We start from the raw sequence: 57,671 nt of genomic DNA, 5'->3' as shown, positions 1-57,671 counted from the left end.
ACGTCCGTCGTTTCGAGCTATAATTTCTCTGACGAAGAGTACAAAGTATTGCTGCCTTATGAGAGCGGCAAATCTAAAGGCGTCGTCAACTATGAGACTAGTGCAGCTCGCGGAGTAATTATTAACCAAATTGCCAACCGTTTGGATATTGATGAAGTCGAAGAAGGGCTTCGCAATCATTCGAAGGACGTATTCAGTCCAGATGAATATTATTTCCGTGAAGGACAAATGCTCGATAGTGATACGCTATATAGTTGGATTGGTCGTTATGCCAAAGCACAAGAGAACGATAAGGGCGAAATTACCGACGATGAAAAAGCGAAGGAGCTCGGGCTTAATCCGGAGCTGAATGAAGATAAAGCATCGGAGAAGGATTTCCGTGATAATCCGAAGTATCTATCGCACATCCTGGAGCAGGATTATATGATCGAGGATGATAACGGTGATATTAAGCTGGGCGGAGTCTCCATTGCACTTGCGATGAAGTCGGAATACCAATTTACGACTGGCGGAAAAGGTCCTTACCGTGAAGAAATTCCAGAGGATAAGATGCTCGCGCAGGCGAATGAAATGTCTAAAAAGATTGTCGAAAGAATGCGCAGCATTGACGGCTTAAGTGACGTTCCAATTCATATCACAGTTTACCAGGAAGCTAAGAAGGAATCTGTCGTGCCAGGTAGCTTCGTTGCTGAAACTACTGTAGATAAAGGCAGCAGCTCAGTCGGAGATTGGGATAAGATCGACGAGAAGAACGTCTTGTTCCCTTCGGATGATGCAAATGAAAACTACCCAGATGAAAGTCAATATATTTCCGCTTTCACGACAAAAGTGGCAAGCTTCTTCCCGAATTACACAGGAATGGTCGGCAGAGGATTCTACCAAAATGACGAACTTAAGAAGCTGACTATTGATATCCCGATTCAATTCGAAGGAAATGCTGAAGTAGTTGCCTTTACACAATATGCATACAGCCAGATCATGGATATCTTCCCGAACTATTATGACCTCGAAATAAACATCACCTCAAATGATCAGACAGAAGCAATCATTACGAGGGAACATGATACCAAAGAACCGGAAGTTTACATCCTTAATTAAAGCAGCCATACAAAAAGAGACAAAAAATTGCATTATTAGACAAGACTAGGAAAGTATCACCAGAAAATAGGTAGTGAAGCACATGCTTCAATCCCTACTTTCCCAATATACTTAAAGCTGGGATGTGTTAGAATAAAAGCAGGAACACATCCCAGCAATGGTCTTGGGCACAAGCTCTTACGCAGAAAGAAATAACTATGTTTCGAGGTGTAGCCCAAATGGAAATAGGCCCTTTAATTAAACTACATAGAATCAAGCAAAATATGACGCAAGAAGACCTAGCAGCGGGCATTGTTTCAGAATCCTACCTGTCCAAAATCGAAAACCAGAAAACTGATGCCAGCCCAGAAGTCATCGCATTATTATGCGAACGACTCGGAATCCAGCTTAACGCGGAGAACGAGGATATGATAAAGGAAAAGGCTGAGGAATGGTTTGCGCTTCTTTATGATGCGCATAGTCGAGAAGAACGGGACGCAAAGTACCAAGAATTAGAGCAATTATTCAAGAATAGTAATTCTGACTACGAGATACTCTTTGAGATTCATAAGATCAGATACTATCTACTTAGAAATGAAAACGAAAAAACTAAAGAACAAATCGAAAAGCTTACAAATCTGGAATATTCATTTGATACTAGACAAAGCTTTTTTTGGAATAAGTACTTAGGTAATTATTATCAAAATTATGAAGACGATAACGTTAAAGCTCTTCAGTTCTACAAGATGGCAGAGGCTTTAATTAAGAAGATTGAATTAGCGGAAACAGATATAGCTGATATTCATTATACGCTTGCAGTAACGCATACTAGATTGATCAACGATTTGAAATCAATCGAATATGCGAATAAAGCACTTGATGTTTTCAGGCAGAATTATAATTTTGTCCGGTGTGCTCAGTGCCATATTATTTTAGGTATTTGTTACCGTAGAGTGCATATGATCGATATGGCAATTAAGCAATATAATTTAGCACAACATCTTGGGGAGATAACTGAGAACTCAGAAGTGATTCAACTTTCGAATCATAACTTAGGGTATCTACACTCTACTTTAGGTGAAAGTGATGAAGCCATTAAATATCTAGAAAAAGCATATGAGATGGGAAGTAACTTCACAACAACTCAAATAACAACTACTATTTCCTTAATTAAAGAGTATTATAATAGTGAAAGAATCGATGAAGCAAAGATGGTTTTAGAAAAAAATTATTCCCTAGTTAAAGAATTGCCGGCTCATAGCAAGAAGTTGTTTAAACTAGAGATGGACGTATATAAATATGCTATATATCAAGATTATAATAAACTTGAACATACAATAATTAATGAGTTTTTGCCATATTTAGAAGAAAAAAGCGATTATGCTAATATCGTCACCTATTCGAATATGATAGGGGAACACTTCGAAAAATTAAAGAAGTACAAGAATGCTGCCAACTATTATAAGATGGCGAGTCTTAATTATCAAAAACTCTTAAAAGTATAAAGGAGCGAATTATTATGAAAAAACTACTTGTTGTAACTAGTCTGATTGCGGTTTTGGGAGTTAGTGCAATTGTAGGAAGCAATAACTTGGGTAACGTGGCAATGTCAGAGGCTACTCCTGGCGTACTAACAATTAAATTAGTGGATTTTTAAAAATATACTTTCTTAAGAAGGAGAATCCAATTTTTCGCCGAATAAATACATCATGTACTATTTCCCTTAAGTAAGACCCTCAATTGCCCGCTTTATTTTCGGATAAGGCGGGCTTTTTCTTTTTATTGTGCTTAGTTTCGTTTAGAGGGAAAAACGTGCTAAAATAGTTATATGTTATAGTCTGGTTGCTTTACGGCAGCTCCTTTTGCTATGATCATTTTTATATACATGTAAGGTGAATTCCGGAGGTGACAGTATGTCAGAGATTACGAAAGAACAGGTGTTGCATGTAGCGCATTTGGCGCGTCTTGCAATTACTGATGAAGAAGCAGAAAAAATGACGAAGGAACTTGATGCGATTATCGGGTATGCCGAGCTTTTGAATGAGCTTGATACTGATAACGTGGAGCCTACGACACACGTGCTTGATTTAAAGAACGTTATGCGTGAGGATGAAGCGCGCAAGTGGATCGACCGGGAGGATGCATTGAAAAATGCACCGGATCAGAAAAATGGCCAGTTCCGTGTGCCGTCGATTTTGGACTGAGGAGGAAGATTATGTCTTTGTTTGATTATACATTGAAAGAATTGCAGGAAAAGCTACATAACAAAGAGATCACGGTAACGGATCTTGTGGATGCTTCCTATGCGCGTATTAAGGAAGTAGACGATGAAGTGAAGGCTTTCTTGACGCTTGATGAAGAAAATGCACGTGCAGCTGCTAAGGAATTGGACGAGCAGGGTGGCGACAACCCGCTATTCGGTATTCCTATCGGTATCAAGGATAATATCGTAACAAAAGGTCTTCGTACAACTTGTGCGAGTAAGTTCCTTGATAATTTCACAGATCCGCTTTACGATGCGACAGTTGTTTCCAAGCTAAAGGATAAGAAAACTGTTACAATCGGTAAACTGAACATGGATGAATTTGCGATGGGTTCTTCCAATGAGAACTCCGCTTATTTCACAACACGTAACCCTTGGAATACAGATTATGTTCCTGGCGGATCCAGCGGTGCATCAGCAGCTGCTGTAGCTGCAGGAGAGGTATTCTTCTCCCTAGGATCTGATACAGGTGGTTCCATCCGTGAACCAGCTGCATTCTGTGGCGTAGTCGGTTTGAAGCCTACATACGGTCTTGTATCCCGTTTCGGTCTTGTTGCATTCGCATCATCTCTTGACCAGATCGGACCGATGACTCGTACGGTTGAAGATAACGCGCACTTGCTGCAAGCAATCGTAGGTCATGATGAAATGGATTCTACAAGTGCAGATGTGGAAATTCCGAACTACACAGAAGCTTTGAAACAAGATGTTAAAGGTTTACGCATTGCCGTACCTTCCGAGTATCTTGGGGAAGGCGTTTCTGATGAAGTTCGCGAATCCATCAAAGCTGCACTAAAAGTATATGAGGATCTTGGCGCAACTTGGGAAGAAGTTTCCCTGCCTCACTCCCGTTACGCAGTAGCAGCATACTACTTGCTGTCTTCTTCTGAAGCATCTGCTAACTTAGCGCGTTTTGATGGCGTCCGCTATGGTGTTCGCTCTACACAAGCGGAAAACATGGTCGATGTGTTCAAATATTCCCGCCGCGATGGTTTCGGTGAAGAAGTAAAACGCCGCATCATGCTTGGTACGTTCGCTCTTAGCTCCGGCTATTATGATGCGTATTATAAAAAAGCACAAAAAGCACGTACATTGATTAAAAACGACTTTGATAAAGTGTTCGAGGACTATGATGTCATCGTTGGACCAACAACTCCTACTCCTGCTTTCAAAGTTGGCGAAAAAGTTGAAGATCCATTGACAATGTACGCAACTGATATCCTAACGATCCCTGTAAACCTTGCAGGCGTACCAGGAATCTCCTTGCCTTGCGGATTCTCAAGTGAAGGGCTGCCGATCGGCTTGCAAATCATCGGGAAGCACTTTGATGAGGCGACGATCTATCGCGCTGCTCACGCATTCGAGCAAGCGACAGATCATCACAAACAGAAACCGGCATTGGGAGGCGTAAAAGGATGAATTTCGAAACTATCATCGGACTCGAAGTACACGTGGAGCTGAAAACGAAATCTAAGATTTTCAGTCCGAGCCCAAATGCATTCGGTGCCGCACCAAATGAAAACACCAACCCAATCGACCTTGGGTACCCAGGTGTGCTTCCTGTCTTAAATAAAGAAGCAGTAAACTTTGCTATGAAAGCAGCGATGGCACTGAACTGTGAAATCGCGACACATACAAAATTTGACCGGAAGAACTACTTCTATCCGGATAACCCGAAAGCTTACCAGATTTCTCAATTCGATCAGCCGATCGGAGAGAATGGCTGGATTGAAATTGAAGTAGACGGTTATACAAAGAAAATTGGTATCACACGTATTCATATGGAAGAGGATGCTGGGAAACTGTCTCACACAGGCGATGGCTACTCCCTTGTCGATTATAACCGTCAAGGAACACCATTGATTGAGATCGTGTCCGAGCCAGATCTTCGTACACCGGCAGAAGCTTACGCTTACCTTGAGAAGCTTCGTAATATCATTCAGTACACAGGTGTATCCGATGTGAAAATGGAAGAAGGTTCCCTTCGCTGTGACGCCAACATCTCGCTTCGTCCAATTGGACAAGAGAAATTTGGTACAAAAGCAGAACTGAAGAACTTGAACAGCTTCGCATTCGTTCAAAAAGGCCTAGAGTTCGAAGAAAAACGCCAGCAGAAGGTCTTGCTTGCTGGAGGAGAAATCCTGCAGGAAACTCGCCGTTATGATGAGTCTACAAAAGAGACAATCTTAATGCGTATTAAAGAGGGTTCTGACGATTACCGTTACTTCCCAGAGCCAGATCTTGTACCATTGTATATTGACGACGCTTGGAAGGAACGCATCCGTGCATCCATCCCTGAGCTTCCAGATGCTCGTAAAGCCCGCTATGTGAACGAGCTTGGCTTACCTGCATATGATGCAATGGTATTGACGCTAAGCGTTGAAATGTCCGACTTCTTCGAGGCAACATTGAAAGCTGAAGCTGATCCTAAAGCTGCTTCCAACTGGTTGATGGGTGAGGTTTCTGCATACTTGAACAAGCAGCAGAAAGATCTTGCTGATATCGCCTTGACTCCAGAAGGACTAGCGAAAATGATCACACTGATCGAAGATGGCACTATCTCTTCTAAGATGGCGAAGAAAGTATTCGCTGAGCTTGTTGAGAACGGTGGCGATCCAGAAAAGATCGTAAAAGATAAAGGACTTGTCCAAATCTCTGATGAAGGCCAGCTGACTGAAATCATCTCAAGCATCCTTGATCAGAATGAACAGTCTGTTATTGACTTCAAGAACGGGAAAGACCGTGCACTCGGCTTCCTAGTCGGCCAAGTCATGAAACAGACAAAAGGCCAAGCCAACCCGCCAATGGTAAACAAAATCCTTATTGCGGAGATGAATAAGCGCTAATAAATTGCCCCTGCGATGCAGGGGCTTTTTTTACAGAGGTGACAAAATGGATGAATTGGACGTACAGCATGAAATAAAGAAGACGAAAAGAAAAAAACGTTGGGGATGTTTGGTTGCAATCTTGTTGACACTCATCCTGCCAATAGGACTAATTATGTACCCGCTGGAATTCAAAAAGACACTTCTTGTAGATAGTGAATCACCGAATGGATATAATGACATCCAAGTGTATGAAAAAGGCGAACCCTTTTTGTTCGGTTTCTCTAAAGCCCGTGTACGCTATGGTTGGAGACATAAAGATATTTCAGTAGGGAATGATGGTGCACCCCTTAATAAATCAAACGTAAATGTAGTCTGGGAAGATGATCAACATGCAGTTGTTCATGTTATTGGAGCAGAATCTGAACCTCAGTCTATAGAAATAAGATTTAGATGAGATCAAATTTAAAAGTGGCTTCTTAATTCTATACTGGCAGCTGGCCAGAAGATGATCACAAAATATTGACCACGAAAATGAATAAACGCTAACTAGAAATCCCCGCCTTTTAACGGGATTTTTAGTATGTATTGAAGTTTTTAATACCAACTTCTAATTGCTTCAAGTTTTGGTAGAATATAAGCTTGAAACCTACGATTCAATATACGTATAGCGATAAACCTGTATTGCTTATGCATGGAGATAGTGATCAAATACTGGATTCCTCTGGCAATATGCTTATTACTCGCACTGCAGCAGTCCCAACGTTACTTTTGATATTTATAACGAAGTCAATCATCAGTTTACTGAGAATATGGTGGACGGCTCAAGTCTTGGCTGAGCGAAAATTTCATTTAAACGAATGGGCGCTTGAAAGAAAGGAAGCGCCCATTCGGCTCATTTAACATATCCGAGAATAAAACCGTCATAACCTTTGCTTCCTACAGTCTGCACAGCTGTAGCTTCAATACGAGGTTCTTCGGAAAGCAGTTTCAGAAACTGCTGTACGCCTTGGACACGTTCATCTGTGCTTTGCACATTGGCTACTTCGCCTTCGCGGACTACATTATCGGCAACAATAACTGCTCCTGGAGCAGCTAGCTTGGTAGCCCATTTCAAATAATCTGGATAGCTTTGTTTATCGGCGTCGAGGAAGATGAAGTCAAAAACATTTTTCAGCTCATTATAGAGTTCAGGCAGTGTATCAATTGCATTGCCGACGACTACTTCTGCTTTATTCTCCAGCCCAGCTGTTGCGATGTTGCTGCGTGCTACTTCAGCAAAATAGGGATTGGCTTCCAGGGTATACAGTTTTCCAGCAGCGGGAAGGGCTTTTGCAAGCCAGATAGTACTATAGCCGCCAAGAGTGCCAATTTCCAGGATGCGCTTAGCTCCTCTGATTTTGGCCAGCAGATGCAGCAGCTTTCCCTGTAATGGGGATACATCGATCTGAGGCAGTTCTGCTTCTCGATTTACTTTCAGTACATAATTATGATCCTCCTCAGCAGGCAGCAAGCTATTCAAAAACACGGTATCTACGTCGCTCCATTTGTTTTCCAAACGTTTCATCTCCTCCTCTTCTTCTGTTTAGTTTAGCGGATTAATAGAACAAATTATAATACGTCGTTATGTTAACGTTACAAAATAAAAGGGCAGAACATCAATACATATAATAAGAGAGAAAGAAATATGCCAAATTGCAGAGTGATGTAAAGGAAATTTATTATGAAGAAGCTGAGAAGAGACGTCTATCAACACACTTGGAAAAAGCCAAGGAATTTCCTGTAACCGGGTTAAAAGGGGCATATTATTCCTATACTGATTGAGATAGGCTTCCAGGAACGGGCAAAGACCTTTTCAAAATAGGAAAAAAAAGCTATGATAAGACTTGGACAATGTGAACGTAAGGTTTGGTAGGAGGCAATACAATGAAACGCGCTCGGATCATTTACAACCCAACATCAGGTAAAGAAGCGTTTAGACGCGAACTCCCAGATGTATTAGAAATTTTTGAAAAGGCAGGCTATGAAACTTCGACGCATGCGACCACATGTGAAGGAGATGCGACGGCGGCAGCGCGCTTGGCAGTAGAGCGCGGCTATGATCTTGTCGTTGCATGCGGCGGGGACGGTACTGTCAACGAGGTCGTATCAGGCTTGGCTGAACAGCCAAACCGACCGAAGCTCGGCATCATTCCAGTCGGTACGACGAACGATTTAGCTCGTGCACTATTTATTCCGCGCAACATCAAGAGAGCAGCTGAGATCATTGTAGAAGGCAAGACTCGCAAGCTCGATATCGGTAAGGTCAATGACCATTACTTTATGAATATCGCTGGCGGAGGGAAGCTAACAGAGCTTACCTATGATGTTCCAAGCAAGACGAAGACGATGCTCGGTCAAATGGCCTATTATTTAAAAGGCATTGAAATGCTGCCATCGATTCGTCCAATCAAGGTAGAAATAGAGTATGATGGCAAATGGTTCGAAGATGAAATCATGCTTTTCCTTGTGTCTAACACAAACTCCGTTGGCGGCTTCGAGAAGCTCGCACCGGACGCGTTATTGGATGATGGATTGTTCGATTTGGTTATTTTACGAAAAACGAATATAGCCGAATTTATCCGTATTGCTTCCTTGGCAATCCGAGGAGCGCACTTGGATCATGATCTCATCTTCTATACAAGAGCGAATCGAATCAAGGTAAAACCTGCTGATAAAATGCAGTTGAACATCGATGGCGAATACGGCGGTTTATTGCCAGGTGAATTCGTCAATCTGCATCAGCACATTGAATACTTCGTTACAGAGGAATTCATCCAGAAACAAGATAGCTTAGCTGACTAAGCTGTCTTGTTTCTTTTTTCGACATATTTCCCGGGTAATAGACCTGGATTTCTGATTTCACCCACAATGTGATACAATCTTGAAAGCAAATCAAAAAGGACGATGAAAATGGCAAAATTAGCGCCACCAGTTGAAAAGAACCAAACAATTGAACTGACCTTCGAAGACCTGACGCATGATGGAGACGGTGTCGGTAAAGTAGACGGCTATCCATTGTTTGTACCATATGCGCTTCCAGGCGAGACAGCGCAAGTGAAAGTGATTAAGACAAAGAAAAATTTCGGCTTCGGTAAACTACTTGAAGTAACAAAGCCGAGTGAACATCGAGTAGAACCGCCTTGTGATGTGTATATACAATGTGGCGGCTGTCAGCTGCAGCATATGAGCTATAAGATGCAGCTGGACATGAAGCAAAAACAAGTACAAAACGCGATGAAGAAAATTGGCCATCTGGAGCATGTACCAGTCCATCCGGCACTTGGCATGGATGATCCATGGCGTTACCGAAACAAAATCCAAATTCCGACAGCAGAACGCAATGGCGAAATGATTACCGGATTTTATCGTAAACGCAGCCACGACATCATCGAGGATATGGAAACATGTGTTATTCAAGATGAAGTAAATGACCGTATGGTAGAGGCTGTTCGCCGCATCGCTAGCCGTCTTGGCATCTCGGCGTATAATGAAGAAACGCATCGCGGTGACCTGCGCCACATCATGGTCCGTACCGGTCAGCAGACAAACGAGACGATGATCGTGCTCGTCACGCGCATGAACGAACTGCCTTATGCAAAGGAACTTGTAGCTGAACTGCATGAGACGTACCCGCAGATCAAGTCAATCGTTCAGAATATCAACAAGGAACGTACGAATGTTATCCTTGGTCGTAAGACGAAGCTGCTATGGGGTGAAGAATATATCTACGATACAATCGGAGATATCAAATTCGCCATTTCAGCGCAATCTTTTTACCAAGTCAATCCCGCACAAACGAAAGTATTGTACGATCAAGCACTGGCATATGCCAACCTGAGCGGCAATGAAACTGTTATTGATGCTTACTCTGGGATTGGTACGATCTCGCTATTCCTAGCTCAGAAAGCGAAGAAAGTTTACGGTGTCGAAATTGTGCCGCAAGCAGTCTCTGACGCTAAAATGAATGCCAAGCTCAACCACATGGACAACGCTGAATTCTATGTCGGCAAAGCCGAAGAAGTTATGCCATGGTGGAAAGCCCAAGGCTTAAACCCTGACGTCATCGTCGTCGATCCCCCGCGTAAAGGCTGTGAAGAAGATCTGCTTCAAGCTATGATCGATATGAAGCCAAAACGCATTGTATATGTGAGTTGTAACCCAAGCACGCTCGCTCGCGACCTCCGCTTCCTGGAAGACGGCGGATTTGAGACGAAGCAAGTACAGCCAGTTGATATGTTCCCTCAGACTGGGCATATTGAGTGTGTTGCGGAGATTCAGTTGAAGGTGTCTAATTAAAAAGAACATTTCCCAGTAAAAATAAACTTTTCCTTATAAGACCTGGATTTCGGTAAAATAAACAATTCCGATTTCCGGGTCTTTTTTCTATTATCCCTTGTCCTTACTGGATTTTCTCGGTATTCTCTTCCTTCTTTTATCGGAGATCTTTATTTTAACTGAGGAAAAAAGGTGAAAAAACAGTTGGGAAAGTAGGTGAAAAACAGCCAATTTTGAACAGAAAAAGAGTGAAAATGGGGGTTCTGTAGGAAAACTTTATTTTAACTCGAACGGTGGAATGCGGGTTGGACGGGTCTTATTTAGGAAATGTTTATTATTGTTGAACATAGTAGAGAAAAGAATTTTAATTGAGCTTGTATTATTCCTTGATATTGTGTTTGTGAGAGATAAGAATGAAGAAATAGGGATAACAAAAATGAGTCACTGCTATGCTATTCAAGGTAAGGGCATCGATAGGAGGTCTTAAGTATGGCGGATAAAAGAACAATAGAGGAAGTATGCGTGGATGGATGAGTACATAAAACGAACCGGAGAGCTGGCTATGGAACAGGCAAAAAAGAATAATACGTATATCGTATATGAAAAGGACGGCGAGTTGGTTAAGGAGTACCCTGATGGCAAGATTATTCCATTAAACGAGGAGGAAGAAGGATAATAGCATTTTTGTCAGGAAAATAACACTGGCACATATCCCCAAGACTAAAGAACCGTTTTTGCAAAAGGCTTATACAATTGTTGGGAATGATTGGATGTGTTTTGTATAATTTTTATGGACTACAGCAATAATCCGAACCTTATGGAGGTACCGCTGCGTGAAATTTAAATTTGTAATCTTTTTAATTCTAACAACACTGATTATAGGAGGATGCAATATGAGTAATGGCAAAGAGTCCCTCTCCCCTTCTGAGATGGATCCCAAAGACTTGCCGGATGTGCCGGCTTTCCAAGATGAATTGACCAGAGATTACTTAGAATCAACTGAATCAGTTAGAGAAGGGTACTACACTTTGGTATCAGCTACTAATACATTCACTCTTGATTTTCCTGAAGACATGGTTGTAGACGAAACAAGTATGGCGGGTAATGAAGGAAACTCAGAATCTCTTATCTTTTATTATGATGACAATGATGCAGATGTAATGGATCAATTCATCATTAACTACTATAGCTCCATACCTAATATTGAATATAGTAGAGATCTAATGAATCGTAGAGCTGGAGAAGAACTGGATTTTAAAAAAGTACCGAGTGAGAATGAGAACCAACATCTTGAGATTGCTGAAATGGATTCGGATGATTCAACTAGTTATATTGCAGCCATAGTAAGAAATGAAAAAAAACAAGAAATACAGGTATTTACAAGCATTATTTGTAGAGAAGATATTGAAAATAATCAGTGTGATTCTCTAAAAGAAGAAGAGAAAGAAAAAGTATCAGATGTGTTAAAATCGATCCAATTTAACAATGACAAAGGTAAGTGAATGCAATGGCTAAAGGCATACTTGATTATGAACTGATGGCAATGCGATTAACTAATAAAGAATACGAAAATATGACCGCAGATAAATTAAAGTCAACCATACAACAAATTTACCTAGAAGAGACAGGCTCACTTTTAGATGCAGATATAAAAATATTCCACTCCTCTGATACTGAAGATAGTTTAATTAATCAGACGGGCTATAACGGTACAGCCATATACATTGATGACGGAAATCAAGAAGAGATGTACGTTATCTCTCAAGGAACCACCAATGGACCAGACTGGTCATTTAATGCCAAAGGTCCACTTGCAGGGGAATCAATTGATCAACCTCAAGCTACAGATTTATTTGTTGAACAGGCCAAGAATAAATTAGGCGTAGACGAGGACGCTAAGGTGATCTCTTGGGGGCATTCACTTGGCCACCACAATAATGCAGAGGCATACTTAGGCTATGGCACTTTCGACGAGGTTTATGGTATGAATGGGGCCCAAGTTAACGCTTATCAGCTATTTGATATGAATATTGACTTTCAAAAAGCAGTAATAGAAAAGTTTAAGGTGAGAAACGATGCGGATCTACGCCAAAGAGTTTCTGCGGATGAGTTAGAGGTGTTCACTAAAGAGTTTTTTAAAGACGAATCCAAAAACATACATCAAATAATCTCTTCTGATGACCCGCTAAATGGGTTGACCCCTTTTGTTCCAGGAATGGTAGAATTGGGGCAGATTGAAGTTGTTGACACCAACCCCGACGTCTCGGGAATTAAAGAGTTAGCAAAAGACATTCCTCCTGAAGTTATAAAGGATGTACAGGACTTGGCTTTAATTTATGCAAAAGCAGATAATGCGGGTGGCACAAAAGAGGTCGCTAAACAGCTCTTTGGGGTGAATATGGACTATCTGAAGGATGTAAACAGCTTCGGAAGTTTCTTGAGTTGGTACACGTTTAATCAAGGAGAATTCGATGAAACGGTAAAGGCTCTAAATAAGAGTGTCCCGCCCTTACTGGATAAAGTAAGAGTCGTTTTGGATAACAAGGATTTGATTTTCGGACGGTTACAAGAAACGGGTTATATATCCCTAAAAGAAAAAGATACAATGATTGAAGAACTGGAACTTATAGAGTCTCATCTTTCAACGATAGAAGATGGATTGAATGCTAATTCCAGTTTGTCTGGTGTTCAGTTTTTGCAAGATATCTCTACGGTTGCATTTGGAGGAAGTCTGGTATGGATAAAGTCATCGCTAACGTCATCAATAGAGTGCATGAAAGAAAGCGGTTTTTTTGAAAGTCTAAATAAAATAGTAGCCAGCCATAGCATTCCGGAACTGCTTGCTGCCATGTCGAAAGGTAACAAAAGCTATTTCGGTACAGATATGGTCTACACAGCAACTAATGGCGATCCTATCAAAGTGAACATCTCCGCAGCACTCCGCATGTATCGAGAGACCCTCCCCATCCTAGAAGAAAAAGAAACCAAGATTCGGAATTTCGAGAAAGCGGTAAAAGAGGAATTAGATGATAGTTATAAGGATGAAAAGCGAAAAGTCCAGGACGAGATCGACCGCATGGAATCGAGTCCAGGTAGTTACCGTGACTTACTTGCTAAACACGGACACTTACCGGCATTCAATAAAGAAATGAAGACTATCAAAGTACACGAAGTCTTCTACCCTTTGGAGAATAATGACTTTGATGAAGAAATCCATGAACTAAAGAAGTCGGTGGAAAGCGGTAAGTTGTATATCGAGAAGTACCGAAAGGCCATCGAGGATTTATTTGATGAAGAGGACAATGTATCTAGGCTATTCGATTTTTCAAGGAGGTTCTAAATGGGACAGAAACGCACATTCCAAGCTACCGAACAGCTAATCCCTAACAAGGATTACTCCGACAAGAAAAAGGCTCTAAAGACTCCCATTGATGGTATTAGAGAAAATGATGAACGGTTTTTCTCTTATGTCAGTAAGATAATCATTAGTGAAGATCAAAAAGGAAAAATCATTGATGCGATGAAGAAGGAAACGACAAGTCGGATGAATCATGATGAAGGACTATGTGAAGATGTTACCAGGAAGATAAACAAAGCTGTAAATACATTTAATGAGCAAGTGGCAGAAATGAAGAAACAGCGAATATCAGTTACTTATGAAGACCACAATATGGAATGAAGAAGGGACTAGCCATGCGTACTAGTTCCTTCTTCTTGTTCATAAATTAAACTCATCTACATTACCGCTGATACTATTCTTTCTATCAAGATTTCGCACAAAGCTTTCTGACTTAATATCATGTACTTTGTTAGTAATGAAATTGTATTGAGGAATTTGCCAAGTGTCGTTAATTTTATGGCAGCCCTTTAACTTGCCAGTTTCACACATACGTTGGATAGTGCTGATACTCAAACCAAGTTTTTTTGCTGCTTCCCATTCTGAATATGATTTTTTCAAACTACTGTTCCTTTCAAATTGGAATTTATTTCATTTATAAATTGTTTTTAACTAAAAAGTTATAAAGGTCAAACTTTGCTCCAATTCACTATTGTTGTTTTCTAGTGGTTTTGTTGATACTCTTTTTCTCTTTGATTGAGATAGAAGCTTATGAGGCTTTTTTTGAACTTTTGATGTTTGGCTTCAGTATTCATAGCATTTTTAATTAAGTTTTGTTTTATTTCTTTACCAAGTGGCATACGGATATTGCTCCTTTATACAAAGTGATTTAATCATACACGTTATACTCTGTATTTATTGTAATAGTAGTTTCAGAGGTGGATTGAAATTAACAAAGTTAGAGGTGGATAGCATGAGATAGAAGGGGTTTATAATCATCTTCTTGAATCTAAACTTTTTTCTCTACTATGTCTAACTAAAATAAACTCTTCCGATTTCTAGGTCTTTTTTCTATTATCCCTTGTCCTTACTGGATTCTCTCAATATTCTCTTCCTTCTTTTATCGGAAATCTTTATTTTAACTGAGGAAAAAAGGTGAAAAAACAGGTGAAAAGCGGGTGAAAAACGGCCAATTTTGATCATAAAAAGTATGAAAATGAGTGTTCGGTAGGAAATCTTTATTTTAACTCGAAACGGTGGAATGCGGGTTGGAGGCGATGATTTAGGAAATGTTTATTATTGTTGAACAGAAGGTGTCTAACTAATTTAAACTCTTCCCAATAAAAATATACTTTTCCTAATAAGACCTGGATTTCGGTAGAATAAACAATTCCGATTTCCGGGTCTTTTTCATGTGCAGCACGTGTTCTTACTCATTTTTCTCTAGTTTTCCTTTCTTCAACAAATTCGGAAATCCGGAGATCTATATTATCACACTATCTTCAAACTGTGGTATTTAGATTAAATAAAAATTAAGTAAGATTAAATTTTATTAACTTTATTTTATATTAAATGTATTTTACAATAAAGATGTAGTAATTAATTGTTTAATTTATCGTACAAAGGGATGGTAAAGAATCATGGAATTCAAACATATTACAATAGCGGGCAGTGGGGTTTTAGGAAGTCAAATCGCTTTTCAAACTGCATTTAATGGTTTTCATGTAACAGTATACGATATTAATGATGTAGCATTACAATCAGCTAAAGACAAAATAAACATATTGAAAGGGCGTTATCAAGAGGATTTACAGGCTAGTAAAGAGCAAGTAGATTCTGCATCTGACCGCATCTCTTACTATAGCGACCTGGCAAAGGCAGTTGCTGATGCAGATTTGCTGATAGAAGCAATACCAGAGATAGTGACGATTAAAACAGAGTTTTATGAGAAGCTAAATCAAGTTGCACCAGATAAGACTGTTTTTGCATCAAACTCATCAACATTGATGCCAAGTCAGTTTGCTGGAGCGACAGGACGTCCTGAAAAATTCCTGGCACTTCATTTTGCTAATGAAATTTGGATTAATAATACAGCCGAAATTATGAAGCATCCAGGCACAGATATGAATGTGTTTGACCAAGTAGTTGAGTTTGCGAAAGCAATTGGAATGGTAGCATTACCTCTTCATAAAGAGCAGCCAGGATATATTTTGAATTCATTGCTTGTTCCTCTTCTAGATGCAGCAGAGCTATTGCTATCAAGAGAGGTTGCAGATGTGGAGACGATCGATAAAACATGGATGATTGCTACAGGAGCTCCGAAAGGTCCATTTGCAATATTGGATGTTGTCGGAATCAAAACATCTTATAATATTGTGAAGGCTAAAGCGGACGCAACAGGAAATTCAGAATTTAAGAAACTCGCAGAGCTACTGAAAACAGAGTATGTTGATAAAGGAAAACTTGGAGTTGCTACAGGAGAAGGCTTCTATAAATATCCTAATCCTCGATTTATGGACCCTGATTTCTTGGGGAATCAATAAAAAAGTAATCCTCCTGTCATAATGGCAGGAGGATTCTTTTTAAAGTCTATTTTAAGTCTTGCAAAAGATGCTCGGTAAACTGGTCTACCATTTCCGGACATTTTTCATTTTTTCTCGTCACTCGCCATAAATAATTGGAAAGGGTAAAGTACTCATTAATCGAAATCGTCACCACTTCATCTCTTAAATGTGCCGGCAATGCTTGGATAATATAATCATTCGTTATCGTGATAGCATTCCTTTGCAGCACCATTTGTAAAAGGACATCTCCATTATTTGTCGTTAATGCAATCCTATTTCTCAAGTTATCTGGAAACAAATCTTCAGCTATTTTCTTTAAGTAAGGGTCATTGTACAATACGATTGATTCATTCATTTCGTTTATGATTTGGTCAAGGGAGATTTTATTGTTGAATCGTAGTAAGGAGCTCTTATTAACGGCAAGCACCACTTCAACCCTTTTAATCGGTTCCCATTCCAATGCAACATCATGATTGTTTGACCCTAGTGAAACAAACCCCATATCTGCATGGCCATTTTTTACTTGTTCCAGCACAGCAGCCGTATCTTCCTCCACTACTTGCACATTTACATAAGGATAGCTTTCTCGGAATTCGAGGGTATTGTTAATGATTTGGGACACTAATCCGGGAATTGTAGCAATGACAATATTACCGTACTGGTTGTTTTTTGATACTGCAATATCATTTTTAAGCCTGTCGATTGTTTTCAAGACAGAAACAGCATACTGGATGACCTTTTTTCCTTCAGCGGTTGGAACTACTCCTTTGCGTGAGCGTGTGAAAAGCAGTACGTCTAATTCAGTTTCTAACTGGGTTATGGAGAGACTGATTGCTGGAACGGTCATCATGTTCTTTTTAGCAACCTCAGTAAAGGAGCCTAACTCTCCGACATCTACTAAATATTGAAGCTGGGTTATATTCATGTTTTGTCACCTTAAATAGTTTTAGTTTGTAAAAGTTAGTTTATCAAAAAAGAGGAGAGGTATATATGTAAATAAAGATAAAAGTATAGTGGGCGAGGAATTTAAAGGAGGTTTAATAGGAGCAATAAGGTATGCTCAAAAGCAACATCGGTCAGCGGTTTCTAACAAAGAAAGCTTTTATGCATAAGTGCTAATTTTGGGTAATAGTTTCCTTATTCCTCATTTACATTCTCACGGAAGGGAAACTAAAAAGCAAAGAGGACGAAATTATTGATTAATGAGACTTGCTACAGTGCGGGTCTTTTTTCACTGCAGTTTCTTGCGATAAGAGAAACGGTATGATAATTTTATAATGAACGTTCAATATAAAAGAGGGTGTCATATGAGAAAGTCACAGAAAAAAGAAGCTATATTGAATACGGCAGAAAAGTTATTTTATCAGAATGGTTTTCATGCAATTGGTGTTAAATCAATATTGGATCAAGCTGGAGTCGCACCGATGACTATGTATTATCATTTCGAATCAAAGGAAGAATTAATTAAAGAAGTATTAGCCCGAAGAGAACATCAATATTTTGAATTAGTAGGAGATAAGCTTAACAAAGGTGATGGTATTCATACTTACGTAAAGTCGTTGATTCAAGCTCATATAAACTGGTTAGAAGCAGAAGGTACAAATGGTTGTTTGTTTTTAAGAGCAAAGCAGGAATATGAAGGTGTAAACGAGGGAATTGCCTCCTTAAGCAGAGAGCATAAAAAAACACTTGTTAACAAAATTGAAAATGATATGAAGGTATTTGATGTTCCAAAATCCTTGGGTATGCAAATCATGATTATTTTAGAGGGTTTAACATCCATGACCCAAATACAGGAATTAGATGAAATAAAAGAAGCAGCAGAACGTTTAATGAAAGGTATGCAGGTTTCTGATAAATGAATTTGAATAGGAAGATCAATGTAGTGCATTGTTTCCTATTTTTTTTACTCAATTATTATAATGAACGTTATATATAAAATAAGAGGTGATAGATATGTTTGAAAATAAATTGATTGTTGTTGGGTTACCAATGATTGCTGTGACATATGGTTTATCTCGATTCAGTTATGGGCTGATGCTTCCATATATTAATGAAACAATGAATATGGCACAATCCACTAGCGGGGTCATTTCGTCTTTGTCTTATATCGCATACTGTATAGCAATCGTTTTGGCAATGGTATTTTCGAACAGAGTATCACCGAGGTCTATTCTTATTGTTGCAGGATTCTCATCCACTATTGGTTTGGGGATTATATCTGTATCGGGTAATCCTGGAGTATTAGGTTTAGGTATATTTCTGGCCGGGCTAAGTACAGGTTTTTCTTCACCACCGTACGCTGATATTATTGATGAAAACGTAGAAATAAAATTACAGAATCAGACTAATTCATGGATAAACTCTGGTACGAGTATTGGAACAGCTTTAACTGGAGTTATTGCAATTATAATGACAGATAGTTGGAGAGAAACGTACTTAATATTTATGGTCATTGCCACAGTAGTATTATTCGCTAATTACAAAGTGCTGCCTAAAAAACAAAATCAAACTTTAAATAAAAACGTAAAATCAGGTTTCTCAAAAGAAGAGTGGAGAAGAGCCATACCATTAATTCTGGCATCTCTATTGTTAGGAACCTCCTGTTCGGCCTATTGGACATTTTCAAGAGATTTTATGTTACAAAATGAGAGTGTTCCTGATTACCTCGGAGAGTGGCTATGGGTGATTATTGGAGTTGCAGGGTTATTAGGAGGAACTGCAGGTGCATGTATCAATAAGTTTGGTTTAATGCCTGCATACAGGATTTCTGTGATAGCACTTTCAACCTCGTCTCTGCTATTAGGGACATTTACAGATTACATTATGATAGGGTTTCTATCACCAGCCCTTTTTGGTAGCTCATATATTTTTATGACCGGTGTGTTAATAGTATGGGGAATTTCCGTGTTTAAGTCCAACCCATCATTTGGACTAGGTATACCCTTTTTAATACTGGCACTTGGTCAAGCAATAGGATCAATTTTCTCCGGGGTCATTGCAGATCTATTAAGCTATAATGTTCTATTTATAGGTGCTTCTATAATTGGTTATCTAGCTTTAATATTTAAAAGAACATGAAGTTAGCTTGAAATTGCACCCTCTTTATGGGTGTGTCAGTTGAATAGTTTAATCAATTAGAATATCTACTGAACTAACATGTAGTGTGAGATCCTTTTCTTCTATATATCTTCATCCTACTATGTCTAATTAAAAATAAACTCCTCCTAGTGAAAATAACTTCAGACCTGGATTTTGGTAAATAAACAATTTCGATATCCGGGTCTTTTTTGTGCAAAGACTTTGTCTTTCCTAGCTTGATTTTATCTTGTCTAGTAATAGTATATTATGGATATTGAGAGTAAAGAGAATGTGATGCTAACGTGGTCTTTTATATTTAGTGCTGAGCTGTATTGTAATTACTATATTCACAATCAGGAGGAAAGCCAAAATGCTAAACGAAGTTAAACACAATTTAATCGTATCCTGTCAGGCTTTACCAGAAGAACCCCTACATAGTTCATTCATCATGTCCAAAATGGCATTAGCTGCAAAGCAAGGGGGCGCAAAAGGCATAAGGGCAAATTCTAAAGAGGATATTATAGAAATAAAAAAGGAAGTGAGCCTTCCTGTTGTTGGAATAATTAAACGTGATTATAAAGATTCCTCGGTATACATCACACCTACATATCAAGAGATTGATGAACTGCTAGAAAGTGGATGTGAAATGATTGCTATGGATGCTACAGAAAGAAGAAGACCTGAGGGCATTGAATTAGGGGAATTAGTACGGTATGTTCGAGAAAAGGATTCATCGGTACAATTGATGGCTGACATTGCTACTTTAGAGGATGCTATACAAGCTGATCAGCTTGGTTTTGATTGTGTCTCCACTACATTGTATGGCTATACGGAGGAAACAAAGAATAACAAGCTTTACGACAACGATTTTGAATTCTTAAAAAGAGTACTTGATAATGTTAGTATTCCGGTAATTGCTGAGGGTAATGTCATAACACCAGAAATGGCAAAACGATGCTTACAATTAGGGGCATATTCTGTTGTGGTCGGTGGTGCGATTACTAGGCCGCAGCAGATTACTGAACGCTTTGTAGATATAATAAATTGAAAAGATACATATTTAAATTCCTTCGTGTAAAGATATACATTTGATATACAGACCTGGATTTCGGTAAAATAATTATCTCCGATCTCCAGGTCTTTTTTATGTGTACCTAGTTCGATATTCAGTTTTCTTTGCACTTTTTACTGGTTAATAGTAAAATAAAATGTTGTATTTTTTACTATGTTTTGATATGTATTGCTTGAGCGTGTTTAAAGTAAAAGAAACAGAGCATCTTTGCTCCTTGAATAAATATTAGATTTGTAACTATAATGAGAGGGTTTTATATATGAAAGATAATTTCTGGCGTGATTTACCACGACCATTTTTTGTATTGGCTCCGATGGAAGATGTGACGGATGTTGTGTTCCGTCATGTAGTGAGTGAAGCTGGCAGACCTGATGTGTTCTTTACTGAGTTTACAAACTCGGAGAGCTATTGTCATCCAGATGGAATAGATAGTGTGCGTGGCCGTTTGACGTTCACGGAGGATGAACAGCCGATGGTGGCTCATATATGGGGAGATAAGCCTGAGAATTTTCGCCAAATGAGTATTGGTATGGCGGAGTTAGGGTTTAAGGGACTAGATATCAATATGGGCTGCCCTGTACCTAATGTTGCAGGAAATGGAAAGGGAAGCGGCCTTATTTGTCGTCCTGAAGTTGCTGCAGAGCTGGTACAAGCTGCAAAAGCAGGTGGATTGCCCGTAAGTGTGAAGACAAGACTTGGATATACAGATATAGATGAATGGCGCGACTGGCTGACACATGTATTGAAGCAAGACATTGCTAATCTTTCCATCCATCTGCGTACAAGAGCGGAAATGAGCAAGGTAGATGCACATTGGGAATTGATTCCGGAAATCAAGAAACTTCGTGATGAGATAGCTCCTGATACACTTCTAACGATCAATGGGGATATTCCAGACCGTGAAACTGGCTTAAAACTGGCTGAACAATACGGAGTTGACGGGATCATGATTGGGCGCGGGATTTTTACAAATCCGTTTGCCTTTGAAAAGGAACCGAAAGAACATAGCAGTAAGGAATTGCTTAATCTTTTGAGACTGCATCTGGATCTCCATGATGAATATTCAAAAGCAGAAGCCCGTGCGTACAAGCCTCTTCCACGCTTTTTCAAGATATATCTTCGAGGATTCCGAGGTGCAAGTGAATTGAGAAATCAATGCATGAACACGAAGTCAACGGATGAAGTTCGCGCATTGCTTGATGATTTTGAGAGAAAGTATCTTGTTGAGGTGGAAGAGCAGTAGAAGTGTATTAGGTAGAAATGAAGTGGAAGCAAAACAAGTTTTAGTATAGAATTGGCTGGTATAAAAGCGGTATTGAACCGATTATGCCAGCCAATTTTTATATTATATGATTTTAATAATCTATTGAATGGTCTCTCCTAGTTGAATTTATGAAGACGAGCATATCCACTTACGTTTTAAATTAGCTTAAACAAATGATGCAAAACCAAATCTAAATACAGCAATGAATATCATAAAAGGGATAACAACAAGAGCAACGATTGAATTAATAATTATAAGTAGTAGTTTAACTCTTTTTTCATTTATAAATATCGAAAAAGTAAGTCCGATGATTGGATTTAATATACAAAATACGACAAGGAAATTCATGATTGAATTTGCGAACAATGCACCTTGTGATATATAAGTAGCATATGTATAAAGGGTTAGCAGTGCTATTATGGTTAATATTAGGCAAAAGATAGAGAGAAATGGGTTAAGGGACCTCAAAGCATTCACATCCTTTAGTGAATTAAGTTCATTTTTTGCTATAAGATTGGAATGTTACTGGTGTTTAAAATAAAGAGACTGGATAATGAGTGTGAAATAAGCATATAAAGAGTCTCAATATATAGGTTAGATTATATGATTAATCAGCTTTTATTATCCTTTAACTTTTCAATCAGCAGCGCCGAAGTAATTACAATAACCAAAATATCTACTAAACCCAGCGAACTAAAAAATGCGTCAGCAAGTGAATGATTATTGCTTAATCTATAAATTAACGAACCCAATGAAAATAATGCAAAATAAACAAGCATATAGAACACTCTTCCAGATGTTAACCACACTATGAGACCAATTAGAATAACTCCTATGATAACCCAGTCTATAGCAGATATTACTATTACCTCCATCAAATGAATAATCACTATTTCTTTACAAATTACAAGGTACACTACAATATATATACAAAATATACCATTTTTTCTGACGTGGTTAAAACTTTCTTCTAATGTACAAGAATCTATCATACTTTTAGCGCTAATGTCTTTTGAATTTATTTTGTATTTCTAATAAGAGTAGGTGTCTTATACATGTTAATTCTTATATGTGGTATTGGTCACTTGATGGCGTGTCTTATTCTCAAAACATCTGAATCAGGCAGCTCTAACAGGATAGTAGGCTATCGAACAAAGCGATCAATGAAGAATAAAGCTTTGTGGAAATTAGGGCAATCTTATGCTGCTAAATTGCTAGTGTTGGCAGGAGTGATGCATATAGTCATTGGAGGGATAGTGTTATTGTTTTTTCGCTATGAAAATGAGTTTTATTTGTTTGTTGAATTACTGTGGGTAATTATTTCTTTATTTATGATATATGGATTAACTGAATGGAAATTGAAGCGAAAAGAGGAAGAAATAATTACTGAAAGAGAGCGATGATGCTGATTTTTTAATTGTGTCCATACTTGAGTTGCTCATGAAAACAAAGAGAATACCTAACATTAACAGATATTTGAATCTGTTACGATATTGTTTTCGTAGGCATATAAAATATCTATTTTTAATATTACATAGGTTGGAGGTGTACTGGTGATAAAAAGCAAAAAAATGTTGTGGATAGCAATTATCCTTTTTATTGTTTCTGCAGTAATGAATTTTCCTTTTCCACATGCAATTCCTTATGGGGAGACAGTTGCAGAAGTATTTAATTTTCCAATTCGTTCTGCTAATGGATGGCATTATGTAGGGATAGCTTCATTAACTATATTTATTGCCAGCATATTTTTCCTTACAAGATCATTAAAGAAGTATCATATGCGTGCATTCTTACTTGCATTACTAATAGCTATTTTCGCACCTGGAATGGTTCTCAGTTCTTATCAAAAAAACTTTGCAAAAGGTGTTGATGCAGTTCATTACAATGATGAGGTTAGTAAGTGTGAATTTGAGATGGTTAATGAATCAACATTGAGTGGTGAATGTAAGCTATCATTTGAAAATTATAGTAGTAAAGATGTTCAATTCACTCTTGAATTTCATGAAGATTACTACTCTGAAGATGATGTTCCAATGGTAGCCCTCATGAATAATAAAGCTCCTTATGAGGTCAGCATAGAGGGAAAAGAGAAAAAAGTAGTGAAAATCAAAACAAACATAGATGTTTCGAACATAGAAAACCATGTTGAAGGGGGAAGTGCATCAGATATAAATATTATTATTAGGTCCGGTGATAAAATAAGGAAACTGTGATTTAGAGAAGAGTGAATCTATATAAAATTTAATAAGGGAATGCTACAATTAATTGGAATTTTAAGTTAGGAGTGAGTATTTGTTAACTGTACTTCGTATTATTTTAGCAATAATTGTAGTGACATTCGGAATTTATGGATTGGTCACAGGTAATCATGAGCTATCTCCTTATATGTTTTTCTTTTTAGGTCTAATGTTTATGGTAATAGGCTTTTCTGAATTCAAGGTGAAACGTCAGGGAAATGCTGTTATTTGTATTATAGCGTCTATATTTGTCCTTTTTGTTGCCGTTTTTACTGGTTAGAATAAGTGTAATCCAATATATATAAGAGCTAATGGAGGTCCTTTTAGAGATAGTTGAAATCTTATTCGGAGGAAAAGCATATCTGCAAGAGTTTGAGCAGTTATTAGTCTGACTATCTGGAAATCTAAGGATACTCCACAATAAAAAAACTGATTTTTGCTAATAAATAAATATATGAAGAGGAGGATGTTTATGATGAGAAACCTAAAAAAGGGCGATAAGATTGGCATTTTTTCTCCTTCTTCGCCAGCTTCTGTTTCGTCAGAGCAGCGATATAAGCGTGGGAAATCATTTCTTGAGCGAAAGGGTTTTCAAATTGTGGAAGGGAGTCTGACTGGTAAAAGTGAAATATATCGTTCAGGCAGCCCCAAGGAAAGAGCTGAAGAATTAAATCAATTGCTCCGAGATTCGTCCATTACGATGATCATGGCGATGATCGGCGGTACGAATTCAAATAGTCTGCTTCCTTATATTGATTATGAAGCATTTAGGAAAGATCCTAAGCTAGTAGTAGGTTACTCGGATGCTACAGCGGTATTGATGAGTTTATATGCCAAAACTAATATTCCAACTTATTATGGGTCATCCCTCGTTGCTTCTTTTGGTGAATTTGAGCCTTTAGTGAATGATACATATGCATATTTTGAGAAGTATTTTTGTGAACAACCTATAACGCCATATGTAATCCCAATGCCAAAATTTTGGTCCGATGAAGTAGTAAATTGGCTGGAGTATACCAAAGAAAAGACTTTATATGATAATAATTGGATTGGTGTAAATGGAGGGGTTGCTGAAGGACGTTTAGTTGGCGGAAATAATAATGCGATGTATGGATTTATTGGCACACCATATTTTCCACAGTTTCAACAGGGAGATATTTTATTGATTGAAGATACATCCAAAAATGCTGCGATAGTGGAGAAGAATATAGCAATGCTTAAGCTTCATGGAGTTTTTGAGAAGGTCTCTGGAATTATTTTAGGAAAGCATGAACAGTATGATGATCTGGGAACAGGAAAGCAATCTCTAGATATACTGCTGGAACAATTGGATGGTAAGGAGATACCGATTTTAGCTGATTTCGACTGTTGTCATACGCATCCTATGATACCTTTAGCGATCGGGAAAAAAGTTCGGATTGATACAAAGAAAAAGGAAGTCACTTGCATAGAGAAGTGGCTGTAAGGTAAAAGGCAGCTTGCAGCTCCTCCAAGCAGGAAGGTTAAACTGGTTTTTTGAAAAATGAATTGTTAGATACGCTTGGAAAGTTTAACCTATCATTTCCTCATAGGAATCACACTTGTTCCAGCTGTGACAGGAATTTTTTATTGAAGAAGGAATAACAAAATGGACTTTAAATAAATTAATCAGAGAGCACCGGTTAACGGAATTTTTGTGTAAAAACTTAGTTTACTGCCTATTTTTTATATATTTATCCCATTTCGTATCTACATTTTGTTGTTATGTTAAGAGAAGAACAACAAAATATGTGGAGGTACAGACATGGACAAGGACAATTGGATGACGATAAGATTTTATGTTTTGGCTTCAAGTTTTCTGTTTTTAACAGGGTGTGCTACTGATTTAACCGATGCCGAGGCGGATATATCAAATGCTTCTGAAACTGCTGAAGTCGCAGAAATAGGGAACGGGCAAGGAGGACCTGAAGGGGAAGGAATGCAAATGCAATCCGAACCAAAGGATTCTATTATAGATATCGTAGAAGAATCGGCAGAAAATAATACCACGGAGAGTAAAAGTGAGGCGGAGCTTGCTGAAGCCTTTTTAGATACGCTAACAGATGACGAAAAGGAACAAGTAAGCTATGATTTCACGGAAGAAAATGCAGCGCACTGGTCTAATTTGCCTGCTAACTCACAAAATCGAAATGGAGTCGCTTTAGGTGATTTGTCGGAGGAGAGTGTGGAAGCTGCTTTAACGCTTGCCAAAGCTTCCTTAAGTGAGCAGGGTTACGAGACGATGCTGAATATCATACGTGCAGATGAGTTTTTGACAACTGATACAGGGCGAACAGAATGGGGTTCAGGATTATACTATATCGCGATTTTGGGAGAACCATCCGATACTGATACCTGGATGCTGCAAATCAGCGGACATCATTTGGCTGAAAATATTGTGTTCAATGGGGAAGAGGTCAGTGCAACACCGCAATTCACTGGAACAGAGCCGCAAACCTTTGAGTTGAATGGAACAACGCTTGCCCCAATCGAAACACGCAGAAAAGGGATGTACTCCATCATTGAATCACTTGATGAAGACCAGCTTGCAGAAGCTAAAATCGATGAAGAATTTAGGGATGTTGTTGTAGGAGCAGATAGCGATGGTGAGTTTCCGGAAGAAAGTGAAGGAATTCTATACTCAGACCTGAGTGAAGAGCAACAGGAACTTGTAAAAACAGCTATCAAAGCCTGGATGGAAGACGCAGAAGAGGATACAGCGCAGGGATTACTGGATGTGTACTTATCTGATGATGCACTTGCCGAAACGTATATCGGCTGGTCCGGATCAACTAACTATGATGACGTAGGATCTTATGTGAGAATTGACGGACCTCGCCTATGGCTTGAATTTGCTTCTCAGCAAGGAGTGGGCTATAACAGTGGTGAAGATGCTGAAGCGCATTTCCATACTGTATGGCGTGATAAGTTAGCTGATTACGGCGGAGCGTTTTCGGAATAACGGTTAGAATAAGTACTAAAAAAGCGTTAGCCCTGTTATCCAGGTCTAACGCTTTTCTTCAATATATCATGAATTAAATTTTTTCATCAGCAAACAATTGCTTCTTATCCCATTTCCCCCATTTATAATAAGAAAAAGAAAAGATACTGCTTAGAATAAAACTAATTCCCATTCCTAGTGCGATTCCGTTTTCCCCAATGAAAGCTGAGCAGATATACGTCAGCGGGTAGCGAAGCAGCCAAAAGGATAGGATGTTCAAAATCAGTACTTGGTACATCGCTCCTGAGCTTCGGACGATGCCGTTCAAGATAAAATTAAGCCCGATAAATGGATAGAAGAAAGCAATGATTTTTAAGTAATCGGTGCCGAATGAAACGGCTGATTCCTCATCTATAAACAAACTGGTTAAAGGTTCTGCGAGTAAAAAGACAAGAATGGCAATCACAAGCATAATAGCTAGATTAAACAGTGCGCCGTACTTCGCGATTTCTTTTACCCGGTCCCAGCGGCCGATACCAATATTTTGGCCGGCCATACTGTTGACGGCTGTCCCTAATGCCATGGCAGGCAAGGTGATCAAGCTATCAATTCTTTGCGAAGCTCCAAATCCGGCGACGACCGATCCGCCGAAAGAGTTGACGACACTCATTATTGCTGTCACACCAGCATAGATGACCATCATTTGCAGACCGGATGGAATGCCAAGCTTCAAAATAAGCAATACTTGCTCCTTCTTTGGTAAGAAAGGAATAGATAGCGGAGCAAGCCCATTGCGAAGTGTGTACCACAAACCTAAGAGGAAAGCGACTGCTTGCGATAAGACCGTGGCATACGCTGCGCCTTCGATACCCAAGCCAAAACCAGAAATGAATAATGGATCCAGAATCGTGTTCAAAATAACGGCGACTAAAACAAACTTCAATGGTGTTTTACTATCCCCTAAAGCTCTTAAGACAGTACCAATAAAGTTGTAGCCCATTAAAAACAAAATACCGATAAAGTTAACCTGTAAATAAGTTCTGGCTTCATCCACCATTTCAGCAGGTGTATGGAGCATGATGACAATTTGCCTGGAGAAAAGCAATCCGATAATACCAACAAATATGGATAACAATCCGAGTACAACAACAAAGGCATTTAAGTAAGCTTTTAATCCTTGATTGTCGCCTCTTCCTCTTTGTTGAGACAAAACTGTCAGAGTTGTATTATTGATCCCAATAATAAATGCAAGTATCGTTAGTAAAACGGTAGAGGAGACGGTTACTGCACCAAGCGCATTTGCGCCTAGGAGATTACCGACCCATAAACTGTCAATGAATTGATATGAAACCTGCAATAAGTTCGTAAGCATAATAGGTCCGGCAAAAGTAAAGAGCTGCTTCATAATCCGGCCTTCTGTAAAATCCTGTTGAACCAAGGTGATTGACACTTCCTATCGTAATATGGGCATCCATAATTTTTAAATTTATGCGATTGTGGTATAAAGCAATGCATACCACAATCAAAACGGTAAAACACCAAATTAGGTTATATCATAGAACAGAAAACCGCACAAACTCGAGAGATTCCTCAATTGTGCGGTTAACTATTTATTTACATAAATAATTATAGATATTCCGAAACTGCATGAACATGGAACATGGCACTTTCGTTAAAAAAGTTATCAAGAAGATATTTATGCCCTGCACCATAAATCACAAGAATTCTTTCATCGGATTTTTGGACGAGTCTCTTGATATTTGTAAATATAATTAGATTACGACGATACCAATAGTTTGTAAGCCAATCAATCCCAACATAAAAATCCTCAAAGGCAGCTAATGCAAATTTCATATACATTGCTTGCTGCTTTTTTATATTATGGGGATTGTTTAGATAAACCAATACTTCTCTGATTGATTTTGTATTTATTAAGGATTGTACCTTTTTATTATTTTTTTCACCTTCTTCCACCACTTGATCATACAACGGTTGGTCACTATCTTTTAAAAAATCATAAACGTATCCCAAAGGAACGCCTCCCACAGGGCGGTTCCAATCTACTGGATATATTTTTTCATGACCTAGTTTTTTTGCAAGTCGAAAACCAAATTGGTGTATTTCGTCTCTTTCTAATTCATTTTCTATCTCATTTCTTATGTAATGCTTATACTGTGCATCAAGAATATCTGCTCTGATTGTTTCAAATTCTACAGCTATTTTAGTTGGATTGAATGCCTTGATACATTCAATTACTTCTTTAATTTCTTTCTGCTGCTTTTCAGCTTTTACATCACTCATGTTATGCTTATAAATATCTTGATTACCACGATCCCCCATATGATAGGTCCCTAGAACTAAAACAGATGGTTTCCTTTTAGTCATTTACAATCCTCCTTTTTAATTTGTTTCACTTCTTCAGGTATTACTTTTATATTGAATTATCTTGTCTGTTCATTTTGAAAATCCTGTAATTTTCATGATACCACTCATTTCCATTTGGAAGGCTTTTATATTTCCTTACATGTATTTGATCCTGTGGTTTGTATAGCGCATCTGATTACGGAAATCCTAACTTTGAACAATTTTATGAGAAGAGGAGGGAGAGCCCATGGTTAAAGATTCCTATGCACCTCGCGAGAAAAAGAATGGCGAAGGTAAGAAGCCTGATGAACAAAGAAGAGGAAAAGCGAGATCAAATACTCGCGGTGGAAGAAATTAATAGTAAGATTGGATCGAAATATCTAATTGGCGTTTCTTTTTAACTAAATGATTATTCCTTATATAGACCCGGTATATGTGAGATATTCTTTCATTATACTGGGTCTTTTACATGTGAATTCGCGGTATCAAGAACTGGATTTTTTGCCTATTTCAATCACCATAACTCTTGTCTATACTTAGGTTGTTATTTTTATACAATTGTTTGAATTTTTAAACTAAATCAAACAGGAGGTATAGGGATGGAGCAGTCGCACAAAAATGGCTTTATCATGCGATCTTTGAATGGCATTGAACGAGTCGGCAACAAGCTTCCTCATCCGGTTACGTTATTTTTCATCTTTGCTGCAGTAGTGGTTGTGTTATCGGCTATTTTTTCTGCAATCGGTGTCAGTGTAGAAGACCCTCTCAATGAAGGAGAAACAATCGCTGTCAAAAATCTGCTGAACTCTGAAGGGATTTTATATCTGTTCGAAAGTGCTGTAACAAACTTCACTAACTTTGCTCCGCTTGGAACAGTTTTGGTGACGATGCTTGGTATCGGAATTGCAGAACGCTCGGGATTGATCAGTGCCGCTCTTCGCGGGCTTGTTACTTCGGTTCCCCGCACACTGATGACGGCAGCATTAGTTTTCGGCGGTGTCATGTCGAGTATGGCAGCGGATGCTGGCTATGTTGTATTGACACCATTAGGAGCTGTCTTGTTCGCGGGCTTAGGACGTCATCCGCTGGCGGGTCTCGCAGCAGCTTTTGCCGGAGTATCCGGTGGTTACAGTGCGAATTTGCTGCTAACTTCACTTGATCCGCTCCTTGGCGGTATGACGCAGGATGCCGCAGCAATCATCAGCCCTGAATATGCGGAAGGCATCAACTATGCGATGAACTTTTACTTTATGTTTGCTTCCGTTTTCCTGCTCACAATTTTAGGTACATGGGTAACTGATAAGATCGTAGAACCGCGGCTTGGCACGTATAAAGGCAATGTTAATGAAGAAGTTAATTACCTTAAGCCGGAAGAGAAGAAGGGGTTATGGGGAGCACTTATTGCCTTCCTCTTAACTATTGTTGCTATTGTGTTACTTGTTATTCCTTCTTGGGGGCCATTAAGAGCGGGTGAAGCTAATATTATCGATGCACCGTTCTTGAATACACTCGTCCCAGTCATCCTGATTGTATTTTTTATTCCCGGTCTTGTATATGGGCTCATTACAAAAGAAATCAGAAACGATAAAGACGTCGCCAATCAACTCTCGGAAACGATGGCAACGATGGGATCCTACATTGTGCTAGCATTTGCCGCAGCTCAATTCGTTTCTTATTTCAACGAGTCAAACCTTGGTACCGTTCTAGCGGTTAGAGGTGCTGCTTTCATTGACTCCACCGGTTTTACAGGTATTCCGCTAATACTGACCTTCATCATCGTTTCAGGTTTTATCAATTTGTTTATCGGCAGTGCCTCTGCTAAATGGGCTATCATGGCACCAGTGTTCGTCCCAATGATGATGCTCTCGGGCTATTCACCTGAGTTTACCCAACTCGTGTACAGAATAGCCGATTCAACCACTAATGTTATCTCCCCTTTAATGCCATATTTCGCAATCGTCATCGCCTTTGCACAAAAGTACGATAAAAAGGTTGGGATCGGTACATTGATTTCTACTATGCTTCCTTACTCAATTGCCTTTACCATCGGCTGGGTATTGATGCTGCTAATTTGGATGTTGACTGGGCAGCCGATTGGACCAGGTACGCCAATTGAATATCCTTGATCAATGAATAGTAGGAGCCCGATTCCTTGTGGAATCGGGTCTTTTTCTATTTGTAATTATTCAGATATATTTTGAGGAAAAAACTTTATCTGGCATCCTGCTGCAAAACATGTTAAAAAAGTATAGGAGTCAATTCAGAAAAATTACCTTTCATTAAGTTGATAGATTAATAGATTCCTCACAAGAAGGGAGGAAAAATAATGAAGAAAACAACGAGAGTAATCCTAGATCCAGAAATCATGGACACAGAAATTAGCTCGCTAGACAATAAAGGGGCTGGCCAGGCAGTTGTATGGGTGGATAAAGGACAGGACAAGCTACGGAAAGTGAAACTGACTGTACCGAAGACATTGCCAGGCGAAAAAGTGCGGGCCACAGTCGCTTGGCCGCATGCGAAAAGATCCAAAGCCGCTTTAGAGGAAGTTTTGGAGGTACATCCAGAACGGGTTACTGCAGCCTGTCCTCATTTTGACTTATGTGGCGGGTGCGCATGGCAGCACTGGCAGTATGAAGGACAGTTAACACATAAAACAGCTCATGTTAAAGAAGCTTTGTTAGGACAAGGCTTTGATCCAGAGCTTGTGAAGGACACTATTGGTATGGAGAAACCTTGGCAGTATCGCAATAAAATGGATTTTGCTTTTGCACCGGATGGTTCGATGGGCTTGCATGAACAGGGGAATTTCCGTAAGATCATCCCGCTCGAGACATGTTTGATCATGGAAGAAGACATGAAGGAAGTTGCTATGGAAGTTGCAAGCTGGGTGAAGGACCATGCATTAAGTGGTTATAACAAAGATACGCATGAGGGTTTGCTTCGGCATTTGATGGTAAGACAATCATTTGTTACAGGAGAAATCATGCTGGCACTGTTTGCGACACAAGTGCCAGATACAGGTTTGGCTCAGGCTACCGAACAGCTCAAGAAACGAATTGAACAAAATTATCCGAAGGTAAAAAGTCTTTTATGGTTTGTAAATACAGATTGGGCCGATAGCATCCAAGCAGAGGACATGCATCTATTGGCCGGGCGTGATTTCATTTATGATGAAATTGGAGGCTATCGTTATCGTCTTTGGTTTGATACCTTCTTCCAGGTCAATCCGGTACAGGCACAGAAGCTTATCGACACCGCTCTAGAAATGGCACAGCCGAAAAAAACAGAAACGATGCTGGAGCTGTTTTGCGGAGTAGGAACCTTTTCACTTCCTTTTGCGAGCAAAGTTGAGAAACTTGCCGGCATCGAAATTGTGGAAAGTTCCATCGAATCAGCAAAACGAAATGCAGCAGACAACGGCATTTCCAACACCTACTTCCTAGCCGATAATGCCAGATTTGGAATGGATAAAGTTCTAGAGAAATTTGGCACGCCAGACTTGCTGCTGTTAGACCCTCCTCGGTCTGGAGCAGGCGGGAAAGTAATGAGAAAGATCGGCCGATCCAAACCAAAGCGGATCGTTTATGTATCCTGCAATCCAGAAACATTTGCAGTCGATATTAAGGAACTAAATGAATTTGGTTATACATTGAAGGAAGTACAGCCGGTAGACTTATTCCCGCATACTGTGCATGTGGAATGTGTTGCTGTACTAACTTTAGATTAACAAAGAAAGACAGATCACTTGGAACAAGTGATCTGCCTTTTTTTCGTTATTTTGCTGGTAAATCTTCAATTGAATCAATGTCCATGTAGGATGGTACAACAATACCATTTTTTGCGCCTGTCAAATTTGCACCTAAATCAATAATATCATCCATACTGTTCAAAGAATGGCCCATGCGTTACTGGTAACCAAGGAGCTACTGATGCATCCCCTTCTCCTTGGGCAATTGATTGGAACAAAACAGCTGGATCGACAGGGGTGACAGTTACCTCAAACCCTTGATGTTCTAATACTTGCTTTATAACTTCACCAGAAGCCCGTTCTGAGTCCCAAGGAGTAGCGACTAATTCAAACTCTTTTCCCTGGACCTTATCTACGCCTTCCGTCCATTCCTTAACTTTATCTTGATTTGCGTCAATCCATTTAGTTGCAGCTTCCTCAAATTCCATATCTTGAGCGTCATTCATCACAGCTTCCATGTCTTCTATTTCCCAGTTAAAACGATCAAGAACTTCATAAGCTTCAGGAAAATCTTCTTGTAAACCTGTTCGGACTATTGTATGTATGCCTTCATCTCTACCCATAGTACCTTTTGGATCTTCTAAGTATTTTAAATCGTATGAAGCAAACATCCAGTGCGGATTCCAGCCAACTATTACAATGGGCTCTTCATTATCAATGGCCTCACCTAACTCGGTTAACATTCCTGCAGTTGAGCTCTCAAAAAGTTCCCATTCATTTAAGTTCTCATAACCCTCTACCGTATCTTCAGCAAGCCCCATTGCACCAGCTCCTGGTTCAATACCTGTAATTGTATAATCTAATTCTTCGCCTAAATCTGCAGCTTCGCTTTTACTCTCAGAGCTGCCGCAGCCTGTTAAAACAAAAACAAAAGACAAGACTGATATAATACCGATTATTCTTTTTTTAATCAAAAATTCTTCCCCCTTCTCTTTATAAGCACAAGTATTATGTTAACTCATACAGAAAATACAGTAAATTCTATAAAAACTGTATAAATTGGTGTTTACTGCTGTAGGGCGGCGTCAGGTGGATTAAGCTGTATTATCCATTTAAATACACAGTTATGGTCCGTTTTAAGGTGCTATCTGAATGAAATGGCTTACAAAGAGTGAAAGGGGAGTTTCTTGGATTTTGCCCTGATTAATGATGAATCCTACCACGTGATAACTTGGTTGGCTAAGTTGAAATGTGTAATTGGATACTGATTACTGGTATTTTATCCTGCGACAAAAGTTTGGTTTTTGGAAATTTCATCTAAATTACTGGGAATGAATGGATCGCTTTTGTATAATTTTTAACGACTATAGTAATAATCCATTAAGATCATCTACAGAGGTGAGTGACCATGAAGGTTAAATTTATTGTTGCTTTATTTATGACGATTTTTGTACTAGGAGGTTGTAACATGAATAATGATAACGAATCAAAATCTTCTTCAGCAAATGAAGCTAAGGAATTTCCAGAAGTAACAGCATTTCAAGATGAGTTTACGAGAGAATTTTTGGAATCTACCGAACCAACAAGGGAAGGTTATTACCCGTTCTTATCCAAAACAGGTGCTTATAAAATGGATTTCCCTGAAGGTATGAAAATTAATGATAAAAGTTACAGTATAGATCCGGATAAAAATAGTGAGGTAGTGATATTCTCCTCTCAAAATTCAAATGGTCCCTTTATAGACCATCATGTAGAATACTACAGTTTTATAAATGATCCGCAACATGGAAGAGATCAGATAGAAGGACGAGTGGGTGTCGAAATTAATTTTGAAGAAGTGTCCACAAATTACGATCAAAAACTTGAAATAGCTGAATATGAATACGAGAATTCTTCAGGTATAGTATCGTTGATTACAAAAGATGGTGTAGAGGGACAAATTCAAACTTTCTCAAGCCTCAGATGTTCAAATGATATGGAGGGGAATGTTTGTAAAGGGCAAATTGAAGATGAAAAAGCAGAAATAAAAAATTGGTTAAAAAGCATTCAACTAATTTCTAAAGAAAGTGAGTAAAGTTATGAGCGAAGATATTATTAGCGGCTCAGAATTTAAAACAAGACTAATTGATTTAGGATACAAGGATTTATCATCCGAAGAACTCAAGTTTAATATCAGACAAATATATATGGAGGAAAATGGAGAGTTATTAAAAGCTGACATTAAAATCCTTAAATCATCTGATATAGAAAGTGATTTTGTTAAAGATTCAGGCTATGACGGAATTGCAGTTCATATCGACACGGTCGAAAAGGAAGAAGTTTATGTAATATCAGAAGGTACCCAGGACTTGCCAGATTGGCTATATAATATAAAAGCTATGTTAGCAGGCCAAACCATCAAACAGGCACAGGCCACAGACGTATTTGTTCAAGAAGCAAAAAAACATTTTAATGTCGACGACAATGTTGAAGTAAATGGGATGTCACATTCATTGGCACATAATAATAATACTATAGCTCTCTTATCTTTTAATACTTTCGATAATGTGTATAGTGTAAATGGTGCACAATTAAATTATTATCAGCTTTTTAATACAGATTTCAGGTTTAATGATGCTGTTAAAAACGAGTTCTCTTTTAATAATGACGATGAAGTTTACAATCTTTCACCCCAAGATCTACATGACTTTGCAATGACCTATTATAAAGATAAAGCTGATAGAATAGATCAAGTTATTTCAACTGACGACCCTTTATACGCAGTTAGCGTTGTGCGCGGCTTCTTTACACTAGGAAGTATTACTATGGTTGATACAAATCCGGATGTTCCTGGACTTCGGGAGCTGATTGCCGATATACCTGATAATGTTATTAAAGAGTTTCAGGAGCTGGCAATTGATTTCGCGGTTGCGTCTAACGAAGGAGGGACAAACGAAGGTGTAAAAGAACTGATAGGTATTGATGTCGGGGCATTTAAAGATAAAGAGGGGATGGAACTGGCAGGCCATATCATAGCGAATTATGACACTATGGTCCGTGCCTTAAATGAAAAGCTGCCACCTCTTCTGGATAGAGTCCAAACAGTAACTGCTAATTCAAATGAAATTTTCGGGAGCTTAGAGGAAGCTGGTTATATTACAGAGAGGCAAAAAGAAGTAACCATTGATCATTTGACCAGGATAGAGAAATCATTGATTGATATTGAGAATATCCTTAAAGACAACGTTAATCTCAGAGATAAACTCAACAATCCTTTTTTAGGAGCTGGTAATGAAATTGTTACTATTCTAAGATTAGCCAGTAACTTGGTTGAGATTTATATGAGTTATATGGAAATTGAAAAGACAGGTATTCTGAAGCGATTAGAGTCCATTAAGGATAGTCATGGTCTGCAGGAGATGCTTTCATCTATGTCAGATGGATTGAAGAGTTACATAGGTGCAGACATGATATACACATCAACATCAACCAAGGGCGAACCCATCAAAGTAAATATCTCCGCAGCACTCCGAATGTATCAGAAATCGATCCCCATCCTAGAAGCAAAATCAACCAAGATTAGTAACTTTGAAAAGGCAATAAAAGATGAATTAGATGAATCATATAAGGACGAGAAAAGAAAAGTTCAGGATGAAATCAATCAAATGGAATCCAGTCCTAGCAGCTATCGATTCTTATTGAGTAAACATGGGTATTACCCGACTTTTAATAAAGAGATAAAATCGATCAGGATTCATGAGATCTTTTATCCGTTAGAAAATAATGACTTTGAAGAGCACTTGGAAGAGTTGAAGAAGTCGGTGGAGTCAGGCAAGTTATATATAGAAAAGTATCGAAATGCTATTGAGGATTTATTTGAGGAAGAAGAAAACGTATCTCAGTTATTCGACCTATCGAGGAGGATTTGAATGCCTCAATTTACATTCTCTGTTACGGAACAATTGATTCCGAATCAAGATTATACCGATAAGAAAAAGCAATTACGTATACACGTAGACAATATGAGAGCTGACGATGATGAGTTTTATGCTTTAATTAACAATATCATCGTTGGAGAAGACCAAAAAGGCAAAATCATTGATGCAATGAAGAAAGAGACTACCGCCCGCAAGGATCGGGATGAGTCTATTTATACTGACGTGATTTCAAAGATTAATAAAGCTGTTAATTCATTTAATGAGCAAGTCGCTGATATGAAGAAGCAGAGGTTATCAGTTACTTATGAAGATAAAACTGAATAAATGAAAAGGCTTTGACTCCTTATAAGAGATCAAAGCCTTCTTTTTTACCTTTAATAGTACGAATCATTCTCACGCCAATTCTCTTCTTCCTCGTCTGTCATCACGTCGTCAGGATCTATTAATCCGGTCATTTCAAAGCTTTCTCCGTTATCATCAGAAACAAGCCTTGCTTTCACATTTCCACCGTAATAATCTCCATTGGTGCCTTGTCCCATCTGCATGACGATCTCGTCTCCATCAAACTCCGCCGATTCCATTACCGAAAAGACATCCTTGTATATGCCTGGCAAGACTACCTCGAACTTATCCCAATTCGATCCGCCGTCGGTTGTGCGATAGTATTCTGTAGGACCTGTTGAACCAAAGCTCATGAAACCAAGGTCCATAGAGACGAAGGTTCCGCTTTGCACAATCCGTTCACTTGGCGCGCTGCCGACTAGATTCCATGTCTTTCCGCCATCAGTTGTTTGGTAAACTTGATTGCCTTCGGCTGACATGGTTCTGCCGCCTGACAGAATGACAAAACCATCCTGCTCGCTCGTAAATCCGATGATTCGCAACCGGATACCTTCGATTGCACCAGGCAGTTCCGCTGTCTCCCATGTCTTGCCTTGATTAGTTGATGACAAGATGGCAGTTTGCTTAAATCCTCCAACAATAAAGGCGAGTCTGTCTTGAGATAATACATAACTTTGATCCATCAGTTCCGTTTTGGAGCCTTGATATTCCCCAGAAAAGAGCTCGTCGACTTCGACAGGAACTTCCATCCAATCCTGGCCATTATTCATAGTTATATGCAAGCCTGATTGGTCAATTGTATAAGATATAACAGAGCTGGTAGTTGTTGGTTTTTCTTCAGGTTTCGGAGCCTCTTCTTCCTGGCAGCCAACTAACAGAAATAAAAAGAGACAAATACCTACAATATAACGCATATTTCTACATCCTTTCTTTCATTCTATTTTATGGTAAAAGGGAGTGAGAGTACAACCGATGCTTCTTGATTTTAACAACTATCATGACAATGTTTCCCCTTGCGATGAGTATGTAATGGGGAAAAGCTTCATACTAAATTGCAGACGAAGCTCAAGGAGGATGGACGGAAATGAATCAAGAAGAACTTGGAGTAGAACATACAAAAAAACTAAGAAAATTAAAAGATCAAGTCATCGTCATAACCGGCGCAACCAGCGGTATCGGACTAGTAACAGCCAGAATGGCAGCTGCGAAAGGCGCGAAAGTAGTACTTGCTGCAAGAAACGAAGCAGCGCTGAAAGAGTTAACAGTAGAACTACGGCAAGCTGGTCATGAAGCTGTTTATGTACGAGCGGACGTTGGTATTGAAGAGGATGTGAACATGATTGCAGAAACGGCGCTAAAGTCTTTTGGCCGGTTCGACACATGGGTGAACAATGCGGGTGTGGGTATTTATGGTAAGGCAATGGAGGTAAGTAATGCAGATATGAAACGACTGTTTGCCACAAATTATTGGAGTGTTGTTTATGGCTCCAAGCAAGCAGTACGTCATTTCTCGGAACGGGGAAATCCTGGGGCACTGATTAATGTTGGTAGTTCATCTGGAGATAAAGGCACTCCCTATCTATCTTCTTATGCGACTTCAAAGTTCGCTGTACGCGGATGGACAGAAAGCTTGCGAATGGAGCTTGAAAAAGAAAAAGTCCCCGTTTCGATTACACTAATCCATCCAGCAAGAGTCGATACTCCTTATAGTGAGCATGCCAGAAGCTATCTCAAGCATCATCCAGTTCATAAAGGCATGATCTATCCTCCAGAAGCAGTAGCTGAAGCTATTTGTTATGCCGCTGTGAATCCGAAAAGAGATATTTATGTTGGCTCGCAGGCAAAGGCGATGCAATTTTTAGGAGTGAATTTTCCCAGCTTCACAGATAAGGCATGGGAGCTTGTTTTTCCTCGGACGCAGTACGATAAGAACAGGCTATCAAATTTACCGGAAGAAAGTAATCTGTATCATGCTGGATACGGTATGCATGAGCGTGGTGTGAATCTCGGATGGAAACGAAAACGGAGTATATTTGTTAAAGCTGTGAAATATCCTGTTCTAACACAAGTTCTGATAGCGGGGTTAAGTGCATGGTTATTCCTAAGAAGGAATCGAGATAATTAGAAGGACAAAAGTAAATTTGGAAAAGATGTGAATTTAACAATTAATCTTGTAATCCCGCAAAAATACCCCTATAATTGTTCTTATTAAAAAGACAGTTGTCCTTTTAGGGTGGACTACTATTATTTCTCCCTTAGTACAGCATAAGAAGTGAGGGGATTATCATGAGAAATGCTTTAAAACTGTGGAATCGGTTAAGCTTAGTGCAGCAAATTATTATTGGTCTTATTATTGGTATTATTTTAGGCGTCACGATTCCGGATGCTGCGCAGCCTGTCACAATTCTAGGTACGTTGTTCGTTGGTGCTTTAAAAGCCATTGCACCGGTGCTTGTGTTGTTCTTGGTTATGGCAGCAATCGCACAGCACAAAAAAGGACAGCAGACAAATATGAAGTCGATCATCGTTCTTTATCTTGTCGGCACTCTTGCAGCTGCAGTCGTGGCTGTAGTAGCAAGCTACATTTTCCCGATCAGCTTATCACTTGCAGATCGTCCTGAAGATGTAGCGGCAGCTCCTGGTGGCATTGCCGAAGTACTGCAGACATTATTGCTGAATATCGTGGACAATCCGGTCAATGCAATCGTGAACGCAAACTATATCGGTATCCTAGCCTGGGCTATTCTGTTCGGATTGGCATTGCGGAATACATCAGATACAACGAAGTCTGTCATTTCCAACTTCTCGGATGCCATTTCGAAAGTAGTTACTTGGGTGATCAAGCTTGCGCCACTTGGAATCTTGGGTCTTGTTTTCACATCCATTTCGGAAAATGGTCTATCGTCCTTAGCAAGTTACGGTCAATTATTGGCACTACTTCTTGGCTGCATGTTTTTCGTGGCACTCGTTGTCAATCCGCTTATTGTCTACGTGTTGATCAGACAGAACCCATATCCACTTGTATTTGCTTGTTTGAAGGAGAGCGGTGTAACAGCATTCTTTACTCGCAGTTCAGCAGCAAATATACCAGTTAATATGAAGCTGAGCGAAAAGCTTGGCTTGAACAAAGATAGCTACTCTGTATCCATTCCTCTCGGTGCAACAATCAATATGGCTGGTGCAGCAGTTACCATATCTGTTTTGACTCTTGCAGCTGTTCATACGATGAATATTGAAGTCGACATCGTGTCTGCTATCCTTTTAAGTGTTTTAGCAGCTATCAGCGCATGCGGGGCTTCTGGCGTGGCAGGGGGATCATTACTTTTGATCCCGCTCGCAAGCAGCCTGTTCGGTATCCCAGCTGACGTTGCGATGCAAGTAGTAGGTGTAGGCTTCATCATTGGTGTCGTGCAAGACTCTGCTGAAACAGCACTTAATTCCTCTACAGATGTCTTGTTCACTGCTGCTGCTGAGTTCAAGGAAAGAAGAAAAGCAGGAGAGAAGATTAAGATCAACGTTAATAATAAAACTGCTTGAAACTAAAACTGCATCTTTGATAAGATGCAGTTTTTTTCATGTGGAGAAAAGATGCAAGATGGTTCTTTTGTTATAATTAGTTAAATTATGTAAGTATACTAGAATAGTGGAGACGAGACATGGTTCATATTAGAAAAGTAAAGAAGTCTGAAGAAGCACTGCTTCATAACCTTATGCAATTTTATATTTACGAATTTAGTAAATACATCCCGGAAATTAAACTTGAAAGCAACTTTAAGTATAAGCCCTTTGACCTGAGTCAGAACTGGGAAGACGAAACACATTTTGCTTACTTTTTCTGTCTGAAAACTGAAGTGATCGGATTTGCACTCATAGAAAGTAATAAGAAGATAAATACGGTGCTAGAGTTCTTCGTCCTAGCTAGTTATCAAGGGAAGGGATTTGGAAAAGCAGCTGCTAGAAATATTTTTAAAGCATTCGACGGATACTGGAATGTCTCTCAAATTGAAAAGAATCAACCAGCTTTAGCTTTTTGGCGGAAAACGATTTCCGATATTACGAATGGAGGCATGGAGGAAGTCTATGAAAATAGGACGTATGTTCAGAAGTTCCATACTAGTTCTATCGTGTGACGACTTCTGGGGAAAGATGTAATATACAATCTTTTTATCGGCATTGAAGGTGTAAGTTTAGCTTTGTAGGAAAATCAGAACCGCATGTCAAATATCTTTGAAGGAGTAATAATGTGGTTAAGCATAAAGATAGTTATACTAATTGATTGAGAGAAGAAGCATGCGAAATTGCACATGCTTCTTCTTTTATTTAAATATCTGTTAGATGAAAATGCTCCACAATATATTGCTTGAACTTCTCCGCAATAGGCGATAAAAACTTCCCTTCCATACTAGCGATGCCGATTGTCCGTTCACACTTTGGTGAGCTTATACGAACCTTAGCGATTTTCGTTCGATCCAAGCTTTTAACGTCAGGAAGGATGGAAATGCCCATCCCAGCTCCGACGAAACCGGCAATCGTCGTTACCTCTTCACCCTCAAACATAATCTTAGGAACAAGGCCCACTTGCTCGAAGATACTATCAATTGTTACGCGCAATGCATAGCCTTCCTCCATAAGGATAAAAGGTTCATCGGCGATTTCTTGTAATGTGATCGATTCTCGATTGGCTAGGGGATGGTCTTTTGGGAAGAACAAGAAGAGCTCCTCTTGCCATAATGGAGTCCAGGCCATTTTGGAATCCTCAGGGAAGGATGCGAGCAGACATAGATCCAGGTCGCCAGATTGTAAGTTTTCCAACAGCCAATTGGAATGGTTCTGTTTTAAATGAAATCTAACGTGCGGAAATTCTTCTTTAAATGCACCGATTATATTTGGAACTATTGTTGTGCCGAGTGTGTGCAGAAATCCAAGTGAAATTTCTCCCTTATCCGGGTCAAGCAAAGATTGGATTTCGTCTTTTCCTTCCTGGAATTCCTTTAAGATGAGGTCAACTCGCTTTAATAGAAGTTCTCCATACTTATTCAATTTAATTGTTCTGCCTTGACGGTCAAAAAGCGGTGTGCCAATTTGACTTTCCAGTCGAGCAATCGAGCGGGAAAGAGCTGGCTGGGTAATGGACAGAATCTGCGCAGCTCTTGTAACGTGCTGTTCACGTGCGAGTGTCTGGAAATATTCGAGTTGTTCCCATTCCATGCTGTTTAGCCTCCATTTATTATGTATTACATAGAGTAATTAAAAACATATTTATTATGCATTATACATTATACATAGCGAGTGTTACGATTTTATAGGAGAAATAAAGATACAGGAAATCTGAGGAGGATTACCATGGATTATAGGATCGAAAAAGATACTCTTGGGGAAGTAAAAGTACCAGCGGATAAATTCTGGGGTGCACAGACGCAGCGAAGCAAAGAGAATTTCAAAATAGGATCAGAAAGAATGCCGGAGCGTGTCGTGAAGGCTTTCGCTATATTGAAGCGCAGTACGGCTATTGCCAACCAGCGTCTGGGAAATCTGGCTAAAGAAAAAGCAGACGCTATCGTGACGGTCTGTGATGATATTCTTACTGGTAAGTATGATGATAATTTCCCGCTTGTTGTATGGCAGACAGGAAGCGGTACACAAAGTAATATGAACATGAATGAAGTGGTTGCAAACCTTGCTACTGCTTTGCTGAAGGAAAAAGGTTCAGAAGCAGTAGTACATCCGAATGATGATGTTAACCGCAGCCAAAGCTCAAATGATACATTCCCGACGGCTATGCATGTTGCAGGCGTGCTGGCTGTTTATGAACAGTTGCTTCCTGCGGTAGAACAGCTGCGTGACACGCTAAATAAAAAAGCGGAAACATTCCATAACATCGTGAAAATCGGACGTACACATCTTCAGGATGCTACGCCTTTGACGCTAGGACAAGAGATCAGCGGCTGGGTGCATATGCTGGATCGATCAAAGGAAATGGTTGCAGAATCTACTGAGAAACTGCGTGCCTTGGCAATTGGCGGTACAGCAGTTGGAACAGGCATCAATGCACATCCACAGTTTGGTGACACCGTTGCTGAGGAAATTACCAAATTCACAGAACAAGAATTCATTAGCTCACCCAATAAATTTCATGCTTTAACAAGCCATGATGAAATGACATATGCTCATGGTGCATTGAAAGCACTAGCTGCTGACTTGATGAAAATTGCCAATGATGTACGCTGGCTGGCGAGCGGCCCACGCTGTGGTATCGGTGAAATCATTATTCCTGAAAATGAACCTGGAAGCTCTATCATGCCAGGGAAAGTAAATCCAACGCAGTGTGAAGCATTGACTATGGTAGCAGCCCAAGTGATGGGGAATGACGCTACAATTGGATTTGCTGCAAGTCAGGGTAATTTCGAGCTGAACGTATTCAAACCAGTTATTATCTATAACTTCCTACAGTCTGTTCAGCTATTAAGCGACAGCATGGTATCTTTCCATGACAACTGTGCAGTAGGCATTGAGCCGGACGAGCAAACAATTCAGGATAACTTAAAGAATTCTTTGATGCTGGTAACTGCTTTGAACCCGCACATCGGATACGAAAATGCGGCGAAAATAGCTAAACTGGCACATAAAGAAGGACTGACACTGAAAGAAGCCGCAGTGAAACTCGATCTGCTGACAGAAGAACAGTTTGATGAGATGGTGAAGCCGGAGGATATGGTTAAACCGAATATCTAATATGCAAAGAAGCAACCAAGCAGCTAACGCACTTGGTTGCTTTTTAATTTTTAATAGACTTATGGCATCTCGCTTATTCGGAGCATGTGCGTGAGACCTTTCCAAGCAACATAGCTATGGTTGTCTCCGAAGCGTTGAATGTGCGACTTTATATTCTCCCATTCTCCTCGAAGCATAGGATGTATTTCCGTTGTATCCGCTATGATGTATAGAGTATCTAAGAAATCAATTGTTTCATTTAGAAGAAAGGGATCTTTAACCGTGAGGAGTACAGAAATGACATCTGGTATAGCAGAAAAAGCCTCAAATGATGATAAGTTCGTTGTTAACTCCTCATAGCAATCACTAAAATACCATTCATTCTTCTCTAGCTTTGTCTCCCAATTTGCAAATATCTTAATCAATTCATTTCGCATCCTACAAAGAATACCCCGTCGACTGGAAAAAGAACTGTGACTGCTCGTAATTATACGATATTCGCGAGAAGTCAAACGGAAGACCATTGTTCAAATAGAAGATTGTTTCTACGAATAGTTTTGGATCACCTACAAGAAGTCCAAGATGCGATGCTTCATCTTCATTCAGCTTCTGGATGTGCACGTACATATCGGAGAAGCCGATTTTGGCACCTAAGGCATTGCTAATGTAATCGAAGATGGATCCGGTGGCGATTTCGTTATTCAGATAGGTGACAATATCCTTGTTGTAATAGGACTCTTCAAGACAAAGTATTTGTCCGTTGATATAACGTATCCGTTTAACGTAATAGACGTCATCTTCCGAATCGATTTTCAGGTTGAAGGCGACTTCTGCTGATGGTTTCCGGATATCGAGCTCCAGCACTTTTGCTGTAATGTCGAATCCGCTCAGCTCGTCACTGAAGCCTTGGTTCGAGAAGCTGATGTAGCCTTTTCGGTTGCGACGCCGTACGAAGATGCCGCTGCCGCGCACTTGGTAGACAAGCCCTTTTCGTTCGAGCAGGCTGAGTGCTTTGATGACAGTGCTTTTGCTTGTTTTATATTGGGACATCAAGGTTTCCAGCACAGGCAGCTTGGTACCCTGCGGGAGGTCTTTCTTTTCGATATCGTGTTGGATCTCATTGGCGATTTGCTGATATTTAAGCATAGCTACATTCCTTATTTGTTTGGATAGAGCGATTTTAGCACATTAAATCTTTAACGAAAACCCTACTCTTTTAAAATGCTCTATTAATTTTATTAGTTTATACTTGATAAATTATACCGGTATAATTATAATGTAAGCGTATACTAAAAGAAAAAGAGGTGTTCCAAGTGGCTGAAAAAGTAAGGGATTATCCAAAACTTGCTGGGGATATACTGGAGGCTGTCGGTGGGGAAGAGAATATTGTAAACGCTACCCGCTGTGCGACACGGTTGCGTTTAGTGCTGAAACGTTCGAAGCCTTCTGCTAAACAAGAGGTTAATAGTTTGCCAGGTGTCATTACAGTAGTAGAAAACGGTGGTCAGTTCCAAGTCGTTATCGGTCAGCATGTCGGCGAGGTATATGATGAATTTGCCAAACTCGTAAATGTTGATACTGCTGAAGCAGGTAACGAGAACAAAGGCTCAATCCTTAACCGAATTATTGCAACAATGTCAGCTGTATTCGCACCATTCATCTATGTGCTTGCGGCGGCCGGTATTCTGCAAGGTGCACTTATTCTAATCAACTTGGTTTTCCCAAACTTCGAAACAACTAGTACGTACCAAGTATTTAGCTTTATTTCGTGGGCTCCATTTACGTTCCTGCCTATTTTCATTGCTATTACGGCGTCTAAGCATTTCAAGACAAATACGTATATAGCTGTTGCTGCTTGTGCAGCGCTTGTCAGTCCTGATTGGGCTACGATGGCTGCAAGCATTGCGGACGGAAATAGCATGAACTTCCTTGGGTTGCCTTTGACAGAAACGACTTATACATCATCTGTCTTGCCGCCACTGTTCCTAGTTTGGATCCTTTCTTACTTGGAGCGCTTCTTGAACAAGCACATGAACGAAGTAATCCGTCCATTGTTCGTGCCATTGATTTCTATCATAGTCATGGTTCCGCTGACACTTGTAGCAATAGGTCCATTGACTTCTCTTGGAGCAAATGGAATTGCGAACGGATACAATTTCTTAGCTGAATACGCACCATGGCTTGCAGGAGCGATCATTGGCTCCCTATGGCAGGTTATCGTTATCTTCGGTGTTCACTGGGGTATTACGCCGATGGTACTGGCTAACTTCGAGCAATATGGTCGTGATTCTTTCCAGGCTTATCAAACGATTGCGGTAATCGCACAGGTTGGTGCGGTTGTCGGTGTTATTTTAAAAGCGAAAAGTAAAGAAGTTAAAAAAGTCGGTGTTTCCGCAGGTATTACCGGTATATTCGGTATAACAGAACCAGCAATCTATGGTGTGACACTGCGATTCAAGAAACCATTTATTATTGGTTGTATATCTGGTGCAATTGGTGCAATTGTAGCAAGTTTCTTCAATCCATATTATTTCGCTTATGCTGGACTTCCAGGACCATTAACTATTGTGAATGGTATCAATGGAGACTACCCTACAAGTTTCATAGGTATTGTTATCGGCGCCGCTATCGCTATTGTGCTGCCAATCATCTTGATTCAGATTTTTGGTTTCGGTGAAGATACTGCAGCACAAGCTGACAGCAGTGTGGCAGTAGATCAGAAAGATAGCAACGCAGAAGCGTCTGCAGCAGAAAACAATGAAGAAGTAGTTCACGCACCGCTAAGCGGTAAATTGCTGGCGTTGGAAGAAGTGCCAGATGAAGTGTTCAGTTCAGGAGCAATGGGGAAAGGGCTGGCAATTGAGCCAAGTGAAAATAAAGTTTATGCGCCATTTGACGGAACCATTGTCATGCTCGCACCGACAAAGCATGCAATAGGATTACGCTCTAAGTCTGGTGCAGAAGTATTGATCCACGTAGGTCTTGATACAGTTAAGCTTAATGGCTCACCGTTCACACTGCATGTGAAAGAAGGAGACCGCGTGAAGCAAGGGGATGTATTGAGCGAGTTTGACAGCGAAGCGATTGAAGCTGCAGGTGTGCAAACGATCACGCCTATCATTCTTACCAATCCAGCTAATTATAAAGAAATCATCATTGACGAAACAGAGACAACGACGCAAGGCAATGACTTGCTGACGGTTGTGAAATAGGAGGAGATAGAGATGAATACATTACCGAAGGACTTCTTATGGGGCGGCGCTCTTGCCGCCCACCAATTCGAGGGTGGCTGGAACCAGGATGGCAAAGGCCCAAGTGTTATTGATGTATTAACTTCTGGTGCACATGGTGTGCCGCGGGAACTTACAGAAACGGTGGAACCGGATAAGTTTTATCCAAACCATGAAGCTATCGATTTCTACAATCGCTACAAAGAGGATGTTGCCTTATTCGCAGAGATGGGTCTTAAGTGCTTGCGTACATCCATTGGATGGACACGCATCTTCCCGAAAGGCGATGAAGCGGAGCCAAACGAAGCGGGCTTGAAGTTCTACGACGATCTTTTTGATGAACTATTAAAGCATGGCATTGAACCAGTCATTACGCTATCCCATTTCGAAATGCCATTACATTTGGCGCGTGAGTTCGGCGGATTCCGCAGCAGAGAGGTTGCCCACCACTTTGTCCGGTTCGCAGAAGTCTGCTTCGACCGTTATAAAGACAAGGTTAAGTACTGGATGACATTCAACGAAATCAATAACAAAATGGATACCGATAATCCATTATTCCTTTGGACGAACTCTGGTGTCACAGTGAAAGAGGGCGAAAATGCCCGTGAAGTGATGTACCAGGCTGGTCACCACGAGCTGATTGCAAGTGCACTAGCTGTCAGCAAAGGGAAGGAAATCAATCCTGAATTCCAAATTGGCGCCATGGTATCACACGTGCCGATTTATCCGTATTCCTCCAATCCAAACGATGTGATGCTGGCAGAAGAGCTGATGCGTGAGCGTTACTTCTTCCCGGATGTACATGTTCGCGGCTACTACCCAAGCTATGTGCTAAAAGAATTCGAACGAGAAGGCTATAACATCGTATTTGAAGATGGCGATGAAGAGATTCTTCGCAATGGTACGGTTGATTACCTTGGATTCAGTTATTACATGAGTACGACTGTCAAAAGTGATAAAGAGACGGAACAAGACAGAAATATGACAAATGGCGGGTTGGCACAAAGTGTAGAGAACCCATATATCAAAGCAAGTGACTGGGGATGGTCCATTGACCCAACTGGTTTACGTTACACATTGAACCGTTTCTACGACCGTTATCAGATTCCATTGTTTATCGTCGAGAATGGCTTCGGCGCAATTGATACCGTGGAAGAAGACGGATCCATCCACGATCCACAGCGGATTGATTACTTGCGCTCTCATATCGAGGAGCTAATAAAAGCAGTTAACTACGATGGCATCGATCTGCTTGGCTACACACCGTGGGGAATTATCGACATCGTATCCTTCACAACTGGTGAAATGAAGAAGCGCTATGGCATGATTCACGTGGATCGTGATAATGAAGGAAACGGCAGCATGAAACGGTCGAAGAAGGATTCGTTTGAGTGGTATAAGCAAGTGATTGCTTCGAATGGGGAAGAGCTATAAAAAAAAAGACCTCTGGGAAGGTGTCTCCACCTCCAGAGGTCTTTTTTTATTTGCAGTGCTATTTATTTATGTCTTGATTTACTTTTTTCTTTCTTCCAATCCTCATTCATGGCCTTCCAGAGTGACCAAACCATAAACAGGAGTATAAAGGCGAAAGGAAATGCAGAAACAATTGACGCAGTCTGTAACGCGTTAAGTCCGCCAGTTGCCAGCAGTACAGAAGCAATTGCTGCTTGGATAATCCCCCAAGTCAATTTAATTTTATTGGATGGATTGAGGCTTCCGCCTGATGTTTGCATACCAAGCACAAACGTTGCAGAGTCAGCAGAAGTAATAAAGAATGTGCCGATTAAGAACAATGCAACGACTGATAGTAACGTAGACATCGGTAATCCTTCGAATACACCAAATAATGATTGTTCTTGCGCAAGATCAGTAAGTCCTGTATTGATACCATGAATTTCTTGGAACAGACCAGTACCGCCAAAGACAACAAACCAGAATGCACAGAAGATAGCTGGGATAAATAAAACGCCTATTACAAATTCACGAATGGTTCTTCCTTTAGAGACACGTGCAATGAATGTACCTACGAAAGGTGACCATGCAATAAACCAAGCCCAATAGAAAATGGTCCAGCTCTGAACCCAACTATTAATATCACTATCAAATGATCCTGTCTGGAAACTAAGTGCAGGCAGAGACTCCGCATACGATCCCATAGTAGATATAAACGTGTTAAGAATAAATTGTGTAGGACCTAGGAATAAAGTAAGTAAAAGCAGTAATACTGCCAACACAATATTAGCGTTGCTCAGCCATTTTATTCCTTTACCTATGCCCGACCAAGCAGATGCCATGAACAGAATGGTAACAATGATAATAATAACAAACTGCGTGCTGAAATTATTTTTTATATCAGTAATGAATGCCAATCCGCCGGCGATTTGGGAAGCTCCTAATCCAAGGGAAGTAGCAACACCAAAGATAGTGGCAAAAACAGCAATAATATCAATCAGTTTACCAATCCATCCATTTGTTCTGTCTCCTATCAAGGGCTGGAATGTGGAACTAATAAGTCCAGGAGCACCTCTGCGGAACTTGAAGTATGCAATGGCTAAACCAATGACTGTATAAACGCCCCATGTCTGTAATCCCCAGTGGAATACAGAATAGCGAAGTGCATTCTTAGCCGCTTCGATAGTTTCCGGATCTGCTTCGGGTGGTGCTGCAAAGTGCGCAAGCGGCTCTGCTGTTCCCCAGAACACAAGTCCTATACCCATACCAGCACTGAACAACATAGCAAACCATGTAATACGTTTGAATTCTGGTTTTTCTCCTTCTTTTCCTAAACGCATAGACCCAAAACGACTAAAAATCAGGTAGATGGAAAAGATCAGAAAGATAGCAACTGAAAGAATATAAAACCAACCAAATTTTGAGGTCAAAAAGGATTGCGCCTCAGTAGTTATATAATCCATATTCTCTGGTGCTATTACGCCCCAAAGAACAAAAATAGCGCAAAGGATTAAAGATATCCAAAAAACATTGCCTACTTTATTCATAATTCTATTCCCCTTTCAAAAATTCTTATAATCTCATCAATAGCTGTTTTTATAAGGAGTGAATTTATCTTAGTGATTCTAAATTCTACTCTTTCTAAGACAGCGGCCAGGATCATAAGAATTCTAACAACTTATCCGAACTGTATAGAACGACCTTTCTATTTTTAACATAAGTTTAATATTCAATCAACCGATAAAGCTTCTTCAGCGCCGTAAAAACCCCTTGATAATATAATTTTAACGAAATATTAAATAAGCAATAAAGCCCTCCGTTATCACTCATTATCTTGTTAATTTAAATCGTAAGGTACAAGACGGGAAAAGATTTTACAGGAGGCAGTAGAAAATTGTTTGACTTGTAATTACTGTAGGTTGTAATTTGTAATTTAGGTCTATCTAATTTAAAGGAGCCGTTAAGCATATGAGTCGATCTACAAAAAAAGATATGTTACTGCAAGTAGCGGAGCGATTGTTTTATGAGCATGGATTTCGCGGTGTAGGTCTTAAGCAAATCATCCGGGAGGCAAATGTTGCTACAATGACGCTTTATAACCATTTTCCTTCCAAAAATAAATTAGTTGAAGAAGTACTGAAGCGACGAGAAGAACGCTATTGGTCTTATCTGGATTCTTATATAGAGAAAGGTTCGAGTTCTCCTTTCATTCTAGCTGTAGAAGCGCACTGTCGCTGGTTAAAGGAACATTCCTATAAAGGGGATATGTTTTTGAGGGCAATAGAAGATTATACAGGGATAGACGATGAAATTGAAAACATCGCTAGAGAACATAAAATAAGATTGCTGCATTATTTTCAACAGCTAGCACAAGAAAATTGGGATAATAATCCACTTGATTTAGCCAATCAGCTGACGCTGCTTCTTGAAGGAACCACTTCTATGACCACCTTGATTGGTGCGGATAAAGCAGCGGACTACTCCATTGCGATGGCAAAAGTACTTTTTCAGCACACGTCATGATTTTTATTTTTATTAGAGCCTGATATATACATCTAATTTATTACGTTAAGTGAGATAGAAGGTATAATTCAGTTTTTCATCATGTCATCTTTCTCCTTTAATTGTTACACACAAACAGTACGCTGATTTGTGCTGGTCAATATCGAGAAAATGAATGATATATCTGAACTGAAGAAGCTGAACAGTGGGAAGACTAACCTAGTGAATAGAACATAATGAAACACCCTTCAAGTACTGCAGAGTGATAACTGGAGGGTATTTTTTATGGGGAAAAAACAGCTATCCAAAGACGTTATTGACTGTTGCAAAGATAACTTAATCGGTCTGTATATCCGGATACAGATCAGGAAATTGGGTGGTAATATCCAGTAAATGTATTTCTAAGCAACTAGCGTGTTGCATGTTATCCCAATCTTGTAACGAAGGCCATACAACTTTTGTACCCAATCACTAGTCAAAATGTAAGCGCTTTAATATAAAATGAAATCAGGAGGTGAATCCAATGATGCTAGACAAGCGGCCATCCATCTTGCTTGAGCAGCTTATCCGTTCACAGCACATTACATTGCAACAGCTCATGGATCTCACTCAATTATCCAAAAGGCAGCTGACTTATGACTTGGAGAAGCTGAATGACTGGCTTACAGCAGAGCAGTTGCCGCAGATCCTATATAAAGGGACGCAGCTCATTCGTGTACCTCAGGAGGTGGTGCAGTGTTACCAAAAGAAGCAGCTGATTCAAAATGGTCAGCAGCTTGTATTAGGCGAAGAAGATCGTCTGCTTTTTCTTTACCTGTATTTGTTCATAAGGGAGGAGCCTGTATCATCTTACCATTTAACACATGTGCTCCAAGTTAGCAAAAATACAGTAGTTGCAGATATCAAACGTGCCAATAAGCGGATTAATCCATTCTTAGTAGAAATTCGTTATACAAGACAGAATGGCTATCATCTTAGGGGATCCGAAGCGGATAAAAGAATTTTGGTTCAAAATCATCTGGCGAAGATGCTCCAAAATCCCACTTTTCCGACAATAGTGAAACATCTCACAGCACATTTAAAAAATGTAACTGCAAAAGATGTGCAAGATTTATTGCAGACGATGGAAAAGGATTTCGGACTTCAGTTTGTTGAGGAAAGGCTGGATCATTTCACTTATTTTTTAGTGCTGTATGCCTGCCGACTTCGTGAAGGAAAAACAGTCCGTTTCCATGAAGACGAAATTCTCAATATGAAACAGGATGCAATGTGGGGTGTGACACTCTCTGTTTTTGAAAAGCTTCAACTACCACTTGATGAAAATGAAGTATGTTATTTCAGCATCCACTTGCTTGCTCTATCACTAGGTCAAATACAGCAGGAAAGCAATACGCGAGATCTGCTGTATAGATTGTGCGAACAATTGGTCTTGGATTTCGAGAACAAGGCTGCTGTCGTTTTCGAACGAAGGGCTAATGTCGTACGCACCCTCTATCAGCATATGAGGCCAGCTTACTATCGAATGAAATATCGGATTCCGATACACAACCCGCTTTTACAACAGATTAAAAATGAACATCAAGAATTATATCTGATTGTACAAGAGCTGTTACAACCGGTTGGAGACCTGCTCAATATAGTTATTCCGGAAGAAGAGATAGGATTTATTACGATTCATTTCGGCGCGTTATTAGAAAAGCCGACACAGCAAATGCCAAGGAAGAAAAGAGCTCTAGTCGTCTGTCCGAGCGGTATAAGTTCATCCTTGATGGTGAAATACATGCTCGAATCATTATTTTCAGAGATTGTGGTCGAGGATACATGCTCACTCCGACAATACGAACAGAAGACTGCAATGGATTATGATGTTATCTTCTCAACAATTGATTTGCAGTCCAGTATCCCGTGTTTTCACGTTAAACCGATCATGTCGCCTACTGAAAAAAGTGCTTTAGTCAATGGCGTATATGAAACATTATTCGGTATTCAATATGATGGCGTATCAGTAAGAGAGCTTCTTCAGGAAATCAGCCGATACGCCAGCATCCATGATGAGAAACAATTAGAAAACATGCTGCGGACATTCCAGTTCCATCGCAAAACAGAACGAAGAAAGGAGAATCAACCAGTGTTACAAGACTTGTTACATGAAGATACTGTTCAACTAGCTGAAAGTTTACCAAGCTGGCAAGATGCAATTGCCTGCGTTGCCAAGCCTCTGCTGCAAAATGAGTCTATCTCGCCATCTTATGTAGAGGCAATGATAGAAAATATAGAAAAACTAGGGCCTTATGTAGTGATAGGACCGGATGTTGCCATCCCGCATGCCAGACCGGAATCCGGTGTGCATGCAGTAGGAATGAGCTTTCTTAGATTAAAGGAGCCTGTCTATTTTTCCACAAATCATACCAAAGGAGTTAGATTATTATTTTGTATTGCGGCAATCGATAACAAAACCCATTTAAGGGCACTGTCGCAGCTGACCAAACTGCTCAGCGATAAAGAAAATGTTGCAACACTGATTGAATCTGATAGTAAGGAAGAAATACTTGCACTATTTAAAAGTTATTCAACTATAGCCTGAAAATTGGAGGAGTAATTATGAAGATATTAGCAGTTTGCGGGTCAGGACTAGGAAGCAGCTTTATGTTGGAGATGAATGTTCAGCAGATTCTATCAGAGTTAGGTGTCACTGGTGTAGAGGTGAGTCATTCAGATTTGAGCTCGGCAACTCCTGATGATGCGGATTTGTTTATTGCTGCCAAGGATATTGCTGATGGGATGCATCACTTAGGTGAAGTAATCGTGATTGACAGCATCATCGATATGGACGGAATCAAATCAAAGCTGCAAGAGGTTCTTCAACAGAAGGGCATCATTTCCTAAAGAACAAAGGAGGAGAATACAATGGTCGAAAGATTTCTGAAGCTGGTCATCGATATTCTTAGCACACCGGCGGTATTGGTGGCATTGATTTCCTTGGTGGGGCTAATCATCCTGAAGAAGCCGCTGAGCGAGATTATTAAAGGGACGACGAAAACATTCCTTGGTTTCTTGGTAATCTCTGCTGGTGCGAATATCATTGTTGGTTCACTTGACCCGTTCGGGCAAATGTTCCAGCATGCTTTCAATGTAAATGGTGTAGTACCGAACAATGAAGCTATCGTAGCGATGGCACTGACGGAATATGGAAGTACAACTGCATTTATTATGTTCTTTGGTATGTTAGCCAATATTCTGATCGCGCGTTTTACTAGATTGAAATTCATCTTCCTTACAGGTCACCACACGCTGTATATGGCTTGTATGCTCGCTGTAATCCTTGCAGTATCAGGATTGAAGGGTGTTCCGCTTATCATTGTCGGTTCCTTGGCTCTTGGGTTGATCATGGCTGCTTTTCCGGCAATTTGCCAGCCGTTCATGCGGAAAATCACAGGTAACGACAATGTGGGATTCGGTCATTTCTCAAGCTTAGGTTATGCACTTTCCGGAGTGGTAGGCAAAGTAGTTGGGAAGGGATCCAGATCTACAGAAGATATTAAGTTTCCGAAAGGATTGGGGTTCCTGCGAGATAGTTCGGTTACGATCTCGCTTACGATGGTTGTGCTTTATGTCATCATTGCACTATTTGCTGGTCCAGGATATGTAGAGGGGGAATTGAGCGGAGGTACTCACTATATCGTCTTCTCTATAATCCAAGGCGTAACGTTTGCGGCAGGTGTATTCGTTATCCTGACAGGGGTGCGTCTAGTGCTAGCTGAAATTGTCCCTGCTTTCAAAGGTATTTCGACGAAACTTGTTCCGAATTCTAAACCAGCTCTTGATTGTCCAGTTGTTTTCCCTTATGCACCGAATGCTGTTTTGATTGGATTCTTCTGCAGCTTCCTTGGAGGAATTGTTGGCATGGTGGCACTTGGTCTTGCTGGAGCAGTTATTATTTTGCCGGGCGTTGTACCGCACTTCTTTACAGGAGCTACAGCTGGTGTTTTCGGAAACGCCACTGGCGGTGTGAGAGGAGCAACTATTGGAGCTTTCGCAAATGGATTGTTGATTACTTTCCTTCCGGTATTTTTGATGCCGGTACTAGGAGATTTAGGATTCGCTAGTACGACTTTCTCAGATGCAGACTTTGCGGCTTCTGGCATCGTACTTGGACAGGTGGCGAAAATGTTCGGTGCAGCAGGTGTTACCGTAACGGTTGTTGGTCTTGTTGTGTTGGCTGTTGTCTTCGGATTGTTTAAACGCAATAAAAAGACAAATGACTCCAATCAGATTGGTGCCTAATAGATGCTGAATAGGAAAGGAGAAGATAAATGATGGATTTAGAGAAGGTAGAGAGGTTCCGGGATGAAATTAGATTGAAGACACTTCAAGAGCTTCATCATTTGGGGTTCGGTCACTATGGAGGAAGCTTATCTATCATTGAAACATTAGCAGTACTTTACGGAGATGTGATGCAAGTTAATCCGACTGATCCAATGTGGGAAGATCGAGACTATTTCATTTTATCAAAGGGACACGGTGGCCCAGGGCTTTATGCAGCGCTTGCAGTAAAGGGATATTTTCCTGAAGAGATGCTGTATACACTAAATCAAAATGGTACAAAGCTGCCTTCTCATCCAGACAAAAACCTGACTCCAGGTGTGGACATGACGACAGGTTCGCTCGGTCAAGGTATATCAGCTGCTGTAGGTGTTGCGCTGTCTCATAAGCTCTCCGAACGGAAGAACAAGACATTTTGTATCGTAGGTGACGGAGAACTGAATGAAGGCCAATGCTGGGAAGCTTTTCAATTCGCTGCCCATCATAAACTGCACAATTTATTCGTTTTCGTTGATGATAATAAGAAGCAATTGGATGGTCTGACGAAGGATATCATTGACCCTATCGATTTTGCTGCAAAGATGGATGCCTTTGGTTTTTATACTTGCAAAGTGGACGGAAGTGACGTAGGAGACATCCATCAAGCAATCTTGCAAGGTATGAATCAAAAGGAAAAACCAGTAGCCATCATCTTGGATACTATCAAAGGGCAGGGAGTCCGTTATTTGGAGGAGTTGGCTGATAATCACCACATCAGACCGAACGAATCAGATACAGCGGCAATTGAACAGGCAATTCATGAGTTGGAAACGAAACTGAAGCAGGAGGTGGGAGGATGATTTCGACTGTTTATGAAAAAGAAAAACGAGAGATGCGCCAAGTCTATGCTGAAACCATTCTGGAACTGGCAAAAGCAAACCCGGAAGTGATAGCTCTGGAAGCGGACTTGATGAGTGCTATCACAACGAATAAAATCAAAGCAGAAATACCAAATCAGCTCATCAACAGCGGTATTATGGAAGCCAACATGATGGGAGTTGCAGCTGGTTTATCTCTTACAGGGAAAATTCCTTATGTGCACACTTTCGGCCAGTTCGCTACGAGAAGGACATTTGATCAGCTATTCGTTTCAGGCGGATATGCCAAGACAAATATCAAAATCCTCGGGTCAGATGCAGGTATTACGGCAGAGCATAACGGCGGTACCCATATGACATTTGAGGATATTGGGCTTATGAGGCTGGTTCCGCAAGCGCATGTTTATGAAGCTAGTGATTCTACTATGCTTGGGTACTTGCTGAGACGTATTGAAAAAGAGCACGGCATCCACTATATCCGTACAATTCGGAAGAATGCCGTCAAGCTTTACGAGGAAAACGAAACCTTTGAAGACGGAAAAGGGAAGCTATTGCGTGACGGATGTGATGTCACTATCATAGCAACCGGTATTATGGTTGCAGAAGCTTTACAGGCTGCAGATATTCTCGAGCGGCAAGGGATCCACGCGGCTGTCATTGATATGTATTCTATCAAACCAATTGATGCAGAATTGATCACAGAATATGCCCAAAAGACAAAAGCAATTGTAACAGCAGAAAATCATAATGTAATCGGCGGGTTAGGTAGTGCCGTCTCGGAAGTATTAGCTGAGAATCACCCTGTACCGATGTATAGAATAGGAGTACGTGAACAGTTTGGGCAAGTGGGGAAAGTAGATTATTTAAAGACTTATTATAAGCTCACAAATACAGATATCGTTGAAGCTGTACAAAGGCTTATAGAGAAGTAACTGGATGTCACTCACTGCGAATGAAGAAGTTTATAATAGTATGTAAGATAAAGGCTGTCGTTATAAAGCGATAGCCTTTATCTTTTGACTGCCTTCCAAATCGTCCACCTATCACTTTCCACAATATCCCTTTCCTCTGTGATACAATCGTCTATATACAAAACCAACTTCTCCAGTTCAGCATCCTCTAAAGCATGCAGGATGCTTCTCCCCAGTCTGGCACGAATATCTGCCAGCAGTTTTTCTTTCGACACATGTATTTGACGAACTTCCCATAATGTATGTTTCTCTATATCATGAAAGCCGCAATCTTCTAGATTTTTCATAACTTGAGCGGATGTATGTCTTCTGCTG

General features: G+C 40.0%; 53 protein-coding genes (2 of these 53 cut by a window edge). 40 read left to right on the top strand and 13 right to left on the bottom strand.

The features are described 5' to 3' along the window. The 7 genes from CHH48_RS09105 to CHH48_RS09080 form a co-directional block, all read left to right on the top strand. Positions 1-1,098: the 3' portion of a CamS family sex pheromone protein gene (locus tag CHH48_RS09105; RefSeq protein WP_095218826.1), read on the top strand. Its footprint begins 117 nt before the window's first position; the window shows 1,098 of its 1,215 coding nt (coding positions 118-1,215); the start codon falls outside the window, past its left edge; the stop codon is at positions 1,096-1,098. 218 nt (positions 1,099-1,316) lie between these two features. Further along, positions 1,317-2,582 carry a helix-turn-helix domain-containing protein gene (locus CHH48_RS09100; protein WP_095262654.1) on the top strand — a complete coding sequence of 422 codons (1,266 nt, stop codon included), beginning with the start codon at positions 1,317-1,319 and terminating at the stop codon, positions 2,580-2,582. A 14-nt stretch (positions 2,583-2,596) separates the two neighbouring features. Continuing rightward, the gene (locus CHH48_RS19515) at positions 2,597-2,734 is read left to right on the top strand and encodes a hypothetical protein (RefSeq protein WP_170937628.1); all 138 of its coding nucleotides are present in this window, start codon (positions 2,597-2,599) and stop codon (positions 2,732-2,734) included. 256 nt (positions 2,735-2,990) lie between these two features. Next, positions 2,991-3,281: an Asp-tRNA(Asn)/Glu-tRNA(Gln) amidotransferase subunit GatC gene (gatC, locus tag CHH48_RS09095; protein ID WP_038558545.1), complete on the top strand. Its 291-nt coding sequence runs from the start codon at positions 2,991-2,993 to the stop codon at positions 3,279-3,281. An 11-nt stretch (positions 3,282-3,292) separates the two neighbouring features. Continuing rightward, complete coding sequence (gene gatA, locus CHH48_RS09090; RefSeq protein ID WP_095218824.1) at positions 3,293-4,759, top strand: Asp-tRNA(Asn)/Glu-tRNA(Gln) amidotransferase subunit GatA; 1,467 nt, start codon at positions 3,293-3,295, stop codon at positions 4,757-4,759. Then, positions 4,756-6,186, top strand: coding sequence for an Asp-tRNA(Asn)/Glu-tRNA(Gln) amidotransferase subunit GatB (gatB, locus tag CHH48_RS09085; RefSeq protein ID WP_095218823.1), 1,431 nt, complete (start codon positions 4,756-4,758; stop codon positions 6,184-6,186). Before gatA ends, gatB begins: the two co-directional genes overlap by 4 nt. A gap of 46 nt (positions 6,187-6,232) precedes the next feature. Beyond that, positions 6,233-6,622: a hypothetical protein gene (locus CHH48_RS09080; protein WP_095218822.1), complete on the top strand. Its 390-nt coding sequence runs from the start codon at positions 6,233-6,235 to the stop codon at positions 6,620-6,622. A gap of 438 nt (positions 6,623-7,060) precedes the next feature. Here the strand turns inward: CHH48_RS09080 and CHH48_RS09070 are convergent, their stop codons facing one another. Continuing rightward, positions 7,061-7,732 carry an O-methyltransferase gene (locus CHH48_RS09070; RefSeq protein WP_095218820.1) on the bottom strand — a complete coding sequence of 224 codons (672 nt, stop codon included), beginning with the start codon at positions 7,730-7,732 and terminating at the stop codon, positions 7,061-7,063. Between the two features lie 359 nt (positions 7,733-8,091). Between CHH48_RS09070 and CHH48_RS09065 the strand changes: the two genes are divergently transcribed. From CHH48_RS09065 to CHH48_RS09045, 6 genes are all read left to right on the top strand, one after another. Next, a complete protein-coding gene (locus CHH48_RS09065) occupies positions 8,092-9,009 on the top strand; it encodes a diacylglycerol kinase (protein WP_095218819.1) in 918 nt (305 codons plus the stop codon). 108 nt (positions 9,010-9,117) lie between these two features. Further along, positions 9,118-10,503, top strand: coding sequence for a 23S rRNA (uracil(1939)-C(5))-methyltransferase RlmD (gene rlmD / locus CHH48_RS09060; protein ID WP_095218818.1), 1,386 nt, complete (start codon positions 9,118-9,120; stop codon positions 10,501-10,503). 505 nt (positions 10,504-11,008) lie between these two features. Then, on the top strand, positions 11,009-11,158 hold the full coding sequence (locus CHH48_RS19510) for a hypothetical protein (protein ID WP_176466400.1): 150 nt from the start codon (positions 11,009-11,011) through the stop codon (positions 11,156-11,158). A gap of 217 nt (positions 11,159-11,375) precedes the next feature. After that, entirely contained in the window at positions 11,376-11,984 is a 609-nt protein-coding gene (locus CHH48_RS09055) for a hypothetical protein (RefSeq protein ID WP_095218817.1), read from the top strand. Between the two features lie 5 nt (positions 11,985-11,989). Further along, the gene (locus CHH48_RS09050) at positions 11,990-13,822 is read left to right on the top strand and encodes a DUF6792 domain-containing protein (protein ID WP_095218816.1); all 1,833 of its coding nucleotides are present in this window, start codon (positions 11,990-11,992) and stop codon (positions 13,820-13,822) included. Beyond that, entirely contained in the window at positions 13,823-14,161 is a 339-nt protein-coding gene (locus tag CHH48_RS09045) for a hypothetical protein (RefSeq protein ID WP_095218815.1), read from the top strand. It begins immediately after the preceding gene. A gap of 39 nt (positions 14,162-14,200) precedes the next feature. On the opposite strand, the gene CHH48_RS09040 is transcribed toward CHH48_RS09045, so the two are convergent. Together CHH48_RS09040 and CHH48_RS19505 are read right to left on the bottom strand one after the other, a co-directional pair. Beyond that, a complete protein-coding gene (locus tag CHH48_RS09040; RefSeq protein WP_095218814.1) occupies positions 14,201-14,440 on the bottom strand; it encodes a helix-turn-helix domain-containing protein in 240 nt (79 codons plus the stop codon). Positions 14,441-14,541: 101 nt separating this feature from the next. Next, the gene (locus CHH48_RS19505; RefSeq protein ID WP_176466401.1) at positions 14,542-14,679 is read right to left on the bottom strand and encodes a hypothetical protein; all 138 of its coding nucleotides are present in this window, start codon (positions 14,677-14,679) and stop codon (positions 14,542-14,544) included. Positions 14,680-15,459: 780 nt separating this feature from the next. Here CHH48_RS19505 and CHH48_RS09035 point away from each other — a divergent pair. After that, positions 15,460-16,362 carry a 3-hydroxyacyl-CoA dehydrogenase gene (locus CHH48_RS09035; protein WP_095218813.1) on the top strand — a complete coding sequence of 301 codons (903 nt, stop codon included), beginning with the start codon at positions 15,460-15,462 and terminating at the stop codon, positions 16,360-16,362. 46 nt (positions 16,363-16,408) lie between these two features. Here the strand turns inward: CHH48_RS09035 and CHH48_RS09030 are convergent, their stop codons facing one another. Further along, a complete protein-coding gene (locus CHH48_RS09030; RefSeq protein ID WP_095218812.1) occupies positions 16,409-17,308 on the bottom strand; it encodes a LysR family transcriptional regulator in 900 nt (299 codons plus the stop codon). A gap of 382 nt (positions 17,309-17,690) precedes the next feature. Here CHH48_RS09030 and CHH48_RS09025 point away from each other — a divergent pair, with 382 nt between their 5' ends. The 9 genes from CHH48_RS09025 to CHH48_RS08975 all read left to right on the top strand — a co-directional run bounded on the left by CHH48_RS09025 (position 17,691) and on the right by CHH48_RS08975 (position 27,017). Then, entirely contained in the window at positions 17,691-18,245 is a 555-nt protein-coding gene (locus CHH48_RS09025; protein WP_095218811.1) for a TetR/AcrR family transcriptional regulator, read from the top strand. Between the two features lie 94 nt (positions 18,246-18,339). Continuing rightward, positions 18,340-19,464, top strand: a complete 1,125-nt coding sequence (locus CHH48_RS09020; protein WP_095218810.1) for an MFS transporter — start codon at positions 18,340-18,342, stop codon at positions 19,462-19,464. Positions 19,465-19,834: 370 nt separating this feature from the next. Next, the gene (locus CHH48_RS09015) at positions 19,835-20,512 is read left to right on the top strand and encodes an N-acetylmannosamine-6-phosphate 2-epimerase (RefSeq protein ID WP_095218809.1); all 678 of its coding nucleotides are present in this window, start codon (positions 19,835-19,837) and stop codon (positions 20,510-20,512) included. 283 nt (positions 20,513-20,795) lie between these two features. Further along, complete coding sequence (locus CHH48_RS09010) at positions 20,796-21,779, top strand: tRNA dihydrouridine synthase (RefSeq protein WP_095218808.1); 984 nt, start codon at positions 20,796-20,798, stop codon at positions 21,777-21,779. A gap of 1,076 nt (positions 21,780-22,855) precedes the next feature. Further along, positions 22,856-23,203, top strand: a complete 348-nt coding sequence (locus CHH48_RS08995; RefSeq protein ID WP_095218805.1) for an SdpI family protein — start codon at positions 22,856-22,858, stop codon at positions 23,201-23,203. Between the two features lie 150 nt (positions 23,204-23,353). Beyond that, complete coding sequence (locus CHH48_RS08990; protein ID WP_095218804.1) at positions 23,354-24,013, top strand: hypothetical protein; 660 nt, start codon at positions 23,354-23,356, stop codon at positions 24,011-24,013. Between the two features lie 79 nt (positions 24,014-24,092). Continuing rightward, positions 24,093-24,317 (top strand): YczI family protein, encoded by a 225-nt coding sequence (locus CHH48_RS08985; RefSeq protein WP_095218803.1) that lies wholly within the window; start codon positions 24,093-24,095, stop codon positions 24,315-24,317. Positions 24,318-24,503: 186 nt separating this feature from the next. After that, the gene (locus tag CHH48_RS08980) at positions 24,504-25,502 is read left to right on the top strand and encodes a S66 family peptidase (protein ID WP_176466402.1); all 999 of its coding nucleotides are present in this window, start codon (positions 24,504-24,506) and stop codon (positions 25,500-25,502) included. Between the two features lie 318 nt (positions 25,503-25,820). Then, the gene (locus CHH48_RS08975; RefSeq protein ID WP_095218801.1) at positions 25,821-27,017 is read left to right on the top strand and encodes a DUF3500 domain-containing protein; all 1,197 of its coding nucleotides are present in this window, start codon (positions 25,821-25,823) and stop codon (positions 27,015-27,017) included. A 73-nt stretch (positions 27,018-27,090) separates the two neighbouring features. On the opposite strand, the gene CHH48_RS08970 is transcribed toward CHH48_RS08975, so the two are convergent. Further along, positions 27,091-28,401: an MATE family efflux transporter gene (locus CHH48_RS08970; RefSeq protein ID WP_095218895.1), complete on the bottom strand. Its 1,311-nt coding sequence runs from the start codon at positions 28,399-28,401 to the stop codon at positions 27,091-27,093. Between the two features lie 221 nt (positions 28,402-28,622). Beyond that, positions 28,623-29,381, bottom strand: coding sequence for a DUF5694 domain-containing protein (locus CHH48_RS08965; protein ID WP_095218800.1), 759 nt, complete (start codon positions 29,379-29,381; stop codon positions 28,623-28,625). 578 nt (positions 29,382-29,959) lie between these two features. On the opposite strand from CHH48_RS08965, the gene CHH48_RS08960 reads away from it, so the two are divergent. Together CHH48_RS08960 and rlmD (CHH48_RS08955) are read left to right on the top strand one after the other, a co-directional pair. Then, a complete protein-coding gene (locus CHH48_RS08960; protein WP_095218799.1) occupies positions 29,960-31,486 on the top strand; it encodes an AbgT family transporter in 1,527 nt (508 codons plus the stop codon). A 200-nt stretch (positions 31,487-31,686) separates the two neighbouring features. After that, positions 31,687-33,090, top strand: coding sequence for a 23S rRNA (uracil(1939)-C(5))-methyltransferase RlmD (gene rlmD, locus CHH48_RS08955; protein ID WP_095218798.1), 1,404 nt, complete (start codon positions 31,687-31,689; stop codon positions 33,088-33,090). Between the two features lie 146 nt (positions 33,091-33,236). On the opposite strand, the gene CHH48_RS08950 is transcribed toward rlmD (CHH48_RS08955), so the two are convergent. After that, positions 33,237-34,025 carry a glycine betaine ABC transporter substrate-binding protein gene (locus CHH48_RS08950; protein ID WP_342747530.1) on the bottom strand — a complete coding sequence of 263 codons (789 nt, stop codon included), beginning with the start codon at positions 34,023-34,025 and terminating at the stop codon, positions 33,237-33,239. Between the two features lie 494 nt (positions 34,026-34,519). Here CHH48_RS08950 and CHH48_RS08945 point away from each other — a divergent pair, with 494 nt between their 5' ends. From CHH48_RS08945 to CHH48_RS08935, 3 genes are read left to right on the top strand one after another with little or no spacing between them, the layout of a single operon-like run. After that, positions 34,520-35,125 carry a hypothetical protein gene (locus CHH48_RS08945; RefSeq protein ID WP_095218797.1) on the top strand — a complete coding sequence of 202 codons (606 nt, stop codon included), beginning with the start codon at positions 34,520-34,522 and terminating at the stop codon, positions 35,123-35,125. A 4-nt stretch (positions 35,126-35,129) separates the two neighbouring features. Further along, complete coding sequence (locus CHH48_RS08940) at positions 35,130-36,959, top strand: DUF6792 domain-containing protein (protein ID WP_095218796.1); 1,830 nt, start codon at positions 35,130-35,132, stop codon at positions 36,957-36,959. Beyond that, a complete protein-coding gene (locus tag CHH48_RS08935; protein WP_095218795.1) occupies positions 36,960-37,292 on the top strand; it encodes a hypothetical protein in 333 nt (110 codons plus the stop codon). It begins immediately after the preceding gene. A 50-nt stretch (positions 37,293-37,342) separates the two neighbouring features. Here the strand turns inward: CHH48_RS08935 and CHH48_RS08930 are convergent, their stop codons facing one another. Then, positions 37,343-38,224 carry a WD40/YVTN/BNR-like repeat-containing protein gene (locus CHH48_RS08930; protein ID WP_095218794.1) on the bottom strand — a complete coding sequence of 294 codons (882 nt, stop codon included), beginning with the start codon at positions 38,222-38,224 and terminating at the stop codon, positions 37,343-37,345. Positions 38,225-38,394: 170 nt separating this feature from the next. Here CHH48_RS08930 and CHH48_RS08925 point away from each other — a divergent pair, with 170 nt between their 5' ends. The 3 genes from CHH48_RS08925 to CHH48_RS08915 all read left to right on the top strand — a co-directional run bounded on the left by CHH48_RS08925 (position 38,395) and on the right by CHH48_RS08915 (position 41,440). Then, the gene (locus tag CHH48_RS08925) at positions 38,395-39,435 is read left to right on the top strand and encodes an SDR family oxidoreductase (protein WP_095218793.1); all 1,041 of its coding nucleotides are present in this window, start codon (positions 38,395-38,397) and stop codon (positions 39,433-39,435) included. Between the two features lie 161 nt (positions 39,436-39,596). Beyond that, complete coding sequence (gene sstT, locus CHH48_RS08920; protein ID WP_095218792.1) at positions 39,597-40,847, top strand: serine/threonine transporter SstT; 1,251 nt, start codon at positions 39,597-39,599, stop codon at positions 40,845-40,847. 119 nt (positions 40,848-40,966) lie between these two features. Beyond that, the gene (locus tag CHH48_RS08915; RefSeq protein ID WP_095218791.1) at positions 40,967-41,440 is read left to right on the top strand and encodes a GNAT family N-acetyltransferase; all 474 of its coding nucleotides are present in this window, start codon (positions 40,967-40,969) and stop codon (positions 41,438-41,440) included. Between the two features lie 190 nt (positions 41,441-41,630). Here the strand turns inward: CHH48_RS08915 and CHH48_RS08910 are convergent, their stop codons facing one another. Continuing rightward, the gene (locus tag CHH48_RS08910; protein WP_095218790.1) at positions 41,631-42,518 is read right to left on the bottom strand and encodes a LysR family transcriptional regulator; all 888 of its coding nucleotides are present in this window, start codon (positions 42,516-42,518) and stop codon (positions 41,631-41,633) included. Between the two features lie 135 nt (positions 42,519-42,653). On the opposite strand from CHH48_RS08910, the gene fumC reads away from it, so the two are divergent. After that, positions 42,654-44,042, top strand: a complete 1,389-nt coding sequence (gene fumC / locus CHH48_RS08905) for a class II fumarate hydratase (protein ID WP_095218789.1) — start codon at positions 42,654-42,656, stop codon at positions 44,040-44,042. Positions 44,043-44,101: 59 nt separating this feature from the next. On the opposite strand, the gene CHH48_RS08900 is transcribed toward fumC, so the two are convergent. Both CHH48_RS08900 and CHH48_RS08895 read right to left on the bottom strand, forming a co-directional pair. Continuing rightward, positions 44,102-44,446 carry an ABC transporter gene (locus CHH48_RS08900; RefSeq protein WP_095271060.1) on the bottom strand — a complete coding sequence of 115 codons (345 nt, stop codon included), beginning with the start codon at positions 44,444-44,446 and terminating at the stop codon, positions 44,102-44,104. A gap of 13 nt (positions 44,447-44,459) precedes the next feature. Continuing rightward, the gene (locus CHH48_RS08895) at positions 44,460-45,167 is read right to left on the bottom strand and encodes a GntR family transcriptional regulator (protein ID WP_095218787.1); all 708 of its coding nucleotides are present in this window, start codon (positions 45,165-45,167) and stop codon (positions 44,460-44,462) included. Positions 45,168-45,334: 167 nt separating this feature from the next. Between CHH48_RS08895 and CHH48_RS08890 the strand changes: the two genes are divergently transcribed. Next, entirely contained in the window at positions 45,335-47,233 is a 1,899-nt protein-coding gene (locus CHH48_RS08890) for a beta-glucoside-specific PTS transporter subunit IIABC (protein WP_095218786.1), read from the top strand. 12 nt (positions 47,234-47,245) lie between these two features. After that, positions 47,246-48,685: a 6-phospho-beta-glucosidase BglA gene (gene bglA, locus CHH48_RS08885; protein ID WP_095218785.1), complete on the top strand. Its 1,440-nt coding sequence runs from the start codon at positions 47,246-47,248 to the stop codon at positions 48,683-48,685. A gap of 62 nt (positions 48,686-48,747) precedes the next feature. Here bglA and CHH48_RS08880 read toward each other — a convergent pair whose 3' ends face one another. Beyond that, on the bottom strand, positions 48,748-50,250 hold the full coding sequence (locus CHH48_RS08880; RefSeq protein ID WP_095218784.1) for a glycine betaine uptake BCCT transporter: 1,503 nt from the start codon (positions 50,248-50,250) through the stop codon (positions 48,748-48,750). Positions 50,251-50,671: 421 nt separating this feature from the next. Here CHH48_RS08880 and CHH48_RS08875 point away from each other — a divergent pair, with 421 nt between their 5' ends. From CHH48_RS08875 to CHH48_RS08850, 6 genes are all read left to right on the top strand, one after another. Then, positions 50,672-51,226 (top strand): TetR/AcrR family transcriptional regulator, encoded by a 555-nt coding sequence (locus CHH48_RS08875; RefSeq protein ID WP_095218783.1) that lies wholly within the window; start codon positions 50,672-50,674, stop codon positions 51,224-51,226. 502 nt (positions 51,227-51,728) lie between these two features. Next, the gene (locus tag CHH48_RS08870; protein ID WP_095218782.1) at positions 51,729-53,789 is read left to right on the top strand and encodes a BglG family transcription antiterminator; all 2,061 of its coding nucleotides are present in this window, start codon (positions 51,729-51,731) and stop codon (positions 53,787-53,789) included. 17 nt (positions 53,790-53,806) lie between these two features. After that, positions 53,807-54,091, top strand: coding sequence for a PTS sugar transporter subunit IIB (locus CHH48_RS08865; RefSeq protein WP_095218781.1), 285 nt, complete (start codon positions 53,807-53,809; stop codon positions 54,089-54,091). Between the two features lie 21 nt (positions 54,092-54,112). Further along, entirely contained in the window at positions 54,113-55,489 is a 1,377-nt protein-coding gene (locus CHH48_RS08860) for a PTS ascorbate transporter subunit IIC (protein ID WP_095218780.1), read from the top strand. A 32-nt stretch (positions 55,490-55,521) separates the two neighbouring features. Beyond that, positions 55,522-56,367, top strand: coding sequence for a transketolase (locus tag CHH48_RS08855; RefSeq protein ID WP_095218894.1), 846 nt, complete (start codon positions 55,522-55,524; stop codon positions 56,365-56,367). Next, positions 56,364-57,317 carry a transketolase family protein gene (locus tag CHH48_RS08850; protein WP_095218779.1) on the top strand — a complete coding sequence of 318 codons (954 nt, stop codon included), beginning with the start codon at positions 56,364-56,366 and terminating at the stop codon, positions 57,315-57,317. Before CHH48_RS08855 ends, CHH48_RS08850 begins: the two co-directional genes overlap by 4 nt. Positions 57,318-57,394: 77 nt before the next feature. On the opposite strand, the gene CHH48_RS08845 is transcribed toward CHH48_RS08850, so the two are convergent. Then, positions 57,395-57,671: the 3' end of a class I SAM-dependent methyltransferase gene (locus CHH48_RS08845; RefSeq protein ID WP_095218778.1), read on the bottom strand. It continues 497 nt past the right edge of the window; 277 of the gene's 774 nt are visible here — the last part of the coding sequence; its start codon lies off the right edge, out of view; the stop codon is at positions 57,395-57,397.

It is taken from the genome of Terribacillus saccharophilus, from assembly GCF_002272075.1.
Lineage (GTDB): Bacteria > Bacillota > Bacilli > Bacillales > Amphibacillaceae > Terribacillus > Terribacillus saccharophilus_A.
Note: the sequence above shows the minus strand (reverse complement) of the source record. Positions and strands in the feature narration are given on the sequence as shown.

Excerpts from the sequence above, each read along its gene's own strand:
- CHH48_RS08940 (WP_095218796.1), top strand. The coding sequence starts at position 35,130 with ATGAGCGAAGATATTATTAGCGGCTCAGAATTTAAAACAAGACTAATT.
- gatB (WP_095218823.1), top strand. The coding sequence starts at position 4,756 with ATGAATTTCGAAACTATCATCGGACTCGAAGTACACGTGGAGCTGAAA.
- CHH48_RS08870 (WP_095218782.1), top strand. The coding sequence starts at position 51,729 with ATGATGCTAGACAAGCGGCCATCCATCTTGCTTGAGCAGCTTATCCGT.
- CHH48_RS08855 (WP_095218894.1), top strand. The coding sequence starts at position 55,522 with ATGGATTTAGAGAAGGTAGAGAGGTTCCGGGATGAAATTAGATTGAAG.
- CHH48_RS08960 (WP_095218799.1), top strand. The coding sequence starts at position 29,960 with ATGGAGCAGTCGCACAAAAATGGCTTTATCATGCGATCTTTGAATGGC.
- CHH48_RS08895 (WP_095218787.1), bottom strand. The coding sequence starts at position 45,167 with ATGCTTAAATATCAGCAAATCGCCAATGAGATCCAACACGATATCGAA.
- gatC (WP_038558545.1), top strand. The coding sequence starts at position 2,991 with ATGTCAGAGATTACGAAAGAACAGGTGTTGCATGTAGCGCATTTGGCG.
- CHH48_RS08965 (WP_095218800.1), bottom strand. The coding sequence starts at position 29,381 with ATGACTAAAAGGAAACCATCTGTTTTAGTTCTAGGGACCTATCATATG.
- CHH48_RS09080 (WP_095218822.1), top strand. The coding sequence starts at position 6,233 with ATGGATGAATTGGACGTACAGCATGAAATAAAGAAGACGAAAAGAAAA.
- CHH48_RS08860 (WP_095218780.1), top strand. The coding sequence starts at position 54,113 with ATGGTCGAAAGATTTCTGAAGCTGGTCATCGATATTCTTAGCACACCG.
- CHH48_RS08850 (WP_095218779.1), top strand. The coding sequence starts at position 56,364 with ATGATTTCGACTGTTTATGAAAAAGAAAAACGAGAGATGCGCCAAGTC.
- rlmD (WP_095218818.1), top strand. The coding sequence starts at position 9,118 with ATGGCAAAATTAGCGCCACCAGTTGAAAAGAACCAAACAATTGAACTG.
- CHH48_RS08970 (WP_095218895.1), bottom strand. The coding sequence starts at position 28,401 with ATGAAGCAGCTCTTTACTTTTGCCGGACCTATTATGCTTACGAACTTA.
- bglA (WP_095218785.1), top strand. The coding sequence starts at position 47,246 with ATGAATACATTACCGAAGGACTTCTTATGGGGCGGCGCTCTTGCCGCC.
- CHH48_RS09065 (WP_095218819.1), top strand. The coding sequence starts at position 8,092 with ATGAAACGCGCTCGGATCATTTACAACCCAACATCAGGTAAAGAAGCG.
- CHH48_RS09030 (WP_095218812.1), bottom strand. The coding sequence starts at position 17,308 with ATGAATATAACCCAGCTTCAATATTTAGTAGATGTCGGAGAGTTAGGC.
- CHH48_RS08875 (WP_095218783.1), top strand. The coding sequence starts at position 50,672 with ATGAGTCGATCTACAAAAAAAGATATGTTACTGCAAGTAGCGGAGCGA.
- CHH48_RS08880 (WP_095218784.1), bottom strand. The coding sequence starts at position 50,250 with ATGAATAAAGTAGGCAATGTTTTTTGGATATCTTTAATCCTTTGCGCT.
- CHH48_RS08980 (WP_176466402.1), top strand. The coding sequence starts at position 24,504 with ATGTTTATGATGAGAAACCTAAAAAAGGGCGATAAGATTGGCATTTTT.
- CHH48_RS09035 (WP_095218813.1), top strand. The coding sequence starts at position 15,460 with ATGGAATTCAAACATATTACAATAGCGGGCAGTGGGGTTTTAGGAAGT.
- CHH48_RS09010 (WP_095218808.1), top strand. The coding sequence starts at position 20,796 with ATGAAAGATAATTTCTGGCGTGATTTACCACGACCATTTTTTGTATTG.
- CHH48_RS09055 (WP_095218817.1), top strand. The coding sequence starts at position 11,376 with ATGAGTAATGGCAAAGAGTCCCTCTCCCCTTCTGAGATGGATCCCAAA.
- CHH48_RS09070 (WP_095218820.1), bottom strand. The coding sequence starts at position 7,732 with ATGAAACGTTTGGAAAACAAATGGAGCGACGTAGATACCGTGTTTTTG.
- CHH48_RS08910 (WP_095218790.1), bottom strand. The coding sequence starts at position 42,518 with ATGGAATGGGAACAACTCGAATATTTCCAGACACTCGCACGTGAACAG.
- CHH48_RS08935 (WP_095218795.1), top strand. The coding sequence starts at position 36,960 with ATGCCTCAATTTACATTCTCTGTTACGGAACAATTGATTCCGAATCAA.
- CHH48_RS08865 (WP_095218781.1), top strand. The coding sequence starts at position 53,807 with ATGAAGATATTAGCAGTTTGCGGGTCAGGACTAGGAAGCAGCTTTATG.
- CHH48_RS08915 (WP_095218791.1), top strand. The coding sequence starts at position 40,967 with ATGGTTCATATTAGAAAAGTAAAGAAGTCTGAAGAAGCACTGCTTCAT.
- CHH48_RS08975 (WP_095218801.1), top strand. The coding sequence starts at position 25,821 with ATGGACAAGGACAATTGGATGACGATAAGATTTTATGTTTTGGCTTCA.
- CHH48_RS19515 (WP_170937628.1), top strand. The coding sequence starts at position 2,597 with ATGAAAAAACTACTTGTTGTAACTAGTCTGATTGCGGTTTTGGGAGTT.
- sstT (WP_095218792.1), top strand. The coding sequence starts at position 39,597 with ATGAGAAATGCTTTAAAACTGTGGAATCGGTTAAGCTTAGTGCAGCAA.
- CHH48_RS08945 (WP_095218797.1), top strand. The coding sequence starts at position 34,520 with ATGAATAATGATAACGAATCAAAATCTTCTTCAGCAAATGAAGCTAAG.
- CHH48_RS09045 (WP_095218815.1), top strand. The coding sequence starts at position 13,823 with ATGGGACAGAAACGCACATTCCAAGCTACCGAACAGCTAATCCCTAAC.
- CHH48_RS08930 (WP_095218794.1), bottom strand. The coding sequence starts at position 38,224 with ATGCGTTATATTGTAGGTATTTGTCTCTTTTTATTTCTGTTAGTTGGC.
- CHH48_RS09015 (WP_095218809.1), top strand. The coding sequence starts at position 19,835 with ATGCTAAACGAAGTTAAACACAATTTAATCGTATCCTGTCAGGCTTTA.
- CHH48_RS08995 (WP_095218805.1), top strand. The coding sequence starts at position 22,856 with ATGTTAATTCTTATATGTGGTATTGGTCACTTGATGGCGTGTCTTATT.
- CHH48_RS09020 (WP_095218810.1), top strand. The coding sequence starts at position 18,340 with ATGTTTGAAAATAAATTGATTGTTGTTGGGTTACCAATGATTGCTGTG.
- CHH48_RS09050 (WP_095218816.1), top strand. The coding sequence starts at position 11,990 with ATGGCTAAAGGCATACTTGATTATGAACTGATGGCAATGCGATTAACT.
- CHH48_RS09100 (WP_095262654.1), top strand. The coding sequence starts at position 1,317 with ATGGAAATAGGCCCTTTAATTAAACTACATAGAATCAAGCAAAATATG.
- CHH48_RS19510 (WP_176466400.1), top strand. The coding sequence starts at position 11,009 with ATGGATGAGTACATAAAACGAACCGGAGAGCTGGCTATGGAACAGGCA.
- fumC (WP_095218789.1), top strand. The coding sequence starts at position 42,654 with ATGGATTATAGGATCGAAAAAGATACTCTTGGGGAAGTAAAAGTACCA.
- gatA (WP_095218824.1), top strand. The coding sequence starts at position 3,293 with ATGTCTTTGTTTGATTATACATTGAAAGAATTGCAGGAAAAGCTACAT.
- CHH48_RS19505 (WP_176466401.1), bottom strand. The coding sequence starts at position 14,679 with ATGCCACTTGGTAAAGAAATAAAACAAAACTTAATTAAAAATGCTATG.
- rlmD (WP_095218798.1), top strand. The coding sequence starts at position 31,687 with ATGAAGAAAACAACGAGAGTAATCCTAGATCCAGAAATCATGGACACA.
- CHH48_RS08925 (WP_095218793.1), top strand. The coding sequence starts at position 38,395 with ATGAATCAAGAAGAACTTGGAGTAGAACATACAAAAAAACTAAGAAAA.
- CHH48_RS09025 (WP_095218811.1), top strand. The coding sequence starts at position 17,691 with ATGAGAAAGTCACAGAAAAAAGAAGCTATATTGAATACGGCAGAAAAG.